Here is a 57,454-nt window from a genome sequence, read left to right on the forward strand (position 1 = left end):
GTTCATTTACCGTATCGTTTGCAGCACCTGTGCGTAAGGTACCTCACAACTTGGCTACCCCTTAGGGTGTACTACTCTGCGCCCAAGGTCACGCTCACGGTGTGTTCATTGCGCCCGTTGGAGTCGGTGACGGTCATCTCTACCGTGTCGCCTACCTTATGGGAACGGATTGCAGCGATCAGTCCGACGCCAGACTCCACAGGGCGATCATCGACCCTCGTCACCACGTCGCCCTTCTTCAGACCAGCCTCCTCGGCGGGACTTCCGCTATCCACATCGGCAATTTCTGCGCCGAAGATGTCCGATCCGGTGTTCACCTTGGCCCCGATGATGGGGTGGGAGGTCTTGCCGGTCTCGATGAGATCCTGGGCAATGCGCTGCGCTTGGTTGGACGGGATTGCAAAGCCCAGACCGATGGAGCCGGATTGTCCCTGCCTGCCGCCGAGGGATGCGATGACCGAAGGAATGCCCACCAGCTTCCCTTCCATATTGACCAGCGCGCCGCCGGAGTTACCGGGGTTGATGGCGGCATCAGTCTGGATCGCATCGATCAACGAGGCCTCGCCGCCGTCTTCACCGGTGGCCTGCACGGGGCGGTTCTTCGCCGAAACAATTCCGGTGGTGACGGTGGATGCCAGTCCCAGCGGGGAACCGATAGCAACGACGGATTCGCCAACGTTCAGTGCGTCCGAATCACCGAGCTCGATGGGCTGGAGATCCGTGGCGCCTTCGGCCTTGATCACTGCGATGTCCGTCTGTGGATCGGCGGCCACTACCTTGGCGTCCAGGATCCGGCCATCGTTGAGACGGACCTGGATCTTGCCGTTTTCTGCACCAGCGACCACGTGGTTGTTGGTGACGATCATGCCGTCCGAGGTGAAGATGGATCCAGAGCCTTCGCCGCCGCCTTGCGCGGTGGCCACCTGGATGGACACCACGGATGGAAGGACACGGGCAGCGATATCTTCCGTGGTGCCTGGGTCAATAGGGTTCGAAGCATTCTCGCCGCTACTGGAGGATTGAGTATCGAACGAGCTAGTTACGTTGTGGGTGGCGCCCGTCTGATCCATCACCACAGCGGTGGTGGCGCTGACTGCAATTGCTCCTACGAGGAGAAGCGCCGCCACAGCGGGCGTGGAAAAGCGCTGCTTTTCCTTGACTCCCACTGCGCCGTCACCCGGCTGATTGTGCTGCAGGCTTCCCGGGCCTTGAGCGCCGAACGGATCCTGAGGTGGCTGTCCCATTCCAGCACGTGGGCCGGGGAATGCTTGGGTGTGCGGATTCTGGTGCGCGCCCGGCTGTTGCTGTGGGATTGGTTGCTGCGGGTTCTGCTGTGGTCCGGGCTGTCCAAGACCTGGTTGTGGTCCTGGTTGCTGACCGTGCTGCTGACTTGGTTGAGGTCCGGGCTGCGGGCCACCCTGTGCTGGGTTATTCCACCCATTTCCCTGCTGGTTGGGATGGAACTGGCCATTGCCTGCTGGGCCGTTAGTCATCGTGTGTCCTTTCCTCGCATGACTGCATGAAATTCATTGTCTCTCCCTATCCCCCGAAATCCTCGTAGAGACGCTGGACAGTGCCTGCTAGTTAAAACGAAAACCCTGCCTGATGTATTCAGTTAATGTCCAGCGGACTGCCAGACTTACCGGGAAGCACCACTCGCATGAGCGCTCCGCCATCATCCGAAGCATCGGCGATGATTGCCCCATTATGCCGGAGAATAACCTGCTTGACGATCGCCAACCCCAGTCCGCTACCCGGCATCGAGCGGGACTGAATGGAGCGGTAGAAACGCTCAAAGACCTTCGCTCGATCCTCCTCCGGAATACCCGGTCCGGAATCAGCAATGCGGATTTCCACCGCGGTGGGTGTATCGGAGTTGGCGTTGGAAATGGGCTGCATCCACACCCGCACCGTGCCACCCTGCGGCGACCACTTGGCGGCGTTATCCAGCAGGTTTCTGATTGCTCGGCTCAGACTGAACTCGTCGCCGACAACCACCCACGGAACCAGGTGCACATCGAAGTGGACGTCCGGCCTGCGGCGCTCCACACGCTCCAGCGAGTCCGCAAAGACCTCCTCTAGGTCCACCTCCGCGGTGGTTAGAGGCATGCTGTCCTCGCGGGCGAGATCCACCAGATCGCCGATCAAGGTGGACATCTCGTTGATCTGTGCGATGACGTCCCGCTCCAAGTCCGCACGATCTTGCTCCGACAGCGCGGGATTTTCGGCGCGAGAAGCCATCACCAGCAACTCAATATTGGTACGTAGAGACGTCAACGGAGTCTTCAGCTCGTGGCCAGCATCAGCCACCAGATCCCGCTGCTTCTCCGTAGAGACCTGCAGCGCCCGCATCATGGCGTTATAGGAACGAGTCAACGAGCCCAGCTCATCATTACTTTCCACGGGAATTTGCCGCAGCTCGCCAGTTTCCGCCACGCGGTTGGCGGCGCGACGCAACCTGTCGATCGGTTGCACACCGGCGGATCCCACGGCCATGCCGGCGATGATTGCCGCGAGCGCGCCGGTCACACCGATGAGGATGAGCACGATGCGCAGAGAATTCAGCGCTTCCTTGGAAAACTCAATGTCCTGCTGCACGACCACCACGCGGGAATCCGGAGCACGCACCGCATAGATGCGCATGGAGCCTTCAGTGCTGAAGGAGAATGACTGCTCTCCCCTGACCACAGCCATCTGTACAGGCGAGAGCACGCCCTCGAAGACCTCTTCATTGTCGAATTCATGATCGACTGGGCTGTCCGGATCCGCAGTGAACGTCGATAGGCCTTGGGTGCCCTGGATGCCAGGCGTCACCGGCTCCAAGGAGCTGGAGCTTTCTGATTCTGCATCGGTGGCTTGGGTTGAATCAGAGCTGCTACCCGGTTGCTTGATCCCCGTCTCGGCCGCTGGAATGACCAGGACGTTCATGCGGTTCGAAGTCTCCTGGAAGTTGGGCACGTAACGCCCGTCTTCATAGGAATGCTCGGCGGGGAATTCCACCCCGGAATCGATGATGTTCTGCGCCTGATTCTGCAGGTTCTTATCGATCTCCAAATACAGAATCTGACTGACGGACGTGAACGCCGCCAGGGTAATCACCACGATGGACACAATCACCACCGCCGCAGTCAGCGCGGCCAAGCGCGTGCGCAGGGACCAGCTACGCAGGGAGAAAATCGAGCCCTTCCCTTCCTCCGGCGTAACCTTCTTCTTCAGTTCGTCCTGTTTTAGGGCATGCGAATAGCCGGACCCTTGCGGATCCGGTGTGGGGTTACTCGCTGGCCCTTCTGTCACGGAGCGCTTTCACGCAGCACGTAGCCCACGCCGCGAACGGTGTGGATCAGACGTGTCTCGTTGTGCTCTTCGGTTTTGCGTCGGAGATAGCCGATGTAAACCTCCAGCGCATTGCCGGATGTAGGAAAATCGCTACCCCACACTTCCTCGAGGATGCTGTTGCGTGCCATCACCTTGCGTGGGTGGGACATGAGCAGCTCCAACAGCGCAAACTCCGTGCGAGTGAGGCTGACGGGCTTACCGTTGCGCGTGACCTCGCGGGTCTCAGGATCCAAGGTCAGATCCTCAAAACGCATCGGCTCCGCGCCGGAGTTTTCGGAGATAGACGGCCGAGTCGCGCGGCGGAACAGCGAACGCGTGCGCGCCAGCAGCTCCTCTAGGGCGAAAGGCTTAGGGATGTAATCGTCCGCACCAGCGTCCAGCCCCGCCACGCGCTCAGACACGGTATCGCGAGCAGTCAGGATCAAGATCGGCAGATCATCGCCGTGGCTACGCAACTCGCGGCACACCTCAAGCCCGCTCTGCTTCGGCATCATCACATCCAAAATGGCCAGATCCGGCTGTTCCGTCTCGATCATCTTGAGCGCTTCCGCACCATCTTCAGCCAGCACCACGGTGTAGCCATTAAAAATGAGCGAGCGCCGCAGGGACTCCCGTACCGCCTGATCATCATCGGCAATGAGTATCTTCATACGACTATTGTGCACGTCCGCGCCGAGTTTTTAACATCGAGACCCGAACTTACTGAGACCTTAGAAAAATTGCGGCTGCAACCTTCATGTTCTCTCAGCGGTTTCCTTCTTTCCTTTGTTTCGACGCCACCGCCCTGGCCCGAAACGCAATTGAAGCGCCATCCCGAAAGGGGATGACGCTTCACTTACTAGCTAGTGAACTGGAGGCTTACTTGTCCAGATCCACAAGGCCGAGCTGAGCGGCCTTGACCAGACGGCGAGGAATCTGAGCTTCCTGACCGTTGATCTTCACGTTCTGGAGGGCGACATTGTCAGCCTTCCACTGCGAACGACGGGAGTGCGTATTCGCACGGGACAAACGACGCTTTGGAACTGCCATTGTTTTCTACCCTCCTACTGAGTCTTCTTCTTGCGGCGAGCAACAGCGCCGTAACGACGCTGGAACTTCTCGACGCGGCCTGCGGTGTCCATGACGCGTTGAGCGCCGGTCCAGAATGGGTGAGACTCGCTGGTCACGTCAACGACGATCAGCGGGTACTCGTTGCCATCTTCCCACTCGACCGTGCGGTCGGAGCTCGCGGTGGAGCGAGTCAGGAAGCTGTGTCCGGTGCTGGCATCCTTGAATACCACTGGGTGGTAATCGGGGTGGATATCCTTCTTCATACTTCTAATCCCTAAGGTGGTTACATCAGGCCGGTTCTCCACGAAGTGCAGATCGTGCCTGAGTTGGGTTGGAAACGTACAACTCGAAGCATCTTACAGCCCTTGGGTGGGAAATTGAAATCACCTGACGCCGCTAGAGCTTGACGTCGAGAAGACTTCCTACCTGCACCCTCTACGTACGCGAGCCGGCAAGAAGAGGAATTAGGATTTCGGCGGGACAAACGGTAGGGTTATCGCTTGCTGTTGTCTATGTAAACGTCATCGCCACGCAGCTCGCTCTTCGGTATGCCCAATCGGCCCGTCTAACCGGTAGGTAATTTCGCCGAACATGAGCTTGAAACTCTGCGAGGCGGAAGGAGAAACCCATGTCGGCACATTGCCAGGTCACGGGCCGCAAGCCAAGCTTCGGTAAGACCGTGTCCCACTCGCACCGCCGCACGAGCCGTCGCTGGAACCCAAATATCCAGCGTCGCTCGTTTTACTTGCCCTCTGAAGGCCGTTCCATCACGCTGAACGTGTCCACCAAGGGCCTGAAGACCATCGACCGTGACGGCATCGAGTCTGTCGTTGCCAAGATCCGCGCCCGTGGGGAGAAGATCTAACAAATGGCACGTAACGATATCCGCCCAATCATCAAGCTGAAGTCTACGGCTGGCACCGGTTACACCTACGTCACCCGTAAGAACAAGCGCAACAACCCGGATCGCATGACCCTCAAGAAGTTCGATCCGGTAGTCCGCAAGCACGTCGAATTCCGCGAGGAGCGATAATCTATGGCTAAGAAGTCCAAGATCGCTAAGAACGAGCAGCGCAAGGAAATCGTCGCCCGCTATGCGGAGCGTCGCGCTGAGCTCAAGGCCATCATCAAGAACCCGAACACCTCTGACGAGGACCGTACGGAAGCACAGTGGGAGCTGAATCGTCAGCCTCGTGACGCTTCCCCAGTGCGCGTACGCAACCGCGACGCTGCTGACGGTCGTCCACGCGGTTACCTGCGTAAGTTCGGTTTGTCCCGCGTCCGCGTCCGCGAAATGGCTCACCGTGGTGAGCTGCCGGGCGTCCGCAAGTCCAGCTGGTAAGGGGGAACTTCAACATGAAGCGCACCAATATGAAGAAGGCGCGGATGGAGCAGTCCCGCCGCCCAAAGAAGAACCCGCTCAAGGCCGAAGGCATTGAGTCGGTTGACTACAAGAACTACGCTCTGCTGCGTAAGTTCATCTCCGACCGTGGAAAGATCCGCTCTCGCCGCGTCACCGGTTTGACCCCTCAGCAGCAGCGTCAGGTTGCCACCGCAATCAAGAACGCTCGTGAAATGGCTCTGCTGCCATTCAACGCTCGCTAAACTTTCTTTAGTGAAGATCTAGCAGCAGCTCTCTAGACGTTTCACAGACACACTCGAGGCCCGTCCCCTTTGCTGGGGCGGGCCTCCAGTGTTTTTCTTGCACTTTCTGAGGATTTATTATCTCCTGCTTATGTAGACAATTGATGGCTACAATAGCGGGGTAATCTTTTGTCCATTACAGCAAGCAGGCTGGGAATGCGCTGAGCATTCAGCCGGTGTTTAAGGAGCAAATCATGAGCAATAACTATCCTTCTTTCCCAAACTCCGGGGATGACAACCCCTACACCGGTGGCCAGCAAAGCGGCTTCGGCCAGCAGCCACAGGGTGGATATGGCCAGAACGGCTACGACCAGGGCGGTTACGGCCAGCAGCAGCCTCAGGGTGGCCAGTACGCTAGCTTCCCTGGCGCTAACCAGATGGCTCCCGGAGCACTCCGCCCAGGTGCTTGGAAGCGCTTCTTGGGGCTGGTCCTTGACAACATCATCCTTGCCATCGTTGGCGGCATCATCACTTGGCTACTCTTCGGCAGCGACATCGCCAATTGGTGGGAGCAGACCATGGACGCTGCTAACTCCTCGTCGTCTACCGCTACTGCTCCAGATTTCCCAATCAGCGCTTCTATTGGCTCTGGCATCATCACTATCGTCCTGTGGTTCGCCTACCGTCTAATCATGGAGGTCAACAACGGTGGAACTGTGGGCAAGATGGCCATTGGCGCTCGCGTGACGATGGAAGACGGCAGCCCTATCACTTACGGCGCTTCGTTTGTCCGCAATTCGTGGTACCTGATCTCCACTGTCACAAACATCGTCCCGATCATCGGATCGTTGATCTCCCTGGGCATCACCATCGCAATGGGCGTGACCATCGGTAAAAGCCCCAACAAGCAGAGCTTCTCTGACAAGTGGGCTAAGGCCATCGTTGTAGACAAGTAATCCGACGAGGCTGAAACCACTACAGCCCAATCAAGCACGCCGCAGGCCCGCTCCCCCTTGGGACGGGCCTGCAACATTTTCAGGAACACGCGATGAGCGATAACCACACTCCCGCTTCCAACGAGATTCCCCAGTCCCCACGAGTCAGCCAGTCGATTCCACACCGCCCCTCTACCCCAGTTTCCTTCGGCGTGGATTGGGAGTCTTCGTCGATTCATTAGTCCCCGCGCTTCTGAGCGCGCTACTCGCCGGCGCACTGCACCATCTCGGAGCATTCGACCGTCTCGCCCCCACAGATATTTCTCGCTTTTTCCCCGGAGCAGAATCGTGGAATGAAGCAGTCATGATCATCTCCTGGGTGATCGTGTGGATGGTTCACCGCATCTGGGCAGAAATGAAAACGGGCACCTCACTCGGCAAGTCAATGACGGACGTCAAGGTCACGGTGATGGGCGGCGGGCGCGTGACGTGCGTAGCGGCTCTCGTGAGAAATTCCTGGGCTCTCCTCACCCTAGGTTCACTCTTTAGCGATGACCTCGGCGATTCCCTCAGAAGCACCGCGATCTTCATCCTCGGCGTCTCCATTCTCGCAAGCTCCCACAACCAAAGCCTTCCAGACAAGCTGTCTAAGACCATCGTCGTGAACCAAGTACCGGTCGGCCGACCTAATCATCAAGCCGACCGAGCACACTCCAACTCCTAGCTGGCTTCGGAGATCTTCTTGGCCTGAGCTGTGGCCAAGGCAGAGAACTCATCGGCGGTTATGGTAGTCGTGGATGCAATGGTGAAGGGAGCCCCGCGAACGGAACCCGTATAGACGTAGAGAGTTTCTCCACCTTCGCCAACCTCTTCGCCGTTGAGCTTATTGGATATTAACTTCGTCTGAGCTGCCACGAGGGTGTCCGCGCCCTGGACGTTAAGGTCCACGGGGCTGACTTCAAATTCTTTGGCAGTTGCCCACTCGCTCCGGTCTGAGGTTCTCGTCGTGGTTGCGCACTCTGCCACGTCCTTCGGGTACTGACTTGGATCCGCCGGTTGGGTGCTCACCATGGCTTGCACGGCTGCATCCTCGTTATCGGTCCGGGTGAAACTCGTGACCGCTGTCGTTTCCGCAGGTTGGAAGAGCCAGTCTAGGAACGTGGTGCCATCAACTACTGCTCCCGCGCACTGTTCAGGCACGGTGGTGGGACGATCATCGTCATTGGTGTCTCCGAAGATGTCCTGGGTTGCTCCTTGAGATTCTGCACTCGTCGGCGCGTGGGTGTATCCAGCTGGCGTGTTATCGCCGTTCAGGATCAGCGACGCAGGTGGAGTTCCTTCAGGCAGAGGATCGTGGTTCACTTCCACAGAGGTTTGGTTGGCGGTTGCCGTCTCGTCGTTGGCCTTATCGGAACTTTTTCCACAGGCGGTGGCGAAGGAAAGGATGGATAGGCACGCTACTGCTCCGAAGGTGCGGAACATGCGTGGATTCTGAGTAAGAATCATAAAGGTGAATCCTATCCACACCTTCAAGATCTTCACTCTGAAAATTCAATTAATTAATCACCGGGGGTGAATTATCACCAACAACTTATCACTTTTTAATTCATTTCTTAAGCAATGGCAGGTGGGGGACACGCCTTCTACTCCCGCTATCCTGAAGCAATGCTAGATGTCCTCTCCGGCTTTGCCGTCGTAATCATCGTGATGGCTCTCGGCTTCGTCGTCGGACGCCTACGCCTATTGGGCTCCCACGCGGTCTACACGCTCAACATGTTCGTGTTTTGGATCGCGCTGCCCATGTTGCTGATTCATTTTCTTTCGACGGCAGATTTGAGCCTCCTTTTTGGAGCCAATTTCGCGGTAGTGGCCCTCAGTACTGTGCTCGCAGGAATTCTCGGTTACGCGGGTTATCGGGTTTTTGCTCGCCAATCCCCCACTAATTCCCTCGTGGCGATGCTCGCTAGTTCTTATTGCAATGGCACGCACCTCGGCATACCACTGATGGTGCACTTGTTGGACGATCCCACCGTGACACTGCCGGTGGTGATGTTCCAAGTGGGCTTCTACGGCCCGCTTTCGGTGTTGCTCCTGGACATGAACTCAGGAGATCGGGCACGGCACGGCATCGTCCGCGAATTGGCGCTATCCATCATTCGAAATCCGTTGATTATCGGTGCTACCACGGGAATTGCGCTGGCCATCATCCGTGAACGCACGGGCTGGGTTCTACCCGATGTCATCGCGGAGCCGATCGACATGATTTCTTCCGCCACCGTTGCTGTCGCGCTCATCGCCTTCGGTATGTCCATGGCAGAGATCAAAGTTCTACAGCGAGGTACTTCCCCGATCAAGGCGGTTTTTGCCGCTTCCGCAGTGAAAACTATTGTTCATCCGGCAATCGCGTGGTGCCTCGGAAGTCTAGTTTTTGGCGCAAACGGCCCAATGTTGCTGGCGATGGTCTTGGTCGCAGCGCTTCCGACTGGCCAAAATGTATTCACCTACGCGCAGCGGTTCGGCGTCAATACCGTGCTGGCACGGGACACCGTGGTTATTTCAACGGCCATGGCATTACCTGCCATGGCCGTCGTCTGGTTGTTACTGAACTAGAGCTCGAGCGAAAAGCTTAAGCCCACAGGAGCAGGGCGTCGCCCTGTCCACCGCCACCACACAGTGACACGCCGGACTTGCCGCCACCACGGCGAGCCAACTCGTGCGCCGCGTGAACCACCAGGCGAGCGCCCGAGGCACCGATTGGGTGACCCAAGGAAATGCCGCCACCGTGAATGTTGGTCTTCTCCAAGTCGTAGCCAAGATCCTTCACGGACTGGGCCACCACAGCGGCGAAAGCCTCGTTGATCTCCAAGAAATCCAGGTCATCCACGGACCAGCCAGCCTTCTGCAGTGCCGCATTCACAGCCTGGGATGGCTGGGAGAGAAGCGAAGTATCTGGGCCGGCGGTCTGTCCGTACTCGCCCAAGGTCGCGAGGATGTTCAAGCCGTTATCCTCGGCGTACTTGCGGGTCGTAAGCACCACGGCAGCAGCGCCGTCAGTGATCTGCGAGGAAGAAGCAGCGGTGATGGTGCCGTCCTTCACGAAGGCCGGACGCAGCTTGCTCAAGCCCTCGACAGTCGTACCTAGGCGAATGCCCTCGTCCTCGGAGACCGTGACGGTCTCCTTGCGCTTCTTAACCTCGATGGGCAGGATCTCCTCGGCAAACGCACCATCCTTGGTCGCTGCCTCGGCGCGCTGGTGCGACTGTGCGGAGATCTCGTCCTGCTCCCCACGGGTCAGGCCCGCCTTCGCAGCGTGGCCATCGGTATCGAATCCCATGGAGGTACCGGCAATCGGGTCAGCCAAGCCATCGCGCTCCAAGGAATCAGCGAGGTTCAGGGAACCAAAGCCCTTACCAGCGCGCACACCAGCGGCGATGTGAGGAGCGTTGGTCATCGATTCTTGACCTCCGGCAACCACGATGTTTGCGTCGCCCACACGAAGCAAACGGGACGCATTGATCACCGCATCGAGACCGGAAAGGCAGACCTTGTTGATCGTCAGCGCGGGAACGTTAACGGGAACGCCCGCCTGCACGGCAGCCTGCTTGGCCGGATTCTGACCGGAACCGGCCTGCACGACCTGCCCCATCAGCACGTAATCCACGTCATCGGCAGACACACCGGCCTTGTCCAAAGAGCCCTTAATCACGTGCGCACCGAGATCCACGGCGGACAGGGAGGACAGCGCACCGAGCATACGACCCTGTGGCGTGCGGACGGCTCCGACAATAACGACATCCTGCGGGTTGGTCTCAGTCATGATTCATTGCCCCTTTCATGGTCAATAAATTCTGTGGCGACTAACAGTGCCTTCTTAATCTATATATCTACTTGTGTAGCACGCTTGGGCGAAATCAGGAGCAGCCTGGGCTTGCTCTAGGAACTGGAGCACTCCGTGGCGGGCAGATCTGCCGCTCGCTCCGAAAGCTTCTGCGCCAGCTGATCGAGTTGGACCTGGCTGGATTCATAGCTGCCATCCGGGGAGACAGCGGCGATCGCTACCGCGGCAAAGGTGCCGTCACCGCGCGGGATGAGGCCGAACTGACGCACGCCGTACGCACCGGACTCGTTAGGTCCCCATCCGCCCTTGTAGATGGCGCCAGGGATCTGCCCCAGACCGTAGTTTTGCCCACCGGCGATCGATCCCATCGCCTCCATTACTGACTGCGCGCCCGCCAGGCACTGCAGGTGCGAGGCAAAGGTGGCCTGGCCTTCCGTGGTCCACATCGTTTGCCCAAACGCACTGAAGCCTGGGCGCGTGACCTGCGCGCTGACCTGTGTCTGCACGCCACCTTCACTCAGCACTCGCTCCACCTTTTCGGCGGCTCCCTCAGGCTGCCCCAGCCCTTCCCACAGCTGCTCTGCGGCTGCATTGTCTGAGACGGTAATCGCCGAGGTCAGCGCGCTCATGTCCGCGTATCCGTCCCGCACCGCTGCGATGGACAGCGGCACCTTGATGGTCGACCACGCCGGCACGGACACCTCCTGCGTGCTGCCCACTCCGGCCACGGCGATGGTCGTGTCTGGCAGCGCCAAGTCCTGCAGGTCGGTGGCGGTGATCTCGCCGCTATTCGTGTTATTTTCCTCCGACGCCACCCCTCCCCGCGTGGGCGCCGGCCCATCCTCGGAGCTCATCACGTCCGCAGGGATATCTTCCGCGACATCACCGATAGTGCATCCTGCAAGCATCAGCGAGCCAGAGGATAGGACAGCGAGCGCCGCAGCGCACGCTATCCGGCGTGGTTGCTTCTCAGTATTGGTCCTTATTGCCACTGTTGTTTTCTCCGCGCGCTCTTAGGAGATGTACACCACGGCGTTGTTGCCACCAGTACACGTGACGTACTGCTTATTGTCGCGACAATTCATCGTGTAGCTCGTGCCAGTAACAGAGCTGTATGCCTCGATGGTTCCGCTGGTGTTTTTTGTGTCGAGGTAGTGCTCCACAAACGCATCGCGCACCGACTGAGCGAAAGGCTCCGAGGTGATTTCCGTTCCGCGGTAGACGTTGTTGAAATCTCCTGCTGGCTCACTGTTGCGGGCCGATTCATTCGCCGGGATAGCTCCCGAAGGAAGCGACGGGGCCTTCGGACGTGCCTCCGTGGAGGCCGTAGTACTGCTGGAGGACGAGGAAGAAGATTCCTGCGTTGCAGAGTCCGAACCGCTGGATTCCTGCCCGCTGGTCTGCTGGTTAGAGGACGACGAGCCAGAACTACTGCCGAAATCGAACCAGCCGCGGCTCATTCCGAGCACTCCAATGGCAAACAACACCGCCACGATGGAAACCACCAGCGCAATGATGATCCCCGCGTCTGACTTCTTCTTCGCCGGACGTTGCGGCGGACGGCCATACGGTCCCGGGTGAGGAGCCTGCTGGTACTGCTGGTGCTGGGGCTGCTGGTACTGGGGCTGCTGCCATCCATTATTGGGCCGCTGGTACTGCGGCGGCTGTTGTTGAGGCTGCTGCGGCGATTGCTGCCGGGATTGTTGCGCCTGCGCCTGATCCAACCGGATCTCCTGGGTGGGCGGATCCTGGTTGAAATCAGGATTCCGGGAGCCGGAGTTCTGCCAGCCTCCATTCGGCTGTTGCGGATCACTCACTGCTTCCGACCTATCTCTCGTTTTCCCTACTGCGCTCTAGTGAGCGAAATGGCGTTCACCAGTAAGGTACATCGTCACGCCTGCCTTATTGGCCGCTTCGATGACTTCCGCGTCACGCACGGAACCGCCCGGCTGCACCACCGCGCGGACACCTGCGTTTGCCAGCACCTCAAAGCCATCAGCGAAGGGGAAGAACGCGTCTGATGCCGCCACGGCACCCTGTGCGCGTTGGGAATCCTCGGCCAACGTATTCGCACGTTCGACGGCAAGCTTGGCCGCGTCCACGCGGTTGACCTGCCCCATGCCTACGCCCACGGTCGCGCCATCGCGAGCCAGCAGGATGGCGTTGGACTTCACGGCACGAACCGAGCGCCAGGCGAATTCCAGCTCAGCCAGCGTTGCTTCGTCCGCTGCCTCGCCTGCGGCTAGGGTCCAGTTGGCGGTGTCATCGCCCTTGGCGTCGATCACATCACGCTGCTGCACCAACAGACCGCCGGAAATCTCGCGGCGCTCCACGTTCACGGCGGCCTCGGAGGAAGGCGCTTCAGCCTGCAAGATGCGGATGTTCTTCTTCTGGCTGAGGATCTCCACCGCGCCATCTTCGTAGCCCGGCGCGACGATGACCTCGGTAAAGATCTTGGCGACCTGCTCCGCCATCTCCACGGACACGTCGCGGTTCACGGCAATCACGCCGCCGAACGCGGACATCGGGTCGCACGCGTGAGCCAGCTGGTGGGCCTCGGCGATGGACGTGTCAGACACCGCGATGCCACACGGATTGGCGTGCTTGATGATGGCCACGCACAGACGCTGGTGATCCCACGCAGCGCGCCATGCAGCATCGGAATCCGTGTAGTTGTTGTAGCTCATTTCCTTGCCGTGGAACTGCTTGGCGCTGGCCAGGCCCGTCCCGGTGGAGTACAACGCAGCTGCCTGGTGAGGGTTTTCGCCGTAGCGCAGCACGTTGGTGCGCTCATAGCTGCTGCCGATCCACTCGGGGAAGATCTCGCCTTCCTCGAGTACGGACTCGCCCATCCAGTTGGCAACGGCCACGTCATACGCAGCGGTGTGACGGAAAGCTTCGGTGGCCAGCTTGGTGCGCTCGGCGCGGGAAAAACCGCCGTTCTTCGCTGCCTCGATGACATCACCATAGGAACGAGGGTCCACCACAACCGCGACGGAAGGATGATTCTTCGCAGCGGCGCGCACCATGGATGGGCCACCGATATCGATCTGCTCCACGCACTCGTCAAAGGACGCGCCAGAGGCCACGGTCTGTGTGAACGGGTACAGGTTCACCACGACCAGCTCAAAGGCCTCGACCTCCAGCTGCTCAAGCTGCTGCAGGTGATCATCCTTGCGGGTATCCGCCAAAATTCCCGCGTGCACGCGTGGGTGCAGGGTCTTCACACGACCCTCAAGCACCTCGGGGAAGCCCGTCAGCTGTTCCACCTCAGTCACGGGAACTCCGGCTGCAGCGATCTTGGACGCGGTAGAGCCGGTAGAAACGATGCTCACCCCAGCCTCGTGCAGACCGGTGGCCAGTTCTTCCAAACCAGTCTTGTCATACACACTGATCAGTGCGCGGCGGATGTTTCTGCGACCGTTGTTCTCGTTCATGACTGCGTGATCCAGGCCTTTCGTCCGTCAATTGTGATTCCGTGTGCAGCAACCTGTGTGAGCACGTCTACTAGTAGCTGCCGTTCAACCGTTTTAATGCGTTCGTGGAGCGATTCCGGGGTATCGTCCAATTCCACCGCGACGGCCTTTTGAGCCAGGATGGGACCGGTATCCACGCCACTGTCCACTATGTGAACAGTAGACCCCGTGACCCGCACACCGTAATTTACTGCATCCTCCACCGCATGCGCACCGGGGAAGGTCGGCAGCAGCGCGGGATGAGTATTGATAATGCGGCCGGCGAAACGCTCCACCACATCCGTTCCGATGATGCGCATGAAACCTGCGCTCACCACAACGTCCGGCTCAAAGGCGGCAATGGCCTCCGCGAGGTCGCGATTCCACTGCGCGCGGTCAGTCTGCCCCGGGCGGTATTCAACGAGAAAAGTCTCCAGCCCCGCGGCCTCCGCACGTTCCAGCGCTGAGCACTGCCGGTCCGTCCCAACGGCCACGATCTGCACGCTCTCTGGTGCCATATCGATTACCGATTGCAACAAGGTCCCCTGGCCCGACGCCAGCATGACTACTCTCATCGTCTCTGTCTCAATCTTGTTTTTCTCTGTCATCGTCTTGTTCGCCGGTGGATTCTTCTTGTTCGGATTCCAGAGTTTGTTCGGATTCCTCGGTCCTGTCGGGCTTATCTGACGTATCAACTTCGGATTCGGCAGTGGAAGCCTCGTCAGATTCCTGCTTTACGGAAGAGTCTTCGTCCTCCGTGTCTTCAGTGTCCTCAGTGGTTTCAGGGTCCTCGTCGCCCTCAGGTGCTTCGTCATCCTCGGCGCCCTCAGTCTGATCATTCTGCTCGTCTTGAGTGACGTGCTTGTTCCGATCGTCTTGGTCTCCCTGATCCTCTGATTCCTCGGGGCGGTCTTCTTCGGACTCGGTAGATGTTGGCGTCGACGAAGAATCCTCAACATCTTCCACAACAACCGCACCAGCACGGGAAACGTAGAGCATGAACACGAGGGCGGGAACCATCAGCCAGGCAGCGCTCTCTGCGGCGAACAACCACTCCAAGGCGCCAGCGCTGCCGTACACACCAAGCTCGCCGCCTGCCAACCACGACAAACAGAACCCGAGGAACGCAACCGCCGCGCCCGATCCCACAGCCAAAGCAACGGGAGCCTCGATGAAACCGCGGGTCTTAACGAAGCGGTACACCGTGGCCACTGCCACCAAGGCAGTCACAGCTAGGAAGAACGGACCGCCCGGGATTGTCTGATTCGGCACGGCCGCGAGGATCGGCAACGGAGGCAAGTTGACGTTCGTGGAGGTGAACAAGGACACCGCGCCATCGCCCACGTGGAACTCGCCGCCCAACAAGACGGCCATTGCACCAATGGCGATATTGGGCAGGTAGAGCAACGCCAGCAAGCTCAAACCGATCGCGCCGGTGAGACTGCTGGTGATTCCATACGAATCCACCACGGCGCCCATATTCGTCGCGGCATACACCAAAGCGACCACGCCACCTGCCACCATCATCGACAGCAAGAACGACGCAGCGAGGCGGAACGCCTCCACCGGCCAGGCGGGCAGCTCGCGGCGCAACAGCAACGCACGCCAGATACGCGAGCGCAGACCAATAACCACGGCAGCACCATTGACCAACGCGGTAGAAACCAACGCCTCCCCCACGTTCGGCGCGGCCAGATCAAAGACCTTGGAGGCATCCCACAACATGAACCACGCCAGAAGCGTCATCAACAGTGGGATCAGCAGGCTCAGCACGATGAAGACTCGCAGGCCCCGCACGCTGACACTTTTACCGATGATCTTGGTGGTTCTGCGGGCCGTGGCCCATATATAGATGAGCGCAGGCGCCAGCGGTAAAAAGCCCAGCAGAGCGCCAGTCATGTTCAACGTGCCCAGGTTGACGACCATCCACAGCGAACCGATTGTGGCGGGCACCCGACGGAAGCCCGCGCCGATTCCCACCACCACAGCCAAGGCAACGATGATGCCTAACGTCACACCGTAATTAATGAGCAGAGGCCCAGCAAAACGCTTGACGTGGGGCTTCCACAGCGCCCAGCGGCTCGCCAGCGCACCCTTGGGCTCTTCTCCTTTATGTAGTGAAGCGGTCGCTGCGGCGGTTCGGCGACGCTCGCCGTGCTTTTCATCGACGAATCGGTGAGCCGACTGTTCAGTGGATTCACGCCGAGAGTTGGCACTCGCTTGGGCAGATCTGTTGGCAGCAGCGCCTGATGCCTGCTCCTGACGGCTGGCTTCACGCGCCGCTGCCTCGCGGGCAGCTTGGGCTCGAGCTTGAGACGCCTTCCTTCTATCACGCGCATCTTGAGGTGAGCCCGAAACCTGGCGCGCGCCTCTGCGACGTCGAGAAGACGATCGACGGGGCTGCGGACGCTGAGCATCGGATGGAATATTCACACGCCTATTGTGCACCGTGGGCGAGCCAAGCTGGAGTTGTGACTCGCGTTAGTGGGTGGGTATGGGCGCGCAGCGGCGCAAAACGCTAAACCTATGGTTGAACCCCAATTCGTGGCCAATTTGTAACTTTTTTAAAAGTGTTGAATGTCACAAAGTAACCAATACTACTCGGCGCGAGCTGGGGAAACGATTGCCCTTTGCACATGTACTCAAAAACTACAGCGGTGCAATAAGTTACGAATCGTTATTTTCTTACTGATTCGCTTGCCCGAATCGTTACAAAACATTAGTGTTACATCTCGTTGATAACGAAGTGGTTACAATTTTGCGCCCAGTAGGGGCGGTAGCCACGTCCCCGACAGGAAGGTAGCAATTAAAGTGCAGAAGACCACTGAAGTTCGCAAGGCGGGTGCTCACCGCAAGACCGACAACGCCGCCAAGCGCCGCATGGCCATGGTCGCAGTTGCCGCGTCCGCAGTGACCTCCGCTGGTGCAGCTGGCGCCACCGCCGGCGCACAGCAGGCGAACGCAGATGATGTCTCTCTGGCTTCTAACACCACCCTTCTTGCACAAGGTGCCGAAGGCAGCGCAGCCCCACAGACTGCCGAAGCTCAGGCTCCACAGATTCTGGAAGTTCCCCAGAACGCCCCCATCGCCGAGCTGTCTGACCAGCTGAGCTCCGCTCTCCGCTTCGCACAGGCTCGCGAGGCTGCCGATCTTCTGGCTCGCGCTCCTTTGGCTGCAAAGCCAGCTGAGGGTTCTTACACCTCCCCTTTCGAAATGCGTTGGGGCACCATGCACAATGGCATTGACCTGGCCAACGGCATCGGCACCCCGATCTTGGCCGCAATGGACGGCATCGTCATCGATTCCGGCCCAGCATCCGGCTTCGGTAACTGGATCCGTATCCGTCACGACGATGGCACCGTCACCGTCTACGGCCACATGTCCACCCTGGACGTTGCAGTTGGCCAGCACGTGACCGCTGGCCAGAAGATCGCCGGCATGGGCTCTGAGGGCTTCTCCACCGGCTCCCACCTCCACTTCGAGGTCCACCCAGCAGGCGGCGGCGCTATTGATCCAGTGCCTTGGCTGCAGGAGCGCGGCATCACCATCCAGTAAGGATAACTCTAGCGATCATCCGCTAGGAATTACCTTCTTCGAAAAAAGGGGCACCGAGACTTTCTAGTCTCGGTGCCCCTTTCGTTGGCAGGTCAGCCGGCACTCAACTACAGCTTCTCCATCGGCAGCCCACCGACCAGCATCAAGCGAACCGTTCCGGATCCACCGAAATCGATCATCGCGGTGGCATGCGTTCCCACGCGGTCCACGGACTTCACCGAACCCAAGCCGTACTTGTCGTGGTTCACGCGGTCCCCCACTGCCAACTCCAATGGCTTGCCTCCACGGCCGGTAGAGCTGCGGGCACTCGGTGCTGGCTGCTTCGCAGCCTTGCCACCGTTGCGATACATCGGCGTACTGCCGAAGCTGGTCGACCCACCAGAACCATAGCCGCCGGAACCGGACCAGCCACCCGAGCCACTGCCATAGCCTGACCCATAGCTGCCGGAGCCATAACTCCCCGAACCGCCAGCGAAGGTAGGTTCTTCTCGAATCCATTCCCACAGCTCTTCTGGCACCTCGGCCAGGAACCTAGACGGCGGGTTATTAACAGCCTGCCCCCACCCGGACCGAGTGACCGCCCGACAGATGAACAGACGCTGCTTGGCACGAGTGATGCCCACGTAGGCCAGGCGCCGCTCTTCCGCCAACTCCGTAGGATCAGAAAGAGCACGCATGTGTGGGAACTGCCCGTCCTCCCAGCCGGTGAGGAACACCACGGGAAACTCCAGTCCCTTGGCGGTGTGCAGGGTCATGAGCGTGATCATGTCCTGACTTTCTGGCGGGATCTGGTCTGCGTCCGCCACTAGGCTGACGCGCTCGAGGAAGGCTTGCAGGCTGCCCAAGGGTGCCTCGCCCTCGCTCAGCATCGCCTCTGCTTCAGATTCGCCGTCGCTGCCCCCCGGCATGTCCATATATGCCTGGAGATTGGCTGATTCCTGGCTGAATTCGTGGCCCACGGCCACCAGCTCGTTCAGATTGTCCAAGCGTGCGCCGTCCTGCGGATCGTTGGACTTCTCTAATTCCGCGCGGTACCCGGACATATCCAGCACAGCGTTGACGACCTTGCCCAGATCCGGCAGGCCCAAACTGGTGCCGTCCGAGGCCTGCATATCCGCATTTTCGGTTTCCTTGCGCAGTGCCGTCATCATCTCGAGGAACCCGCCAATGGCATTGCGTCCGCGTCCGGAAAGCTGGGCCACTTTGCCCTCAGCCGCGTCCTGCAGTGCCGCCGCCCACGGGATCTCCAGGTTCTCTGCGTGCACCGTGACCAGCGCCAGTGCCCGGTCGCCGATTCCTCGCCGTGGAGTGTTAATAATTCGACGCAAAGCCACCGTATCGTCCGGATTATCCAGCACCTTTAGGTACGCCACTAGATCGCGGATCTCTTTGCGCTCGTAGAAGCGCGTACCGCCAACCACCTTGTACGGCAGCCCACTGCGCACCAGTACATCCTCCAACGCGCGAGACGCATTGTTGGTGCGGTACATAATGGCTATGTCCTTGTGCTGGAAGCCTTCGTTGTCCACTAGGTCATCGATCTGCTCGGCGATGAATCGGGCTTCGTCGTGTTCGTTATCCGCCACGTATCCACCGATTGGCTGGCCACTGCCCAGATCAGTCCACAGCTTTTTCGGCCGCCGGCCTTGGTTCTTATCAATCACCGCGTTGGCCGCGGTGAGGATCGTCTGCGTGGAGCGGTAGTTCTGTTCCAACAGGATGGTCCGCGCATCTGGGTAATCGCGCTCGAACTCCTCGATATTGCGAATCGTCGCACCGCGGAAAGCATAAATGGACTGGTCCGCGTCACCAACCACGCAGAGCTCTGCCATGTCTGGCCCCTTACCCACCAGCGCGCTGACTAGCACGTATTGGGCGTGGTTCGTGTCCTGATATTCATCCACTAGGACGTGGCGGAAGCGGCGTCGGTAATGGTCAGTGACCTCGGGACTGCGCCGCAGAATCGCAACGACCTCCCCGATGATGTCATCGAAATCCACCGCATTGGCCGCACGGAGACGCTGTTGGTAGGCCTCGTACAACGTGGCGATCTTCTCGCGGTGAAAGTTGCTGCTGACCTTCGCATCCTGCAGCGCTTCATCTGGCCCGACCAGCTCGTTTTTCCAATTGCTGATCACGCTCAGGGTGCCGCGCGGGCTGAATTCCTTGAGATCCAAGTCATGATCCTTAATCACCATCGAGATCAGACGCTTGGAATCGTCTGAATCGTAGATGGTGAAGTTCGAGTTCAACCCCTCCGCGAGGTGGGCGTTAGCGCGCAGGATGCGCACGCACATGGAGTGGAAGGTGGAGACCCACATCCGCTCCGCCTGCGAACCCACCAAGTCCATGACACGCTCACGCATCTCCGCGGCGGCCTTGTTGGTGAACGTGATCGCGAGGATCTCCCACGGAGCGGCACCCTGGTGCAGCAGGTAGGCAATGCGCCGGGTCAGCACGCTCGTCTTACCAGATCCTGCGCCCGCCACGATCAACAGCGGCGACCCGCGGTGCTCTACAGCTTCTTTTTGTTGTGGGTTCAGCCCCGTGAGCAGGTCTGTATCTGCCTTCTTCGGTGGAACCTGTGCCCTTTTTTCCCGACGCCCACTCGGCACAATTGCCGCACTATCCCGCGTGCTATCGAAGAGCTGATCGTAGCCCTCCGGTGGCAGATCTTCTTCCGGCGGTGGTGGCACGTCATCCACTGGTTCCTCTGGCAGGGGAACCTCAGAGAAATCCGAAAACAGGTTGGGCTGCTCCTGGAAGGTGGGCTGCTCCTCGGGCTTTCGCATGATCTCCTCATTCGCTTGGATATGTGCCGGGTGTTTTTGCTTCGCATGCACAAGGCTACATTCCAGCCGAGGCAACTCTGCATTCCTGGCGAGCATATGAGCGATTACGAGTCTGGCATCTGTTGCAGCAATCACTGAAGACTTTGGCCCGGAACGTCGTATGATCGGATACATGACTGACGGCGACTTCCACATCCGCATGCCTTCGGGGACCGATGATCCACCCTCCGATGCGGAGATTCAGACGTATCGCGAAGAGATCAATCGCTTAGACAAGATCATCCGCGAATCGATTCATCGTCGCACGGAAGTTTCCCGTGCCATTGGGAAAACTAGGTTGACCTCCGGGGGAACCAAGTTGGTACACACCCGTGAGGTGGCCATCATCAACCAGTTCCGGGAGGAATTTGGTACCGAGGGCGTGCAGATCGCCAAGGCACTGCTGCAGCTTGGCCGAGGACGCTTGGGCTAAATCACCGCAACCGGATTCACGCTGCCCCACAATACAAAAGAACCCGCGACCATTGATCGCGGGTTCTTTTGCTTTGGTTCATCAAGGAAGACGGAAGCCTGCGCCCACGCCACCGTTGGCATCCAGGCTGCGCTGAATGACGTTCCACAGAGCACCAGTCACGGGTGCGTGGACAGGGCCTTGCAGAGGAGTGGTGCAGCTCGGGAGATTCCCCAGGCCGCCGTTGACGATGGCAACCAGGCGGTTTCCAGCGTAGATCGGTCCGCCGGAATCTCCGTGAGAGCCACAGAGATGAGCCAGCAGGTAAGGACCATCAACACCGATCACGGGGCCACACGAGGTGCCCGTGGAAATGCCTGTCTTGCAGATCTGCTGCAGAGTGGCCGGCACCGCTCCGCCCAGCTGACCGATGGACGCGCGACCGTAGGTGTTAGTCAGGCGCACATTGTTGTTCAACTTGATCACGCCGTAATCCGGACTTCCGGTGCGGACATAGGTGCCGATGCGTCCAGCTTCTGGAGCGTCACCAGAGGTGACTGGGGTGCCCGGGTTAGCGCAGTGACCAGCGGTGATGGCTACCTTGTTGCCGTGTGCATCGAATCCGGAAACCGCAATGGTGCACAGGCTATCGCCCACCAGGATGGGAGTCGATGGGCCAACAAGAGCCGTAGGGCGGATATCATTTTGCGCCTTCGGTGGCACTGGAGAGGTGAAGTAGTGTCCAGGAACGCGGTGCGGGCCTGGCTCTCCCGTGAGCGTCAGAAAGATATCCGCCGCCTGCGCCGGGGAGGGCACGGAAGACTGCGCTTCGGCTTGGGCAGTAGCCGAAAGACTGCCCGTGATGAGAACCGCTGCACACCCAAATGCGGCAAATACTCGCCGTCGTGTGGATCCAACAAAACCGCGAGTAAAACTACGCATTTCCATCCTTCTTCGTCAACGTCATCACCTGTCCGCGTGGGCTTGCAATCGGAGAAGCAAACCTCACCAACAAACAGAATTCCGTCCAGCATATCGCGTTGATGCGCGATATCAGACTGAACGGAAGTCACAGTTTGGACACAAAATGATTGTGCCCGGCGAGGAAGCAGTTACTTTACGGTGACGCTTCCATCGGCGTTAACCCGCACATAGGCCGCCATTGCTGCTGCAATGTTCAGGCGCTGCCAAGAGCCTTCGGGACTCTGGTCATCCAGCGGGTAGCCGGACTGAATAGCAGTCTGGCGTAGAACCGAGGCACGCTGTGCGTAGCTGAGCTCAGGGTGAGCGGACAGCAGCAGATCCGGCGCTGCCTGCGGCACGATCATCGGTGCATCATTGCGGTAGACCTGCTGGAAACCGTTGGTCATGCGCTCGGTGTATTCATCCACGGCCACGTCGGTGGAGCGGTACGGAGAATCTTCCGCAACAGCCTGAGCTAGTGGCTTTCCGGTGCGCCATTCCAGCTCTGCCTTGATTTCCTGTCCAGCCTGGCGAACAGCATCGCGCATCTTCGGGTCATTCCACCTGTCCGCTGCTGCAGCGGTACCGGTCATCCGGCCACCGATGACGTCCAATGGGTAGTGCACACCCATGACCATGCGGTTGTAACCGGCTTCGGAGCCACGTGCAACCAGCTGTGGTCCCAACTCTGGAACAGCCAATGCCAGCAGCGTGGTGGACCAGGTTGCCTGGTTGGTGTGACCGGATGGGAAGGACTTGGAATCTCCGTAGAAGTCCTCTCCCGGCAGGTCGTAGCGGTTGATCTTGTCCGGAGCAACGACGAATGGACGCTCGTAGCCGTAGTAGGTCTTCTCTGCGAAGGTCGAGGATGCCAATCCGCCCGCACGAGCTAGGTAACCGTTTCCAAATAGGTAGTTCGTCTTCGGCAGACGGTTTTCGCGCAGTGCGTCCCGGAAGTGGCCACCTAGTTCCGCACCCAACGCGTCAGAGAATGCAGTGAGCAGTCCTGCCTTATCAGCGGCAGCATCCATCTGCGCGCGAGAAATAGCAGCAGGGTTTCCGGCTGCTTCATTGTTGATCCGTATGGTGGTCGCCAAGTTCTGCCGCATCACTTCCGGGTGATTGGCCCGCAGATCATTGAAGCCATCAATGACATCCACGTACACGCCATAGTCGTGGGAGCTGATGTCAGAGATGAACCCGCCCACGTAGTCCGGGCTAAACGGAACGGGAGTTGGTGCTCCTGGGTGCTGCACAGGCAGGGGGTAACCAGGCACAGCCTCTGCGCCAGCAATAGCGGGCAGAGTCTGCTCAGCCTGGGCGGGAGTCACCATGCCGAAAGAGATAGCAGAAGCGGCAAGGGCTGCGGTAGCAGCCATCTTGTACGAGTGAGCGCGACGCTGGATTTTCACGGGGCAGTCTTTCCTTCAAGCTTTCAGGGGGAGAGACAGGATCTCCACAGGTTTTCTACATCCTGTTTATCCTGTCATGCCCCGTGGGATTCCGCAGGGCGAAATACCGCAGCGCAACCGCGCATCATTTCGCTAGGCGCTCCTGCAGCCCCCGGGCGTAGAGATCCGCCGCCTTGATCGCTTCCACCACGTCAGTCGGCGTGATCTCTCCGGGCATCTGCTTCATGGTCTCGCCCTCGGAACATGCCAGCTCCGCGATACGGCGCAGATCCTCCTCAGAAGCATCCTGCAGGTGGATCTCCTCCAAAGTGGTGGGCAGCCCCACGGACTGCATGAATCCGATGTAACGATCCGCCTCTGCCTCGTCGGCGCCTTCCAACATCAACTGCACCGCGATGCCAAACGCCACCTTCTCTCCGTGCGTCATGTGGTGGATATCGCCATCCAGCGCGGTGAACCCATTGTGGATGGCGTGCACGGCCGCCAATCCACCGTTTTCGAAGCCCAGCCCGGAGAGCAAGGTATTCGCTTCACAGATATTTTCTAGGGCCCGGCTGACAATATGTGCCTCGTTGTCTCGGAGAGCCTGGTGCGCGTAGGCAAACAGCGTCTCCTCGCACATTTCGGCCAGTGCCAAGCCGGCGAGGGTAGGCCGGGCAGTATCGTCCATGCGTCGAGAATTGGCACGATTGACCGCACGGGCCTCCACGCAGGTCGCCAACGCATCGCCAATACCAGAGCGCATCGTGCGCACCGGAGCGTTGGCAATCACGCGGGTATCCACAGCCACCAGCTCCGGATTCTTCTCATAGAAGAGGTAAGAATCGAACACTCCCTCATCGGTGTAAATCACGGACACGCGCGCCGTGGGCGCATCCGCAGACACGGCCGTGGGAAAAATGGCCACGGGCAACTTCGCGTGGTCCGCCACCGCACGGGCCGTATCGATGGTCTTGCCACCGCCCAGTCCGATAATCACGTCATTGCCAGCCTCTTCGACCTTCTCGGCGATGCGTTTGATCTCATTCATGGACGCCTCACCACCGAAGATCTCCTTGGTGGCCTGCAACTCATCGCCGCGCAAAGACTCTTGCAAACGAGCGCCAGCGATATCCCACACAATTTCGTCGGCGATGATTAACGGGGTGCTGCCGAGAGGACGGACGTACTGCGCGGCCCGCTCCAGCAGGTCGATGCCTTGCACGTAGCGGCTGGGGCTGGTGAACATCTGGTCAGACATGTCGGTGGTCACTTCCTTTTCCCACCTCCTGTGTACGGGAGCGCGGGGTAGCGAGGTTCGGTTTTCCACTGCCCAGCCTACGCTCGGCTCTGTTCGCGCCGCTAGGCGTTCTCCGCCAATTTTTCCTAATAAGTACCTTAGATCTTTTGAAGTTAGCTGGGCAGCGCAAGCCTTGTTACTCTTTGAAAATATGAACTCCACCGAGCGCTCACCCCTCCGTTCCTTTCGCAATCACGCCGCTGACTTCCTTCCCGAAGCAATCGGCGGATTCGTAGCCTCGCACCCCAATGCCCAATGGCACGATAGCGGCTTCATCGGACAGTCCTCCCCTATCGTCACCGCCGAGGGCACCCCTTCCGTCGCTGTCATCTCCGGCGGCGGTTCCGGACACGAACCCATGCACGCGGGATTCGTCGGCGACGGAATGCTCGCAGCGGCCGTCCCGGGCCTGTTATTCACCTCTCCAAACGCAGTGCAGATCACCGAGGCCACTCGGTGGGCCGACCAAGGAGCGGGTGTGGTTCACGTGGTGAAGAACTACACCGGCGATGTAATGAACTTCAAGGTCGCCCGTCAGGCTCTCGTGGACGTGGAAGCGCGAGTGATTCTGGTCGACGATGACGTCGCCACAGAACAGGGTGAGGACAACGAATCGGAAGGCCCCGGACGACGCGGCACCGGTGCGACGATTCTGGTGGAAAAGATCGCCGGGGCGGCAGCTAGGCGCGGTGACAACCTGGACGACGTCGCCCAGCTGGGCCAGTGGGTTGCCGATCATTCCCGCAGCATGGCGGTGGCAATCGCGCCAGGTCACCTGCCCACGAACGGCCGCGATACTTTTGATCTCCCCGCCGGCGAAATCGAGGTCGGCGTAGGTATCCACGGCGAACGCGGCGTGGATCGGGTGGATGTGGAGCCTGCCGATGAGGTGGTCACGCGCCTTCTCGATGGGATCGACGCCAGCAGGGGCAGCTATATCTGCCTCGTCAACGGGCTGGGCGGCACCACTCCGCTGGAGCTCTCCTTGGTCTTCGGCTCTGCATTGCGCCAGCTCGAGCAGCGGGGCATCACAGTGCGCCGTGCGATGGTGGGCACCTACGTGACCTCAATGAACATGGCGGGTGTCTCCCTCACCCTTACCGAGGCGACCGATGAACTCGTGGAACTTCTTGACGCTCCCACCGACGCTCCCGCCTGGCCACGCGTAGTGGGTGGTCAGTCACCGGAGGGCGGCGACGCTGCGATGCGTTACGAAGCAGCGCGCACCGTGTTCGACGACGAGCTTCCCTCTTCCGGGGATGACAACACGTGGCTCAGCGACTTCGTACAGCGAGTGCAAAACTCCACGGACGATCTCACCGAGTTGGATCGGCTGGCCGGGGATGGAGACTTCGGGCAGAACATGGAGGCGGCCTTTGGGGACATCGAGCTTCCTCTGCGCGGAGAAGATTCGGCCGTGTTGAGCGCCCTCGCCCACCGGCTGTTCATCCGTTCCGGCGGCACCTCCGGTGCAGTCCTGGGAACACTGTTCCGTGAGCTCGCCTTGGCTATGGAGAATGCTTCGTCCAACGTCGTCGGTTTGCGCGATGGACTCGGGAAGGCTTGCGAGGCCATCACCGAATTGGGCGGTGCAAAGGAGGGAGACAACACCTTGGTTGATGCCCTGTTGCCTGCGGCTCGAGCAGCAGCCGAAGCCGCCGGGGATTCTGCTTCCTTCGAGGAAGTCTTGCGCACGTGCAACGAGGCGGCAGCCCAAGGCGCGGAAAACACTCGCGCGATGATCGCCAAGAAGGGACGCGCCAGCTACCTCGGTACCGCATCCCAAGGAGTGGTCGATCCCGGCGCCATCCTTGTGTCTTGGATTTTCGGCGGAACAGGCCAGGCCAAAGACTTCACGGGGGAGTAAAGTTCTTTTTCTAGTCCCTAAGAGCCGAAAGTAGTGAAAACGCGGTGTGTAGGCGTTGGTCTATAAAAATTCACCTACGCAAAAATGTGGGCTGTGCAACAGCGCCGTTCCATCCGCTACTGAGGACAGCAATGACCCCTCACGGCATCTCACGAAGCGCCGGATCTCAAGATAATAAGTGAGTAATCATGGGACACACTCGACGTTTGAGGTTCGCTGGAATCTTTGGCACCGGCCTTGTCGTCACCGGTGGCATGGGCGTTTCCATGGCACAGAACGGCCTGTCCGCCAACCTGGCACTGTCCGACACGATCTTCACCCAGCAGGTCGGCGGACTCGACGGTGACGGCTTCAGCCTTTTCGTGGATCACGAAATCAATGTCTCCGATGACGTTCCCGTTTCCCGCCTGCGCATCGATCAGGCCACGGTGACGGACATGTGCATGACCGCGCCAATCTCCCTGCCCGGTGTAGGAGACAAGAAGTTCTAGATGCTCGTTCCAGATGACGGCACCACCGCATCCAACCTAGTCATCGGTGCCAAGGACCTCGCCGGATCCCTAACGCTAATCAAGCCACAAATTGGTGTGGATGCCGGCCAGCTCTCAGATTCTGCAGTGCCCGGCTCCGGCGGTATCGTCTCCGAAGGCTTGGAAGCTTCCGACCAAACGATCCACGCCACCTCCATCGCCGCAGATAAGCTCACCGCCAAGGGCGGAAAGATCAGCATCGTAGACAGTGAAGATAGTGCCTGCTAAACAGCCTGAACTCACCGACAACGAGCAAGCCGTAGTAGAGGACAGCCCACGGAACCGCCGCTTCAAGTCGTGGCGTAAGCGCCGCCCCTTCGGCGCTGGCCTGGCCATGATCCTCTCCGGCCTGGTTATGCTCGCCCCCGCTTACCTGTCCTTCAAGGTCTCTAATATCCAGGTGCAGGTCTCCACCTTGTCCGGAGTCTCCACTGCCTTGCTGGGCATCCTGCTGATCACGTGTGGCATTTCCACCTGGACCCGCACGGAAGGCCGCATTCTCACCGGTGTGGCCGCGATGGTGCTGGGCATCGTCCCCCTGCCCGCCGCGAACTTCGGCGGCTTCGTTCTGGGCACCATGCTGGCCCTCATCGGAGGTGCAATGTCCTTGTCGTGGGACCCCGAAGAACGGTTGAGCCGCAAGGAGCGCAAGCGCCTGCGCGAGAGCGGTTACGAAGACAAGCCCACCGACGAGTCCGCTGATGAAGAGCCGGAAGGATTCACTGTAGCGGACGAGGACGAAGTGGCGTCGGACGAAGAATTCGACGACAACCAAACCACCGAAATCCCCACCGTTAACGATCAAAATTCCGAGGCTCAGGCACCAAAGGGAAGCAGTTTCTTCAAGCGCGGCGGACGCGGTGGGGCAACGACGGTCATCGCTGTGCTCACCGCGCTGGCTGTGGGCACCGGCACGCACATGTCCAACGCCCAGGCGCAGCTGCCCAACCTGCAGTTGCCTGGCATCGACGACGTTTTGCCTAATCAGAACGATCAGCAGCAGAACCCTGACCAGCTGAACGAGAACCCACTGACGCAGAATCCGGCGCCATCGGCACCGACGGTCCCACATCTACCCGAACTACCAAAGCTGCCGGAGGCTCCGCGCCTACCGGCACCGAACCCTAACGCCGAGATCGATTTGCCGAAGGAATTCTCCGGACTGGCGCTGCCAGAAATCGGCGGCCTCGACTCCGCTCCCCCAGAGCCAATCCCCGGCATGCTCCTGCCCAACGGCAAGACCTACACGGTCAAGGCGGACAAGACCACTCTGGTGGGCAACGTGAAGATGTCCTACGTCACCATCGACACCGCTCAGGGACCAAAGCCTGCCATTCGCATCGATTCCGACCGCGTGATCCTGGACAACCTGCGCGTGCGCTTCCCCGGCGATCACGCCATCGGAGTAGACATCTGGCAACGTTCCGGCCCAGGCCAGATCAGTACGCTGAACGGTAACTTCCACATCATCGTGGCTTCCCTGGACGTCACCCCGCAGCTTGCAGGTGTGCCGCTTCCCTTCGCGGTTCCAGTGAGTGCGGACGATGTGCCGGAAAACACCGGCAAGGAGCTGAAGAAGATCGGCGCTGGGCTGCCGGACGCTGTTTCCTCGCAAACGGTGATGCTCGACGGTACGATGGCGACGTACTACATCTCCGCGGACGACCTCGTCGAAGGCCCCGGAACCACCATTGCGCCTTAATTTGTTAGGGAGAATCACCATGGCGAACCCATCCAACGAATCATGGACCCTACTCACTGGGCTCGCCAATTCTTACCCCGGCGACGCAGAAGCCATCTCGCATCACCCCTATCGCATCCCACGGACTGACGATCAGCGAGCAGTACCAAATCTCAAGGTCATTGAACGCCTTGACGGCGCAACCGTGGTTCGCCTGGCATTCCGCCCCGGAGATTCGATGGCGGATCACACGGCCCCGTCTCCGATTCTCATCTTCGGGCAAGTCGGGGAGATTGCGGTCACGATTTCCAACGACGACGGCGAAACATCGACAGTCAGCCTTGAGCCAGGAACTGCCCTTCACATCGCCGCTAGGAAAGTACACAGCTTGAGCGCAGACAATCCGGCAACCGCGACGCTAGTCATCCTCCAGGCTGATTGAATTAGGTGACTATTAGGCCTTCGTTGCCCCTTCATTTCCGACGCCAACCTCGCCCCTCTTCATACTTCTGTACCAATCCTCAAAGAGGGCGACGCATCTCCGCAGGCCAATGTGACGCATGTGAACCGCTCAGTGAAGGAATGGTAGGAAAATTTGGAAGAGCCTGGGTGCAGGCGAGTCGGGCCAAGATTGACCTAGGCGGATGGATCATTGCTGGCCTGATCACAGGTACCTAAAGGCAGCTATAGATCAAGAAAGCGAAAAGTCCCGATCAGCGCGAAGCTGATTGGGACTTGAAGTTGGTAGCGGGGGCAGGATTCGAACCTACGACCTCTGGGTTATGAGCCCAGCGAGCTACCGAGCTGCTCCACCCCGCGTCGAGTGCTTAACTAGTTCAACCATTTCGATTGCCCTTGTTAGCGACTCATTTACTCTAACGCAGAGTGGACAAATAGTGAAATCGCCTGCTCAGGAGCACTACTGCTCACGCTGCAAGGCACTCACTGCAGCGTCCAACTCGTCCAGAGCCTTACCGAATTCCTCGAAGGTGCCATTGGCTCGCGCGTCCTTGACCTTGTCCATGGCGTCACGTACGCGCTGCGCAGCGCTCGAGTTACCCGTCACAGCCCCGGAGCCATCCTGCTGGTCGTCGGACTGGCTATCGCTGGAGGAATCATCAGAGCCACTGCCTTGACTGTCAATTTCTTCCTCAGGCTTCACCACAGAACCGTCGATCTCCTCGAGGTCCGTCGCGTTCTGCGGATCAATACCCACCTGGTCCAATGCCTCGGCAATCGTCGGTGCGTAGCCCACCTGGCCGTTGTAGGAAACCAACACGCGCAGCAGCTTCGGGAAGGCAGACTCCTGCCCCTTGCGCTGCGAGTACACCGGCTCCACGTACAGGATCTGGCCATCGCCCACCGGCAGCGTCAGCAAGTTGCCGTTGGTCAGCAGGTTGGTGCCCTCCAGCAAGGAACGCTCACGGGCGATCTCATCAGAGGACATCATCGTGTCCTGGGCCTGCTTCGGACCCTGAGTCTGCGTACCCGTCGGCAGCACGCGGACGAAGATCTTGCCGTAGGAATCAGATGCTGCATCAGAATCCACCGTCATATGAGCAGCCAAGAACTCACGTCGGAGGCCGACGAAAGGCGTGATCATCTGGAAGCTTGCGTCGTTACTCTCAGGATCCTTGGCCACCACGTAGTACGGAGGCTGCGCCAATTCCTGACGACCCTCCGCGGCGGAAGGATCAGACGGCACGGACCAGAAGGCGTCGTTCTGGAAGAACACGCCAGGATCAGACACGTGGTACTTGGCGATCAACTCGCGCTGCACCTTGAACAGATCCTCCGGGTAACGCAGGTGAGACATCAGATCTTCAGAAATTTCCGACTTCGGCTTCACCACGTCAGGGAACGCACCACGCCACGCCTTGAGCACGGGATCCTGCTCGTCGAACTCGTAGAGATCCACAGTTCCGTCGTAGGCATCCACCACGGCCTTAACCGAGTTGCGGATGTAGCTGACATCGTTGTTGACCAACTGGGTCTGGTTCACGCCATCGGGATTCAGAGCATCCGCAGTGGTATCAGTAAGGGACGTGCGCTCGGAGTACGGCAGGTTCGTCAGCGTGGTGTAACCATCCACTACCCACTTGATTCGACCATCGACCACCACGGGGTAAGTCTTGGAATCGGTGGTCAGCCACGGCGCCACCTTGTGCACGCGCTCGCGCGGATCGCGCTCGTAGAGGATCTTGGAATTCTCACCGATGCGGTCAGACAGCAACATGTTCATCGATTCGAAGTTCGCAGCGAACATCACGCGATTGAAGTAGTTGGAGATATCCGTACCGCCGGAGCCGGTGTAGGTGTAGTTCTCCGTGTCCGTGTCATACTCCACTGGCTCCTGGCCGGTGGTGCCCACGATGGCATAGTCCGAGTTCGGAGCCTGAGAAGAGGCGATCAACGGACCGAAGTACACGCGCGGCTGCTCCAGGTCCACCTTGAGCTCGCCACCTTGTTTGCCCGAGGCGATCGATTGCAGGTCAGCGCGGGTGTATACGGGGAAACCACCACGAGCAGAACCAGCTTCGCGTGCCACCTCGTCCACCTTGTTCGCCGGTGCCGCGATGAAACCGTTGCCGTGGGTGTAGACCGTGTGGCGGTTCAGCCAGTCATTCTGGTTGCCTGTTAGCGTGTTCGGGTTAATCTCGCGCGCAGCCACCACGAAGTCGCGGGTCTCGCCGTCCACCTGGTAGCGGTCGATGCTCAGCTCATCCGGGAAGCCGTAGAAGTTACGCAGCTGTTGCTGCTGGGTGAAGGTAGGGCTCAGCACCTCTGGATCCAGCAGGCGAACGTTAGACAACGTGGCCTCATCGTTGGCGATCTCCTTGCGCTCTTGCTCTGGCTTCTCGCCAGTCTGCGCGCCCCAATTGTTTTCATAGGTCACGGCATCATCGCCAATGCCATAGGCGTTGCGCGTGGCCTGGATGTTGCGGGAGATGTATTCGCTTTCCTTCTCCGCGCGGTTAGGGCTGACGGAGAACTGCTCCAGAATCATCGGCCAGGCCACGCCCACCACCAAGCTGGAGCCCACCATCAGCGCCGCAGCCAAGGCTGGCAGGCGCAGGTCGCGCAGCACGATCGTGGAGAAGAACATTGCCGCAACGAACAGGGAGATCACCAGCAGGATGATCTGCGCCGGAAGCATCGCGTTGATATCGGTGTAGGAGGCGCCGGTGAACGTATCGTGCTGGTTGTTCAGCAACGAGTAGCGGTCAAACCAGTAGTCCACGGCCTTGAGGATCATCCATGCGCCCGCGATGATCACCAACTGGCGACGCGCCGGCACGGAGACGGACGCCTTCTCCCCCACGCGCGGGTTGCCGGTCGTAATGGATCCCAGCAGGTAGTGGGTCAGTCCGTTGACCACGAATCCCACGATCAGCAGGATGCTCAGCGTGGACAGGATGAACTGCAAGAACGGCAGGTTGAACGCGTAGAAGCTCAGGTCCTTGTGGAACTGCGGATCCTGCTGACCGAACGCCGTGCCGTTGAAGAACAGCAGCGCCGTGCGCCAGTTGGCCTGCGCGATCAAGCCGGTGATCAACGCGATGAACACGGGCATGCCCACCAGGAATGGACGCATGTTGTTGCCGATCATGGGCCGGTATTCCGCCAGCGGCGAGGACGATCCCATGGATTCGAAATCATCCGGGCGCGCCCGGTAGGCCGCGTACACGCACAGCCACGCGATCAGAGCGGCCAGCAAACCGAAGACCGCAAACAGGATTACGCGCGCCACGATGACATTGACGAACACCCCCTGGTAGTTCACGCTGCGGAACCATGACCAGTCCACGTAGCTGGAGACGATGACCGGGATGATGAAGAAAGCCAATGCCGCCAATCCCACTGCAAAACCGAGCAGTTGAGCTCGGCGATTCGGCCGAGGTGAGGGCGACTTTTTTCCGGCTGGTGGTGGCGGGGTGATGCTCAAAGTGGGGATCTCTCCTGATCAGCACACGTCGCGAGTCGTAGAGTGTACGGCGTATGCAAAAGTGTTCTTTTCCATAGGATACGTGTGTTTATATTCAGTGCCTAAACAGGTTTTCCACCGATTCGCGACAGGGAGTTCTCACCGTGACTTCAAACCCCGATCTCCACGACATCCGCGTTCTCAATGCCGCGTTGCTCGAGGCCGTTGATTTCGTCCAGGCTGAGGGCTGGGATCGTCCGGCGACGTTGTTTGGTTTGGTTCCCCATGCTCTGGTTGCTGATGCGTTGGGTTCTTCGTTTGATGACGACGCAAACAACCCCCTGGCCCTGGTTGTGCAGGAAGATGTTCCGGATCATATCCGCCCGGGCTCAGAGGAGCTGGGAGAATTCATCGCTACTGTGCGCTGGCCGGAACAAGTGGTGGGCGCCATCTTGGCGCAGGAGATTACCTTCGTGAACTCGGCAGAAGGCGCGGGCGCGGAGCCTCACGCGGCGCGTTTGTACTCCGGTGTGCTCAACGAGGACGGCAGCGGTGCCGAGCGTTCACTGATCCAACTGCGCCCCACGGACCAGGAGATGTCCGAGGACGCCTTCGCTCAAGACAAAGTGGAGCTGTTGGGTGGCGATGACATCGCCCCCGGCGTGATCGCCACGTTGCGGGCCACCTTCGAAGAGGGCTTCGACGACGAGTAGCGACGAATAATTCTGCGGCTAGTCCTGGCAGAGGCTGGGCTGACCACCGGAATTGATGGTGTCTAGGTCCTCGATCGCATCGTCGAGCGAATCCACTTCCACCAGCTGCACGTCATCCTCGCCCGCGGTCAGTGCCTCCCGGCAGTTGTCCGCTGGCACGAGGAATACCTCTGCACCTGCATCAGCTGCGGCGTGAATCTTATGGGTGATGCCGCCGATCGGACCAACCGTGCCGGTGCCGTCGATAGTGCCGGTGCCCGCCACGAAGCGTCCACCGGATAGCTCGCCGGGGCTCAACTTATCCACCACAGCCAGGGAGAACATCAATCCGGCCGATGGACCGCCGACATCCGTGAGGTTGTATTCCACTTTGAGGTCACCTGCAGGCTGGGCTACCGAAGTCACGCCCAGAAACGCAATTGGGTCATCTTCGCCCTTTTCGCGCAGCTCTTCGGGCATGTCCCCCAGCTGAACGTCCTTGGTGATCTCACGTCCGTGACGGTCGATCGTCAACGTGACCGTATCTCCCGGTTGATGCTTGCGAATCTCTTCCGCCAAGTCGTCTGGCCGGAATACGTCCTTATCCCCCACCTTGAGGATCACATCGTTGATGTGCACCACGCCCGTGGCCGGCGAATCCTTGCTGATGTCCATCACCATGGTCTCCACGGGGCGCTTCAGATAATCCATCGCAGAGATCGTCGCGTTAGATTCGGACGCAGCGAAAGCCGCAGCGTTCTTCTCTTGCACTGCCTCTGGGGACTGTCCCGGGGGAAAGACCTGTTCGATGGGGACCAGCACGTCGTCGGTGAATAACCAACGACCTAGCGCCTGCGCCAACGTCATGTTCGTGCGCACGGACACGGTGGTCATGTTCAGATTGCCACTGGTTTCATCAGGGGTTTCGCCGGTGATTTCCACCACGGGCTTACCGTCAACATCTCCCAGAGTGTTGAAAGTGGGTCCCTTACCCTGGGCCGCATAAGGCACAGTCATATCGATATCGGTACCGGGGACAGTGGGTAAACCGATCAAAGAGATCAGCATAACCACTGGTAGAGCACCGATAACGACTGTACGGTTGCGTCGATTCCAGAAAGTCACCCGAGAAAGCCTACCCGTGTTCGCTGAGGGCGCACACTCCCACGCCCATCGAGCACCCAACGAAAAGCAGCCCGCAGGTACGGTTTAAGACATGAGTAACTTCGGCTTCGGTTTCAACAACTCGGGCGATGATTCCGACGATGAACGTCGGGGCAACAACAACGAGGGCAATAACAACAACGACGGCTCCGGCAACAACGGTGCCGGTGGTCCAGGCAACTTCGGCGGCGGACCATTCGGTTTCCTCTTCGGCGGCCCCGGTGGCACCGGCAGCGGAATGAGCTCCGGAAACTTGGGCGATCTCATCAACCAGTTCGGTTCCATGCTCAGTGGATTCGGCACGGACATGAACTCCGGCAATGGAGAGACCGTCAACTACTCGATGGCCGAGCGCATCGCTCGGCAGAACATCGGCCAAGCAGCCGGACCGAAGTCCGAGGACACCCAAGCAGTGGCTGAATCCGTGCGCCTCGCCGAACTGTGGCTCGACGAGGCCACCACCCTGCCCGCGGGCGCGACTGGCTCCGTGGCCTTCGGCCCGACCCAGTGGCTGGAAGAAACCATGCCCACGTGGAAGCGCATCATCACGCCTCTGGCAGAGAAGCTGGGCGATGCCTCCCTGTCTGCCATGCCCGAGGAAATGCGCGGACAGCTGGGGCCGGTTGAATCCATCATGAAGCAGGTCAACAGCATGAACTTTGGCGCACAGCTGGGCAATACGCTCGGCGAGCTGGCTAAGGGCGTGGTCCTATCCACCCAGTGGGGCATGCCGCTGGCCACCGGACGCACGGCTGCCATCGCCACCGCTCACCTGGACGAACTGTCCAAGAAGCTGGGCGCAGGCAACCGAGAGACGTTGATCTATCTGGCCGCGCGCGAAGCCGCACACCATCGCTTGTTCCAGCACGTGCCGTGGCTGACCGAGCGCCTGATCCTCGACGTGGAGGAATTCGCCGCCGGACTGACCATCGACACCTCTAAGCTGGACGAGGCTGCACGCGAGTTCAATCCGGAGATGATGAACGATCCTGCGGCCATGCAGGAGATGATGAACCGCTTCCAGAGCCAGGAGATCCAGCCCGAGGTTGTCTCCTCTAACGCCCACGCCCGACAGCGCCTAGAGACCAGCCTGTCGCTGGTCGAGGGATGGGTGGACTACGTGGTGGGCTCCGCGTTGGGCTCCCGCATCCCCGAGGCCGCCATGATCGGTGCCGCGTGGCAGAGCTTCCGTACCAACGGCTCCCCTGCCATGGACAACCTCACCAAGACTCTGGGTATTAGCCTGTCCGCGCCAAAGGCGGCGGAGGCTGCGGAACTGTGGCGTCGACTCGAAGAGGCTGTGGGCACCGAAAAGCGCGACGCGATCTGGGATCACGCGGATTTCCTGCCCGTCGCCGAGGACCTCGACAATCCGGCCGCCTTCATTGGCCATGTCACGTTCGACGCAGACGAGATGAAGGACTTCAACCCCATCTCCGAGATCGAGCGCCTGGAGCGCGAGCTGAACCAGGACAACTCTGGCGAGGACGACCGCCAGGAAGGTTCCGCTGGTGACGATGAGAATGAGGGCGACAGCAAAGACGGCGAGTAGCCTGCCGGTCTTGCTAAGCTGACTGTGACATCCGGGGGGATGTCACAGTCACAAGCTTCTTGGGGGAATCATGACAGCACCGCTGCAGGCCCGCTGCAAGGTACACATCAACCGAGGCACGGCAGTGATCGTGCGTCCCGGAGTGGGCGTGCAGTTCAATGTGCTCCCACACAATGCGATCGTGTTGCCGCTTCCTGCTCATGTGTCCCCCGGACACGTGCTGACTGCTCTGGCAGCGGCACGGCTGCCAGTCCCCATCGACGAGCTCACAGCATCCCTGAACTACTGCGGACTAGGTCCGGATGCTGCTGCGGACATTGTGGACGAACTCATGCGCTGCTGTGTCCTGCGGGAGTATCCGGAACAGCACTCCGTGCCGGTGCTGAAATCAGGAACCGCGAGCGACCGGCAGATCGCCGCGCTGCGAAAAGAAGGAATCTCCGCTCATCTGGTGGACAGTCCCGCAACGCTGGTCTCGCAGGCGCGCACCTCCGTGGCGCTACTTCCCGGGAACATGTTTCTGCCCGCAGATCTGCACTACATGCTGATGCAGGCCGGCATCAGCCATCTCCCCAGCGCGGCTATCGATGGCTCCGTGATCATCGGTCCCTTGGTTGTCCCCGGGGTTACTCCCTGCTTGAACTGTATTGATGGCCACTACGGCCACCAGGATGCGCAGTGGAACAGCATTCGCATGCAAGCGGCAGGCAGGCCCGTAACCACAGATCAATTACACGTTGAAGCGGCCTCACTCATGGTCGCCAGCATCGTGGCGCGGCACCTGATCCCTTGGCAGAGTCGTGGTTGCCTACCGTCCGAGATTCCGGAGATTCTCCGCCACCGTACGGAAATTAGACTCGGCGATGTCCATGTCAGCTCCACCGAAATCACCGCAGATCCGGAGTGCATGGCCTGCAAGATGACCAAGCAACTGCCTAGGCCACGTTCTGCGTAATCGCCAGGATGTCCTCGCCGAACTGCTCTACCTTCACTGGCCCCATGCCCGGCACCTGCACCAATTCCTCTGGTGTGGTGGGCAGCGCGCTGGCGATCGCTTTGAGGGTGGCATCCGTCATCACCACATAGGCTGGGACGTTGCGCTCTTTAGCCGCATCCGTGCGCCAGGATCGCAACTGGGTAACCACCATGTGGTCAAGGTCCTGCACGTGTTGCCCACATCGGCCGATGATTTTGAACTCTGGGGTGGACAGCCGCGCTCCGCACACCACGCAGGAATTCTTCGGCGCACCCAGGTGCTTGCTGCGGGAATTCCCGCGACGCTCCATTGCATCGTCGGCAGCGGGCATAAGGCCGTCCAGGAATCGTGTGCGTCGCTTATTCGCTTTTCCACCCGGCTGACGCGCTTGTGCCCAGGACAAGTGCAGGTGCTCTCGGGCGCGCGTGATGCCCACGTAGAACAGACGACGCTCTTCCTCAATGGCACCTTCGCTGTCCGTGCCTTTCAGCGCATAGTGAATGGGCAACATGCCATCCACCAGTCCCACGAGGAACACCGCGTCCCACTCCAGGCCCTTGGCGGCGTGGATGCTGGCCAGTGTCACGCCTTCTACCTTTGGCGGGTTCTTCGCTTCCACGCGCTCACGCAGCAGTCCCATCAGGCCAGACAAGGACAGCCCCGGGGTAGCCGTGGTGAGCTCTTCGACGAGAGACACCAACGCTTGCAGAGACTGCCAGCGTCCGCGCTCCTTGGCACCGGTGGGTTCTTGCGGAGTCAGTCCCACTGGAACCAGCGCGGCACGCACCGCGTTGAGCACATCGTCCGGATCTGGTGTGAACTGCTGGGAGGCGCGCAGCAGCGCAGTCAGTGCCTCCCGGATCTCTGGGCGTTGGAAGAAGCCCTCGCCGCCCTTGACCTGGTAGCCGATTCCCGCCTGTTCCAGTGCGTATTCGTAAGCTGCCGACGACGCATTGATGCGGAACAGCACCGCGATCTCGGAAGCAGACACGCCTTTGTTCAGCAACGCGGAGATTTCCCGGACAACTGCTTCGGCCTCTGCCGTCTCGTCCGAATATTCAGAAAAGCTCGGCACCGGGCCGGCTTCGCGCTGACCAATCAGCGTCAACCGAGTTCCGGCCACGCGTCCCTTGGCTTGGCCGATCACCTTATTCGCCAGATCCACCACCTGCGGGGTGGATCGGTAGTCCCGCTGCAGGCGAACGGTCACGGCCTCAGGGAAGCGACGGGAAAAGTCCAACAGGAAATCCGGGGTCGCGCCATTGAAGCTGTAGATCGTCTGGTTTGCGTCGCCCACCACGGTGAGATCGTCCCGCTCCCCCAACCAGGCATCCAACATCCGCTGCTGCAACGGCGTGACGTCCTGATACTCGTCGACCACGAAGCTGCGGTACCGGGAACGGAACTCGTCGGCGATGCCAGGCTCAGACTCCAAGGCCGCTGTCATGTGCATCAGCAGGTCATCGAAGTCCAGCAGCATCTGCTCGCCGCCGCGCTTGAGCTGCTCGTAGTTTTTGAAGATCTGCACGAACTGCTCCGGCGGCACCGGGCAATCGCGGCGGTCGGGCACGATGCGCCCCGGGTAATCCTCGGGCGCGACCAGTGAGGACTTGGCCCATTCGATCTCCCCGATGATGTCCGCCAGCTGCGTCTTATCTGCATCCAGCCGGGCACCGCGAGCGGCGCGGGCAGCCACGGGGAATTTGCCATCTAACAAGCGCCACGGCAGCTCGCCTGCGTACTGCGGCCAGAAGTAGCCCAGTTGGCGCATGGCCGCTGCGTGGAAAGTCTTCGCTTGCACGCGGGCAGCACCCATCATGGTGAGGCGCTCACGCAGTTCGGCGGCAGCACGGGTGGTAAACGTCACGGCCATGACGTTGTCCGGGTTGACGTAACCTCCGCCCACGAGGTGCGCGATGCGGTGAGTGATGGTGCGGGTCTTGCCTGTGCCCGCGCCAGCGATGATGCACACGGGACCCCGCGGGGCGGTGGCTGCTTGGAGCTGATCGGGGTCTAGTTCGGAAAGATCAAACGGGACGCGTCCCCCGGACACTACAGCGCACTCTCCTCAGGGTCGACATTGCTGCGTACGTACAAAATGCGGTCGCCTGGCTCCACGGTCTCGGCCTCGGAGGAATCGATGCGGTAGAGCTCGCCGGAGCGAACCACACCGAGAACAACGTCCTCCAGCACGCGTGGGTTGCCACCGACTTCCTCTTCCACCACCACGCGCTCGGCGATGGAGAATCCATCGTCCGGGCTCAGGAGGTCTTCCATCATTTCCGTCACGCTTGGGGTGACGGTGGCCAGTCCCATCAGACGGCCAGCCGTTTCACTGGAGACCACCACTGAGTCCGCGCCGGATTGACGCAGCAGGTGGGAGTTATCGGATTCGCGAACCGAGGCCACGATGGTGGCAGACGGCGCGATCTCGCGGACGGACAGAGTGATCAGCACGGCCGTATCGTCCTGGTTCGGTGCCACCACCACGGCGCGGGCGCGGTTGACGCCCGCGAGCTTCAAAACGTCCGAGCGGGTCGCCGAGCCCTGCACGGTCACCAATCCTTGGGTGGTGGCTTGTTCCAGCACGTCGCGATCGGAATCGATGACCACGATCTGTCCGGGTGCCACGCCATCGGCCAGCAGAGCGGTCACGGCTGAACGGCCCTTGGTGCCATAACCGATGACGATGGTGTGATTACGCATGCGCTTCCTCCAGCGACGAATCTGCAGAGCCCGTCGGGACTCCTCCGTGAGCACGGACAGGGTGGTACCGACCAAAAGGATCAGGAAGATGACGCGCATCGGGGTGATCACCACGATGTTCATCAGGCGGGCTTCCTGGGTCACCGGGGCGATGTCACCATAACCGGTGGTAGACAACGAAACCGCCGCATAGTAAACGGCATCGAGGAACGTGTTGATCCCCGTGTAGCCCTCCTTGTCCCAGAAAGCCACGGCCGCCGTACCGAACAGCAAAATCATTGCGTAGAACATTCGGCGGGCAATCAACCACCAGGGGCTTTGCACCGCCGCTTCTGGGATGTGAACGATGTTGAGCAGGGCGTGGTGCGGAAGCTCATCCACCTCTTGATCAGCGCGAAAGCGGTCGCCCAGCTTGTTGCCCATGCTCGCCTACTTTCCGCTTTCGTGGTCCATCGATGCAGCTGCGGAGAGCAACTGATCTGCTGAAGGTAGTGTACGCGGTTCAACGGTCTCGTTCGCCCTCACGTAGTGGAACGCCGCGCGCACTGCTTCGGGGCGTATGTCCACGCCCAGCTGTCGGGACAGTACTTTAGCCCACGCCAAGCGGTATACGCCAAGCTGCATTTCTGCCGCGCGCATGTCTTCTCCGGTGGGCTTCCTGCCGGTCTTCCAGTCCACGACCATCCATCCCTGTTCCATGTCCTCGCCTTCGTGGAACACGGCATCGATTCGACCTTCGTAGACGTGACCTCCGAGAGTGACCGAGTACGCGCCCTCCACGCTGTACGGCTGCTTGTTGGCCCAGGTGCTGGCCAAGAATGCTTCCTTGAGCCGCTCCAGTTCCGGGTCAGTGAGGGTGGCATCCGAGGCGCCGGGCAGTTGGTCTTCATCGAGCAGGCTGGACTGCTCGTAGCGCTGTTCGACCCAGTTGTGGAACGCCGTGCCGCGCTTGGCGTAGGGCTTGGGTTCCAGTGGGATTGGTCGACGCCGACGTTTCGCATATTCGTGCTCATCCCTGCGGAGCGCCACTGCTTCTGTCGCGGTGAGCCTAGTTCCAAGTTCGACGCGAACTTGGGGTGCCCCGCGCTGCTGGAACTCCTCGATGAGCGCATCGGTTTCCATATCCCACGCGGTGCGCGCGGGTTGCGTGTCTTGCTCAGCGCTCACCGCAGCAACGTCCTTGGCAGCATCGCGAAGTTCTGCCGTGATACTCAGAGCTCGGGGCCATACGTTGCCGCCGGGTTGTGTGGCTGGTGCGAACTCGCCGGAATTGATGCGTTCGGCCCATTCCGCGTTGCGCTCTCGGCGCTGGTCATTGACTTCTGGGCTAGGATAGAGCAGCTCATCTTCCCTGCTCAATGTGCCTTTTTCTAGCGCATCATAGAACTTCTTGGGGTAGACCATGCCCACGTCGGACTGGTGTGCCACTTCATGGGGACGCGCAGCGTTCATCAGCAGCTTAAACACCACGGCAGGATCCACAGCTTGGGTACGGGCTGGACTGTACGCGGAGCCACTGACCAACAGCACGCGCTCAGTGCGGGTGATTGCCACGTAAAACACGCGGTCAGATTCTTTGGACGCGTACTGGTTCAGCTCGTGTTTGAACGCTTGAACCGCCTTGTTGTGATCCGAGCTCTTGCCATCTTCGGGTGGCTGAAAAATGGGCAGGCTGCGCCCCGTAGCGGGGTCCGGTTCGGAATCTCCGCGCAGCTCCGTAGGAATGCGGGAGAATACCTGGGTCCAGGAAGACTCGGCGCTGGGCCGGGAGGCATCCGCGTAGTAGTTGCGCGTGGCAAAAGGCACAGCCACGATGTCCCACTCCAGGCCTTTGGATTTGTGCACGGTCAGGATCTGCACGGTATTGAGCTTCTTCTGCACCTCGCCCGGCTCCAGTCCACCCTCTTCTTCGTGCGCGGCGCGCAAGAAATCCACCAGCGCACTGGCGCTCGCGTTCGGCAGGTTGGAGAACTCACGCACCACGTCCGCGAACTTATCCAAGTGGCTGGTGCCGATGGACGTTTCTTGATCACGGAACCACCTGGTCATCACCTCGGTGCGGATACCAATCATCTTTTCGATATCGGCCACCAGATCCGGCAGGGTCTTCGGAAGACTGTGTCTGCGCAGCTGCCCCAGCTCCTGTGACAGTTGCTCGATCCGGCGTGCCCCCTCCGCGCTCATGCCACGGTCCTCGGCATCGTGGAAATCCGCCAGAGCATCTGCCAGTCCCACGGTTTGTTCGTTGGGATCGGGAATGGTCTCTACCAGCGCGGCACGCAGACTTTCGGGAAGGTCGGCGGGCAACGGGTTGTCCTCGGCTCGTTGGGACGACCCGCTAGCGCTTTCGTCATTGGTCGCTCGCCTACGCAGATGCTGGGCTCGCTGCGCGAGCACCGCGATGTCCGCAGCACCTAGGTTGATTCGGGGACCAGTCAGCAGACGCATCATGGCGGCATCGTCTTCCGGATCCACCACCACCCGCAGGGTGGCGTAGACGTCCGCGACCTCGGGAAGATCCAGCAGACCCGGCCCGGCGGTCATCTCTGCTGGAACTCCCCGCTCCCGCAGCGCCTCATAAATTGGCAACGCCATCTTGTTCCGGGTGACAAGCACAGCAGCAGAAAACGGCTTCTTCCTATCGCCGCGCTGATGGTGCTCCCAGTGCTGGGCCAGCTGGTCCGCCAGCCACGCGATTTCTTCGTCCTCACGTTCGTAGAACGCCAGGGAAATCACGCCGCGATCGGCGCCCGGGCGGGGTTGCAGCGGAGACACGGTCCGTCCCGTATCCATGGACCATCCGGCCACTTCGTTCGCCAGTTCCAACACACCGGAGGGATTTCTCCACGAGGTGGTCAGCTCCAACTTGTTCGCCTGTTGGCCGTCTCCCAGCGGGAAGTCGGTGCGGAACTTCTCCAAGTTCGAGGCTGTGGCGCCACGGAACATGTAGATGGACTGCATCGGATCACCCACCGCCGTCACGGACAGCTCTGGGTCTGCACCCTGACCGAACAGATTGCGCAGCATCACGCGCTGTGCGTGGCCTGTGTCTTGGTACTCATCCAGCAACACCACGCGGAAGCGACGTCGCTGCTCCACTCCGACTCGGGAGTGCTTGTCCACCAATTCGGCGGCCTTGGACATCTGCTGGCCGAAAGACATCACCTGCAGTTCCTGCATGCGCGTGCGGAAGGCCTCCACCAATGGCAACACGTCCAAGCGCGCATTTTGCGCGTCGTAGAACTTCTGGTTGTCCGCGCTCCACTTTCCGCGGTACTTCGGCAGTTCCTCCAGCCCCTGGATGGCCAGCTTGGTGGTGGATACCAAGTCATCCACAGTCACCAGGTGGTTATCCATCTCGTCAGACAAGGCTTGTACGTCGCTAACCAAGTCAATCACCCGGCGCGAGGTTCCCAGCTCGCCGGTCCAGTTGACCACCACGTCCCAGGCGATCATCCACCGCTCTGCCTGCGTGATGATGCGACTGCTCGGTTCAATCGGAATCAACAGTCCGTATTCGCGCACGATCGTGCCCGCGTAGGAGTCATACGTGGACACGGCCGGCGAGATATTCTTCAGCGTCTCCCGGCGCGGATCGTCTGCATCCAGGCGGTCGAGGAAGGCACTGCGGGCCAGCGTGGACAATCGCGTGCGAATGCGCACGCCCAGCTCGCTCGCCGCTTTCTTGGTAAAGGTCAGGCCCAGCACTTGTTCGGGCAGCACATAGCCGTTGGCCACCAGCCACACCACGCGCGCGGCCATGGTTTCGGTTTTGCCGGCACCCGCACCTGCGGTCACCAGCGTGGTTCCCTGCGGAGGTGCCCCGATCACCGCTGCTTGTTGCTGCGTGGGCGGAAACTTCTGCCCCAACAGTTCCGAGAGCTCTGTGGGACTGAAGATGTGCCGGTTCGGATCCAGCGTGGATGATTGATGTGTGGCGTTCATGAGACCACCATCCTTCCGTTCGGCTGTGCGGGGCAGGAGGCAGCGAAATCGCAGTGATCGCAGTGGGTTCCTGGGGTGGCGGCGAATCGTGGACCTGCGGCTTTATCCGCCACATCCATCAGGTGCACGCCGTAGAGCTGCAGTTGTTCTTCCGTCAGTGGTTCCTGCTGCCGTGTTTCGGTCTCATCCTTCTTCGTCCCAGGGAACACCAACGCCGCGCCGTTGTTGTGCAGCCCTTCGGTGTGCATCACCATGAATTGGTACGCGGACAACTGCGGGCTTTCGCCTGCCTCCTTGGCAGACGGGGCGTTCTTGGCGGTCTTGAAATCGAAGACCATCGTGGAGCCGGATGCGTCCGTGATCATGAGGTCGATGCGTCCGTTGAGCACCACCTCCGTGCCGTCCGTCAGCTGGCCCAGTGGTATCTGGAGCATCTTTTCCGACGCCACCTCTGCCCCATCCGCAGCGGGCATCCTGGAAGTGATGAACCGGTGCAACTTGGCCACACCGGTGCGCCAGCGCTCGATGGTATTGGCACGGTGGAACTCTGGACCGTCCGCGACCAGCGCGACGATGCTCTCGCCTGCCCTGACCGCATCCTCTTCGCTGAGTCCGGCGACAATCGCCTCCGCGATGGCATGGATCGCGTTGCCCACGCGCTGGGCTTCTGAATCAGATTCCACGCCGCGATGGCGGTCGAAAAACGCGCTGAGCGAGCACTTTTCAATGGCGACCAATCGGGATGGGCTGAGGCGAATACGGCCTTCGCGGTCCACGAGGCGGTCAGAGGTGGAAGGCTCTGCAATGCCCCACCACTGGGAGGGATCCGCGCCGAACATGTGGGCGCGGGCCAGCTTGGCGAGGTTGCGGGCGGCATCGAGGCGGTCGGCGAGTTGGCGTCGGGAATCAACGAGGGCGTCACGCAACTCGGCGATGAGGGGCTCGATCGCCATGACCCGAGGAATCGTTGGCTCCGCGTCCTGGATCTCAGGGGAAGCCTCGCTGGAGACATCTTCGATAGATGCGGTGTCCTGCTGAGTGGCGGAGGCGATCTCGTCGAGGAAACGCGACGGCGTGGTGCCTTCCTCGCCCGCGCTGTCCACCGCAGTGATCACACATAGCTGGCTGGCGCGGCTAAGAGCCACCACAAACAGCCTGCGCTCCTCCTCCACGGCGGGCCCAATGCGCGAAACGATGGTATCCGGCGTGATGCCCCGATCCAGCAGGTCCACCAGCTCCAGCTGGCCGAACAGGCCACCGACGGTAGGTCCAGCGGGCCACAGATCTTCCTGCACGCCGGCCACAACCACGACCTTCCACTGCCTTCCCGTGGCCGCGTGAGCAGGCAGGATCTCCACGGCATCCGTGTCTCCGCTGCTGCGATCGCGTGTGCCCGTGGGCAGCTCTTGAGCACGCACCTCCTCCACGAACGTGCGCAGGCTGGCTTGTGGATTGCGCTCTGCGAAATCGCCCGCGAGGTCGAACAGACTCATCACGGCATCGAGGTTTTGATCCGCCTGGGAACCCACGGTGCCGCCGCGCAACGCATGGGTCTGCAGCCGAGTTGCCAAGCCCGTGGCCTGCCAAATCTTCCACAGCACAGTCTCTACCGCCCGAGGGTTGTCCGCATACACTTCCCGCCCTGCGGTAACGACCTCCACCACGTGGTTGAGCACGGTCAGTTCCACCGGTCCCATGAACTGCGTCCAGTCTTCACGCTGCTGGGCGGTGGCCGTGCCTGCGACCAGCGCGGCGAGGCAGTCTGCGGATTGATAGGGAACTCCGTCGTTGCGCGTGGGCAACTCCCCGCCGCGAGTGCGGATGTGCGCGATGGCTCGGCTGAGTGCCCGGTGCAGCTTGCGCAGGGTCACGGGATCCGCCCCGCCCACGGAAGATTCCAGCAGCTGGCGCGTTTCGGCCGCTGTCAGCTCTCGGTAGGCCGCTTCGACCGCCAGCATCAACATGGCCACCAGCGGTTGCTCGGCCAGCACCACCGAGGTGGGGTCGACCTTGATGGGCACGCCGTGGGAGAGCAATGTCCGACGCAAACCCGCAATCTGACCCACTCCACGCACGATCACCGCAATATCCTCCCACGGGACACCGTCGGTGAGATGAGCGCGCCGCACTGCATCTGCAACATGCAGCTTCTCTGCCGTAGCTGAGCCCGCGCGGATCACCTCCAGTTGAGCGCGTTGCTGGCTTTGTGAACTCACGCGCAGCGGCATGCGCGCCGGATGGTGTGGCAGGTGTGTGAGCAAGGACTGCACTGCCTGGACCTGCTTTTGTCCCACTCGGTGCGACGAGCTGAGCACAATACGGAAATCATCGCGCACCGCATGGCGATTGAGAAAAGCCTCATCCGCACCGCGGAAGTGGAACACGCACTGGTCAGGGTCGCCCGCGATCAGAGCCCGGGTTCCCGGCGCGATGAGGGATTCCACAAACTGCGCGGCGGCGGGATCAATATTGTGCGCGTCATCCACCAACACCAGCTGCAGCCGTTGGCGCAAAGTCTCCGCCATCTGTTGGCCGGCCTCTTCGGTGCTCATCGCGCGGACCACGGTGTGCACCAGCTCCGAGGCATTGAGATTATCGGACTCGCTCAGGCGCTGGAGCTGCTCGTAGCGCCGCAAGAACTGACCGGCTGCTTCCCACATCGGGCGGGAGTACTGCACGCCCAATTCTTCGAGCTGCTCTGCGCTGACCCCGCGTTCCGTTGCGCGCAGAATCAGATCCCTGAGCTGACGGGCGAACCCCACGTATGTCAGCGCGGGCACCATGTCTGCGGGCCATCCGCTGGCGCCGTCCTCCACTTCTCCCTTCAACAGGATCCGCAGCTGCGCATCGTGTTCTGCACCAGTGATCAGCCGGGGTGAATTCTGCCCCTGTTGTTGGCGAATGGCCCGGTAGACGGCGAAGGCCCAGGAGTGCACGCTGCGTACGGGCGCGCCCGTGGCAGCGTATTGGTCAATATCGCTTACGCGTTCGAATATCTCGTTCTTGATTCGCGTGGCGGACTCCTTAGAGGCAGTCACGAACATCACTTCTTCCGCGCTGCCACCTTCCACCAGGAACTGCACCGTGGCATCCACCAACAGGCTGGTCTTGCCGGTGCCTGGACCGCCCAGAACCGCGTAGGGATGCTCATAAGAAATCGCATCGTCACCAGCGATAACAGCGGCGGAAAGCCCCTCCCAGGATCGCTTTTCCCGAGTGGACTGCGTACCCCAATCCAGCACCACCTGCGGTTGCGCAGTAGCGCCGATGCGCTGATCTGGGGCGTCCAAACGCACCGAAGATTCTTCCTGACTGTTCATGTTCTCTAGTGTCTCATCTGCCCGAGACAACAGCAGGCGAATTACTCGGCTTCGGAGCTGGAACCGGAGCGAGAGTCAGCGTTCGAACCAGCCTCTGCACCCGAATCAGCCTCAGCGTCCGCCGCGTCAGAGCCAGAACTTGAGTCAGAATCAGAACCAGAGTCGTCCCCAGCCTCAGCGCCAGCTTCCCCAGCGGCCTCCATCGCGCGTTTGCGCTGCCCTGCCACCACATCAGCCACGCGCGCCAAACCACGCCACGCCTCCGGGCGGGAGTTCGGAAGGAAAATATGCAGCAGCACCCGGTAGAGCACCGCGCGGACAACCAGCTCGTCGAAGCCCGGAATATGCGCCCACCTTTGCAGCAAGGCATCAGGTCCATTGGCCCACGCCATGGCGTCGACAATAAGAAGAGCAACCGGCCACCCGGCGGGCCGGAAGGTGGGCACGAAGTCCGTCAACACGGGATCCGCGGTGCCATCGAAGATCATGCAACCCAACACATCGCCGTGCACCAGCTGATCCGGTTCGGCCAGCTCGCCGCGCAGGTGAGAAAGCTCGGCGGCCTTGCCTAGCGCCTGGGCAATATCCTGACGCGGCACGGAATCCGGATCCAACCCGGCACTCAGCCAGACAGACGGATCCTCGGAAAACGCCGCCTGCTCGGCCGCTGCGAAAATCTCGTTTTCCTCCCACGGGCCAGTCAGCGTCGGCGGCGCCAACACCGTAGGACGCTCCTCGCCGCGCAGGGCCTCGCCAATGCGCAAGGCGGCGGTGGCCATCTCATCGAAACGCGGCGCCCGATGTCCACTCAAGAACGTCCGCGCCCGCCAACCGGACACGCTAAAACGGCCGTCGGAGGACACGATCGGACGAGACACGCTCACCCCGGCCGGGCGCATCTTCGCCATCATCTTGGCAATCCACGCAGCACGCGCGGGCTCGTCGGCACGGCTGATCACTGCCCTATCGCAGCGCCAACCTCCACTCCACACGGAATCCAGTTGTACGGGCCGAGCTGCGGGCACCTGAAAACTCGTCAGGATATGCGTGGGAGGCGAAGCGCTCATGAATCGTTCCGTATTCCGTTTTCAGTCTCAGTATCGGGTTCTGGACCGCCGGTGGGATATGGCCATGGGTTGGCCCGGCAGGTCGCATCCCCTTGACCGTAGGTTCCCTCGGGGTTGATGTCATGCAACACACCGTTGTTCAGGCTCAACGTCTGCTGCATCATCACGGGAGCCAGCGCGCCATCTGCGCGGCAGCCCTGGTGCGCGGCGTAACCGATGCCGTGCCCCACCTCGTGGTTGATGACGTACTGGCGGTAGCTGCCCAGGTCACCGTTGAACGGCAGAGCGCCACGCATCCACCGCGCGTCATTAATCACCACGCGGTTGCCGATGGGCATGTTGCAGCTGGTTTCCAAGCGATAGGTGAAACCGCAGACGTCGTGGGTGGTTTCGGTGCTGGTCAGCTGGATGCGTAGATCCGGCTCTTCGCCTTCGGGAAGAGCCGATTCATCGACGTGCTCAAAGGAGATGTCTTTGTCCCCGATCCAGGACTTCGGGTTAGACAAGGTGGCATCCACCATCGCGGCGAAGGCATCCCCACCTCCAGAGCGCGAGGCATCCACGGTGTCTTCCACCTCCACCACGTAGGTGTAATGATCCTTGCGGCCCTCGCCCACCTTGGGGCTGGGCTGGCCAACTACCTGGTATTTATCGGAGCCCTTCTCCGCATACGGACCACCTGGTGGCAGCTCGCCCGTTGCGAATTCGCCCTGGTAGCCCTCCCCCGGTACGGGACCTTCTCCGCGCGAATTTTCATCTTGAGCGCCGTCCTGCGTGGCCGTAGATGCCGCCTGCTGCTGGTCCGGCGATTCTGAATCCGCACTCAGAGCGCTGACGAACACCAACAAAGTGACCACAACCACCACGGCCAATGCGGCCAACTGCCAGCGCTGCACCCGCCCGCCGGTTTTAGTCTCGGGACTGCGATGATGCCCATGTCCCCCGTTGCTGCGCACCGGTGCGGGAATGTCGAAACGTTCCCACCGCGGTGGCTGCGGAGTTGGTTGGTTCATGAGTACCTACGTGTCCCTCGTTTTTTCGTGCCGGATCAGAGGAATCCGACGGTGCCCTTAGCGGCAGTTCCCACCTCAACATAGGCGACGTGCTCGCGGAGAACCAAGTGGCGATCTCCCTTGTTAGTTTCCAGCTCCAGCACGCGGGTGGGGGTGGAATCCTGCAGGAATTCGCGCACCTCGGCCAGTACTTCGTCGTGGTTGCGCTCGCTGACAATCTGCAGCTCGCGGTTGTTGTGGGTGAATCCGATCTTGATCTGCATGGCGTTGAAGCGTCCTAACTAATTATTGAGACGTGCAGTAATGTGACCATCATAACCGCATGGAATAACAGATCTTTGGAGAGGGCGTGAGCACAGCTGTGGCAGTAGATAAGCAACCCGGTCGATCATTTTCGGAGCTGGGTGTTGCCGCAGAGATCGTCGATGCTCTGGCTCACCGTGGCATCACGCACGCTTTTGCCATTCAGGAGTACACGCTTCCTCTTGCGTTGAAGGGCGCGGACTTGATTGGTCAGGCTCGCACGGGCATGGGCAAGACGTATGGGTTCGGTGTTCCTTTGTTGGATCGGGTTTTTGACGACGCCAACCTCACCGCCCCCGACGGTTCCGTCCGAGCCTTGGTGGTTGTCCCTACCCGAGAGTTGTGCCTGCAGGTGACCGACGATCTGCGCACCGCAGCCAAGTACCTCCAGGTGGACGATCGCGCGTTGAACGTGCTGGCCATCTACGGTGGCGTGCCGTTTGCCGCGCAGACCGATGCTCTTGCTGCGGGCGCGGACGTGGTGATCGGCACTCCGGGCCGTTTGCTGGATCTGCACCGCCAGGGCTTCTTGGACCTATCCGGGGTAGAGATCGTGGTTCTGGATGAAGCGGACGAGATGTTGGATCAGGGCTTTTTGGATGATGTGAAGGAGATCCTGTCCCAGACTTCCGACCAGCGGCAGACGATGTTGTTTTCTGCGACTCTGCCCGGTCCCATCACCGCTTTGACGCGCCAATTCATGAAGCAACCGGTGATGGTTCAGGCTGATGACGCTGCAGCGGATGCCACCCACGCCGGCACTCAGCAGATTGTTTTCCAGTCGCACAAGATGGATCGGATGTCCGCGCTGGCTCGGATTCTGCAGACCCCGGATCGGGGACGAACCATCGTGTTTGCTCGCACCAAGCGCATGACCGCCAGCATTGCTGAAGACCTCGCGAATTTGGGCTTCAAGGTTGGCGCTGTGCACGGAGACATGAAGCAGCCCGAACGCGAGGAGGCCTTGGCGGCTTTCCGTTCCGGCACGGTGGATGTCATCGTCGCCACGGATGTCGCAGCGCGCGGCATTGATATCGACGATGTCACCCACGTGATCAACTACCAAGTTCCGGACGACGAGCGAACCTACGTCCATCGCATCGGCCGCACGGGGCGCGCGGGGCGCACCGGCATCGCCGTCACCCTGCTGGGGTGGGATGAGGTGCTGCGATGGAAGGCAATCGACGAAGCACTGAACCTGGGTCAGCCTGAGCCACCGCAGTGGTTTAGCTCGTCTCCCGAGTTCCTCTCCACATTCGGTCTGCCGGATGACGTGGACGACCGCGTGGGGTCTCCACGTCGAGTGCAGAGTTCGGGCAAGGTTCGCACTCGCCGATCATGAAGTTTCTGCCCCCTCCGGAACAGCGCACGCGCACAGATCTGCTCGTCGCTGGCTGCATACTGCTTGCGGTCATCGTCATCGTTGCCGGCACCTGGCTGACTTCCCAGCAACACAAGGTAGATCACCAGGTCGCTGATCAGCCCCTGCCAGACGCGAAGTCCGTCACCGCCGCGGGCTCACAGGTCACGGCTCTACCCGATGAGTTGCACACCTCGTGGACGGGTACGGACGAGTCCTCGCGCCTGATCGCCGCGGACGGAGGCGTAGTGAGCGTGCAGGGCACCCGCGTGAGCATGCTCGATGCGTCCAGTGGCAAAGAGGTCTGGCACTACGATCAACACCGGCAGATCTGTGGCCTCTCCCAGCCAGAAAAATGGAGCACCCTCGTGGTCACTTTCCGCGGCCCTAAGGGCTGTGGCGAGGCGATCTCCTTTGATATCGCTACTGGTCAGTACGCGTACACGCGCGATGCGTTGGCCGCGGAAGACGTGGAAACCCTGCAAGGCAACAACCGCGCAGGCACCCTGTCCCCCCAGCGGGTTGAACTGTGGCGCAGCGATCTAGTGCGCACGGTAGAGGTAGGCCAGCAGGAAGCACCCCACCAGCCGGATCAACAATCTCATACGGAATGCCGTTTCACCTCCGCCCTCACGCACGACGACTTGCTGGTCACCGCTCAAAACTGTGGCGACCCCAACAAGAAGCTCATCCGCTTCCTCAAGGCCACTCCAGAAGAATCGGACGCGCCCGAAACCATCCACGAGTTCACCGTTCCTGCTGGCGCGGAGCTCATCGGGGTCAGCGGCGATCAGGCAGCCATTTACATCCCGGCTAGTGAGCAAGATGGCTCTCGCATCCAGATTCTGGACGAGTCCGGCACCTTCCACACGATCCCCACCCCAGAGGCAAAGGGATTCCCGGAGGAGGCCAGTGTTGGCGTCGAAAAGGATCTACATCAACCCCGCACCTACACCCAAGGATTGCTGCACACCTGGTTTGATGGCCAACGGCTCACCATCTTCAACCTGAACAACCTGAATACGTTTCAGCACGTCGAATCGGCTATCGGAACGGGCGTGCTCAACGAAGGATCACTGCTGGTTCCGGTCCCGGAGGGCATCGCGGAGGTGGATCCTGCCAGTGGAAAAACCCAACGCACAATCCGCGTGGACCGGGATGGCTACACCGGCGAGGTGACGCTACTCGTCAGCCACGGGCAGATCGTGGAACAGCGGGGAACGCAGCTGGTGGGGTTGGCTGGTTAACGCTCGTTGTATCGGGTGGCGGCCCAATGCACGGCAACGGGGTTAAACAACAGGGCTAGACCCACCACGCACATCACGCCGGTGGGAATGCCCAGCTCGGGGCGGCCAGAAGTGAACATGTAGTACGTCACGCCGAGCAAACACAGCTGCAACATAACCACGGGACCGCGGCCCCACTTCTTGCCGGAGAACAGGAACCACCCGGCGATGAGCACTGCGCCGAAAATGATCACGAACCACACTGCGGTGCCATAACCCGAGATCACGGCCCCCGGATCGTGGAAACCAGTGGCCTCGCGGAACACCAAGAATGCAGCGAAAGCCAGGCCTGCCGCACCCTGCAGCATGCCCAAGATGCCGGCGTAGCGAACCACCGGCGGGGCAAAAGGTGCAGCGGAGGTCTGTTGTGGCGTTTCCGCCTGCTTTTTCTTTGGAGCAGAATCCCGAGAACTCATAGTTATCAAGTCTAACCCGCGGTGTCTTACCCGCTGCTAAGGTAGGGCGAGTGGACGTCCTAGTGATATCGAATCCGAACTCAACAAGCATCACGCAGAGCAAGTTGGCGTCTATAATCCCCACGTTGCGGTCTATTCCGGATCTGCACATCCTTTCGCAGTTCACCCGCTATGCCGGGCACGCCGAAGAGCTCGCTCGCAGGGCGCGCACTCAGGGCTTTGACGCAGTAATCTGCATCGGCGGCGATGGCACTGTCAGCGAGGTCATCAACGGCCTGTTGGACGAGCCCACGGACGATCCAGACCGGGCAGCCCACAGCGTGCTGACCAGCAACCTTCCCGCCCTGGGCATCATCCCCACCGGCAGCGCGAACGTCTTTGCCCGCTCCGTGGGCTACGCTCCCAGCCCAGACGTGGCGGTGCGCCAGCTAGCACAAGCCCTGAAGAACAACCAGCGGCGCACGGTGCCCTTGGGCGCTTGGGCGGATCTGGAACAGAACACCCCGCGTGCTCACCGGTGGTTCGCCGTGAACGTGGGGCTGGGCATCGATGCAGAGGTCATCCACGAGATGGAAAAGCGACGTGAGATGGGCCTGTCTGCCTCACCGTTGCGCTACGTGCTGGTGTCCGTGCAGACCTGGTTCTCCAGTACGTCGAGCTCGGCGGGCACTCCATCCATACACGTCAAGGCTGAAGCCAAGGACGGGCCGATGGAGGTACACAACTCTCCCCTAGCCTTCGTGTCCCATACGGATCCATGGACATATCTGGGACCGTTCCCAGTGCGCATCGTCAAGGAAGGCTCGATGGAACGCGGCTTTTCCGTATTCACTCTGAAGAATCGCGATGGTTGGCGTGCGCTGTTAGCACTCGGCGGGTTGATTAACCCGGTGTTGCGCAAGCTAATGTCCCGCCAGGTCCAGACCGTATCCAATGCCACCAGCGTAGAAATCCGGTTGGATGAAGAGCGCGATTTCCAAGTGGACGGCGAGTACAAGGGATCGTATTCGGCCGTGGGGTTGAAGTTCATTCCAGATGCCATGGAGATTCTCAGCCCCCGCTAGATTATTGCGGTGAACGCGTAAGTGGTTTCCTTGCCGATAGGACTCCGATACAAGGGTCACGGCTACGGAAGCAAATCAAATTTATGTGATACTCGTCACATTTCGGGCGTTAGCCCTAGCCACAGCTGAGAATTCATGTCATGATTTCTCAAGTAACCGCGAAGGGTACGCAAGGTTTACGCAAGGTTAATAACTAGCCGGATAACTACCGGAGAGTTTTCTACCGAGCGCAGCGCACTCTTTATCTTGGCGAGAAGTCGCCGCTACCTCGCAGCACGCAGGTCTAGCACGCCACTTCGCCACAACTAACGACGAAACACCCCCTTCAACAAGGGCTTTTTAGGTCTGTTTTCACACTCGATGTGAGATCAGCCTTGGTTCAGTGCGCTCTGACGCACCGAACAACAGCCGTTGCGAAAAGGACCCGACTACCTCCACACATTTTCGCCCACGGACTATTCACAGTTCCGGGCATGCATTCCGTTGACGAAAGGAAATCATCATGGATTGGCGCCACAAAGCAGTTTGCCGCGACGAGGACCCTGAGCTGTTCTTCCCAGTAGGCAACTCCGGCCCCGCACTGGCTCAGATCGCCCAGGCCAAGCTGGTCTGCAACCGCTGCCCTGTCACCTCTGAGTGCCTCGCTTGGGCAATCAGCTCCGGCCAGGACGCCGGAGTCTGGGGCGGCATGTCCGAGGACGAGCGTCGCGCTCTGAAGCGTCGCACCAACCGCGGCCGCACCCGCCAGCGCACCCGAGCTACCGTTTAGCCCTTCATCGGCCTCACGCCGACGCAGCATTTTGTTGCGAACCGCCCTCGTTGGATAAGCTAGGGCGGTTAATTATTTTGTCCCGCCAGGTTCGTAAAGGAGCACACGATGAGCAAGCGTGGCCGCAAGCGCAAGGATCGCCGTAAGAAGAAGGCTAACCACGGACGTCGTCCAAACAGCTAAGCCTGTGCGGGAATAAACTCCGCACAATCTTCTTGCACACAGCGAGCGGGCCAGTACCTTTCACTTGGAAAAGGTACTGGCCCGCTCGTTTATCTATTCACTTATTTGACCTCGCCGTAGCAGGAATTCCAATAGCTCCGGCTCACCAGCCCCAGACCACAAGTCAACGAGCTATCCGCGGCGCACCTCGGTATAGGTGACTCGCAGCTGGCGGACAATCTTGGTCTTCAGCTCCTGTGGTGCCTGCTGCCCACAGCGCTGACGGAGCAGGTCCTGAACCTTCTGTTCCGCGCTGAGTAACTCCAGACATCGCGGACACTCCTTGACGTGCTGTTCAATCAGCCGCATCTGCGTTTCCACGCAGTTGCCATCGATACACTCGCCGTCGGCTTCTCCGTACATGGAGTTGACCAGCCCTTGACATCCGTCGAGGTGACGCATGTGATCCTGTGGTTGAGAATTCATTGGGTTGTTCATCATCCCTTCACCCCTGCAGTTTTAGGCTTGTCTTTGCTCTTTGTCTCTTGGGTGGCGATGCCGTGTTCAGCCGCCACGTCCTTTAGTTTGGCGCGCAGTTGCTTGCGCCCTCGGTGGAGACGACTCATGACCGTGCCGATGGGCGTGTCCATAATTTCGGCGATGTCCTTGTAGGGCAGGCCTTCAACATCGGCGTAGTAGACCACCATCCGGTAGTCCTCCGCTAGGCCCATCAACGCATCTTGGATGCGCGTGTCCGGAATGTTCTTTAGCGCTTCGACCTCGGCGGATTCCAGACCCGTGGAGTGGTGGGAGGCGGTTTCCGCCATCTGCCAATCCGTGAGGTCCTCGCCGGAGGATTCCGCAGGGCGACGTTGCGCCTTGCGATAGTTGTTGATGTACGCGTTGGTGAGAATGCGGTACATCCACGCCTTGAGGTTGGTCCCGGGCTTGAACGAGGCGAAGGCTTGGAACGCCTTCATGTACGCGTCTTGCACTAGGTCTTGCGCATCCGTGGGATTGCGCGTCATTCGTAGTGCAGCACCGTACAACTGATCCAGCAGCGGCAGCGCTTCGTCTTCGAATCGCTTCAGCAGCTCCGCCTGACTGTCATCAGTGCGCTTCGATGCTGTGGGGGTCATCGGTCTCCTTCCTCCTCGTTGTGGTTCAACGCGGTGTGTGGTTCTAGTATTCCTTTTCTTCGTCTGCTGGTTAGTCGTCGGGTTGCGGCTGGATCAGTTCTGGCCCGTTATTTCCGACGCCACCCACCGCCCGGTCAGCCTTTCTCGTCGCCAGTTGCTCGATAACCGCTTCGGCGGGGCTAATTCGTGCCATCTCTTGTGCGTCGTCATCCGGTGCATCCAGCCACGCCATGGCCTCGCCGTGTCCCAGCACTCGTGGCATCCGGTGGTGCAGCCATTCCAGGGGCTCGGCGGCCGCAGTGGTGATGATGGTGGCGTGCAGCTGATTACCAATGGGCTTGCACAGTCCCGCGACCACAAAAGGCTCGTTGTCTTTGCGGTGGGTGTACCAGGGTTGCTTGTCCCTTTTGGCTCCTGTCCACTCGTACCAACCGTCCATCACGAACAAGCACCGGTCACTGCCGCGGAACAGGTACTTCTCAAAGGCCGTCTCTCCGCGCGCGTTGAACACCACGGGCGCTCCCCCACTGCCGGAGGCTCGGGGGTATCCCCACTGCGCGGGCCCCAGTGCCACCCGCTCGCGGAATTCGCGCACCACGGGCACCTGGTGGGTGGGGGCGATGTTGTAGTTCGCCCGGTATGGCCCCACTCCATCCATCCGTGCGGCGACGTCGTCAACCTCACGTGCACCCGTTGCCCGCTGCACAGATGCAATGATCTGTTCCTGACTGCTGAAAAGTACATATCGGCCACACATATTTCCCATTATGGCCGTAGTGATACTCCCCATGGTGCTGTTTAGGTGCCACAATGGGTTACATGTTTGATGATCTGTGGCCAGCCCCCACCTCTTCTGCTCCGATAATTTCCACTGTGTCGATTCCCGGATCCAAGTCGATCACCAATCGCGCGTTAATTCTGGGGGCATTAGCGGACGGCCCGTCCACGATCACCGGCGCGCTGATCAGTCGCGATACCGCACTGATGATGGGCGCGCTGCGGGCTCTAGGAACCACCATCACCGAAGAAGGCACCACCCTGCACGTGGTCCCCGCGAAGGAACTCACCGGAGGCGAGGTGGACTGCGGACTGGCGGGAACGGTGATGCGCTTTGTCCCGCCCGTCGCGATGCTGGCCAATGGCACTGTCGAATTCGATGGCGATGTCGCCGCCCGCAAGCGCCCCATGTCCACCACGCTGGATTCCCTCGAGGCCCTGGGGGCCACGGTGGAGTATCCCACCAATGAGGCCACCGAAAAGGGCGCGGGAACCGCAGAGTCCCTAGCCGCCGCAGATGCCTCCGGTCCACACAAGGGCTTACCGTTTTTGGTCAAGGGCAACGGTGCAGTTCCTGGCGGGGAGGTTCGGATCGACGCCAGCGCCTCCTCCCAATTCGTTTCCGGCCTCCTGCTTGCCAGTCCCCGTTTTAAGCAGGGTGTCAAGGTCATTCACGAGGGTGCCTCCCTGCCTTCCCAACCCCACGTCGAGATGACTGTGGAGATGCTTCGCGCTGCGGGTGTGAAGGTTGACGTCGAATTTAATACATGGACCGTGCAACCAGGACCCATCGCGGGGCGCACCTGGCACGTAGAACCAGACCTGTCGAACGCCACCCCGTTCATGGCCGCTGCCGCCGCCACCCAAGGTAACGTCCGCATCACCAACTGGCCGCAGACCACCAATCAACCCGGTGATCAGTTCCGAGAGATTCTTCGCGATATGGGCGCAGAAGCCATCTATCACGCAGATTCCCGCAGCCTGGAAGTCACCGCCAACGGTGCGCTGCAGGGCATCACGTGGGACATGCACGATATCGGCGAGCTGACCCCCACCGTGGTGGCGTTGGCCGCGCTTGCGGAGACCCCAA

Annotated in this window: 53 protein-coding genes and 1 tRNA gene (1 of these 54 only partly in view); 24 read left to right on the top strand and 30 right to left on the bottom strand. The window is 60.3% G+C overall.

The window, feature by feature from the left end; genetic code table 11:
• Window positions 1-71: 71 nt before the first annotated feature.
• The 5 genes from IM764_RS03155 to IM764_RS03175 form a co-directional block, all read right to left on the bottom strand.
• The gene (locus tag IM764_RS03155; RefSeq protein WP_194186869.1) at window positions 72-1,493 is read right to left on the bottom strand and encodes a S1C family serine protease; all 1,422 of its coding nucleotides are present in this window, start codon (window positions 1,491-1,493) and stop codon (window positions 72-74) included.
• 118 nt (window positions 1,494-1,611) lie between these two features.
• Window positions 1,612-3,294: an ATP-binding protein gene (locus IM764_RS03160; protein ID WP_370551526.1), complete on the bottom strand. Its 1,683-nt coding sequence runs from the start codon at window positions 3,292-3,294 to the stop codon at window positions 1,612-1,614.
• Window positions 3,291-3,986: a response regulator transcription factor gene (locus IM764_RS03165; RefSeq protein WP_194186870.1), complete on the bottom strand. Its 696-nt coding sequence runs from the start codon at window positions 3,984-3,986 to the stop codon at window positions 3,291-3,293. Before IM764_RS03165 ends, IM764_RS03160 begins: the two co-directional genes overlap by 4 nt.
• Before the next feature lie 208 nt (window positions 3,987-4,194).
• A complete protein-coding gene (rpmF, locus tag IM764_RS03170; protein WP_099297676.1) occupies window positions 4,195-4,365 on the bottom strand; it encodes a 50S ribosomal protein L32 in 171 nt (56 codons plus the stop codon).
• A 14-nt stretch (window positions 4,366-4,379) separates the two neighbouring features.
• A complete protein-coding gene (locus IM764_RS03175) occupies window positions 4,380-4,649 on the bottom strand; it encodes a type B 50S ribosomal protein L31 (RefSeq protein WP_099297678.1) in 270 nt (89 codons plus the stop codon).
• Window positions 4,650-5,014: 365 nt separating this feature from the next.
• Here IM764_RS03175 and rpmB point away from each other — a divergent pair, with 365 nt between their 5' ends.
• From rpmB to IM764_RS03205, 7 genes are all read left to right on the top strand, one after another.
• A complete protein-coding gene (gene rpmB, locus IM764_RS03180; protein WP_099297680.1) occupies window positions 5,015-5,251 on the top strand; it encodes a 50S ribosomal protein L28 in 237 nt (78 codons plus the stop codon).
• A gap of 3 nt (window positions 5,252-5,254) precedes the next feature.
• Window positions 5,255-5,419, top strand: coding sequence for a 50S ribosomal protein L33 (rpmG, locus tag IM764_RS03185; RefSeq protein ID WP_099297682.1), 165 nt, complete (start codon window positions 5,255-5,257; stop codon window positions 5,417-5,419).
• Between the two features lie 3 nt (window positions 5,420-5,422).
• On the top strand, window positions 5,423-5,728 hold the full coding sequence (gene rpsN, locus IM764_RS03190; protein WP_099297684.1) for a 30S ribosomal protein S14: 306 nt from the start codon (window positions 5,423-5,425) through the stop codon (window positions 5,726-5,728).
• Window positions 5,729-5,742: 14 nt separating this feature from the next.
• Entirely contained in the window at window positions 5,743-5,991 is a 249-nt protein-coding gene (rpsR, locus tag IM764_RS03195; protein ID WP_194186871.1) for a 30S ribosomal protein S18, read from the top strand.
• A 233-nt stretch (window positions 5,992-6,224) separates the two neighbouring features.
• Entirely contained in the window at window positions 6,225-6,926 is a 702-nt protein-coding gene (locus IM764_RS03200; protein WP_194186872.1) for an RDD family protein, read from the top strand.
• A gap of 92 nt (window positions 6,927-7,018) precedes the next feature.
• Window positions 7,019-7,147: a hypothetical protein gene (locus IM764_RS10445; protein ID WP_255510437.1), complete on the top strand. Its 129-nt coding sequence runs from the start codon at window positions 7,019-7,021 to the stop codon at window positions 7,145-7,147.
• Complete coding sequence (locus IM764_RS03205; protein WP_194186873.1) at window positions 7,123-7,629, top strand: RDD family protein; 507 nt, start codon at window positions 7,123-7,125, stop codon at window positions 7,627-7,629. The genes IM764_RS10445 and IM764_RS03205 overlap by 25 nt, the downstream gene beginning before the upstream one ends.
• Here IM764_RS03205 and IM764_RS03210 read toward each other — a convergent pair.
• Complete coding sequence (locus tag IM764_RS03210; RefSeq protein ID WP_194186874.1) at window positions 7,626-8,411, bottom strand: hypothetical protein; 786 nt, start codon at window positions 8,409-8,411, stop codon at window positions 7,626-7,628. The genes IM764_RS03205 and IM764_RS03210 overlap by 4 nt on opposite strands.
• A 159-nt stretch (window positions 8,412-8,570) precedes the next feature.
• Here IM764_RS03210 and IM764_RS03215 point away from each other — a divergent pair, with 159 nt between their 5' ends.
• On the top strand, window positions 8,571-9,515 hold the full coding sequence (locus IM764_RS03215; RefSeq protein ID WP_194186875.1) for an AEC family transporter: 945 nt from the start codon (window positions 8,571-8,573) through the stop codon (window positions 9,513-9,515).
• 16 nt (window positions 9,516-9,531) lie between these two features.
• On the opposite strand, the gene IM764_RS03220 is transcribed toward IM764_RS03215, so the two are convergent.
• The 6 genes from IM764_RS03220 to IM764_RS03245 form a co-directional block, all read right to left on the bottom strand.
• Complete coding sequence (locus IM764_RS03220) at window positions 9,532-10,722, bottom strand: acetyl-CoA C-acetyltransferase (RefSeq protein WP_194186876.1); 1,191 nt, start codon at window positions 10,720-10,722, stop codon at window positions 9,532-9,534.
• 116 nt (window positions 10,723-10,838) lie between these two features.
• A complete protein-coding gene (locus IM764_RS03225; protein WP_194186877.1) occupies window positions 10,839-11,651 on the bottom strand; it encodes a hypothetical protein in 813 nt (270 codons plus the stop codon).
• 105 nt (window positions 11,652-11,756) lie between these two features.
• Window positions 11,757-12,560, bottom strand: a complete 804-nt coding sequence (locus IM764_RS03230; RefSeq protein WP_194186878.1) for a hypothetical protein — start codon at window positions 12,558-12,560, stop codon at window positions 11,757-11,759.
• Between the two features lie 36 nt (window positions 12,561-12,596).
• Window positions 12,597-14,180, bottom strand: a complete 1,584-nt coding sequence (gene purH / locus IM764_RS03235) for a bifunctional phosphoribosylaminoimidazolecarboxamide formyltransferase/IMP cyclohydrolase (RefSeq protein ID WP_194186879.1) — start codon at window positions 14,178-14,180, stop codon at window positions 12,597-12,599.
• Window positions 14,177-14,806: a phosphoribosylglycinamide formyltransferase gene (gene purN, locus IM764_RS03240; protein WP_228073279.1), complete on the bottom strand. Its 630-nt coding sequence runs from the start codon at window positions 14,804-14,806 to the stop codon at window positions 14,177-14,179. Before purN ends, purH begins: the two co-directional genes overlap by 4 nt.
• Window positions 14,784-16,631 (bottom strand): DUF6350 family protein, encoded by a 1,848-nt coding sequence (locus IM764_RS03245; RefSeq protein ID WP_370551527.1) that lies wholly within the window; start codon window positions 16,629-16,631, stop codon window positions 14,784-14,786. Before IM764_RS03245 ends, purN begins: the two co-directional genes overlap by 23 nt.
• A 378-nt stretch (window positions 16,632-17,009) precedes the next feature.
• Between IM764_RS03245 and IM764_RS03250 the strand changes: the two genes are divergently transcribed.
• Window positions 17,010-17,753 (top strand): M23 family metallopeptidase, encoded by a 744-nt coding sequence (locus IM764_RS03250; protein ID WP_194186880.1) that lies wholly within the window; start codon window positions 17,010-17,012, stop codon window positions 17,751-17,753.
• 107 nt (window positions 17,754-17,860) lie between these two features.
• On the opposite strand, the gene IM764_RS03255 is transcribed toward IM764_RS03250, so the two are convergent.
• The gene (locus IM764_RS03255) at window positions 17,861-20,545 is read right to left on the bottom strand and encodes a UvrD-helicase domain-containing protein (protein ID WP_194186881.1); all 2,685 of its coding nucleotides are present in this window, start codon (window positions 20,543-20,545) and stop codon (window positions 17,861-17,863) included.
• 172 nt (window positions 20,546-20,717) lie between these two features.
• On the opposite strand from IM764_RS03255, the gene IM764_RS03260 reads away from it, so the two are divergent.
• Window positions 20,718-21,017: a chorismate mutase gene (locus IM764_RS03260; RefSeq protein WP_194186882.1), complete on the top strand. Its 300-nt coding sequence runs from the start codon at window positions 20,718-20,720 to the stop codon at window positions 21,015-21,017.
• An 81-nt stretch (window positions 21,018-21,098) separates the two neighbouring features.
• Here the strand turns inward: IM764_RS03260 and IM764_RS03265 are convergent, their stop codons facing one another.
• The 3 genes from IM764_RS03265 to IM764_RS03275 all read right to left on the bottom strand — a co-directional run bounded on the left by IM764_RS03265 (window position 21,099) and on the right by IM764_RS03275 (window position 24,611).
• Window positions 21,099-21,938 carry a S1 family peptidase gene (locus tag IM764_RS03265; protein WP_194186883.1) on the bottom strand — a complete coding sequence of 280 codons (840 nt, stop codon included), beginning with the start codon at window positions 21,936-21,938 and terminating at the stop codon, window positions 21,099-21,101.
• 170 nt (window positions 21,939-22,108) lie between these two features.
• Window positions 22,109-23,293, bottom strand: a complete 1,185-nt coding sequence (locus IM764_RS03270; protein ID WP_370551537.1) for a phosphatase PAP2 family protein — start codon at window positions 23,291-23,293, stop codon at window positions 22,109-22,111.
• 202 nt (window positions 23,294-23,495) lie between these two features.
• Window positions 23,496-24,611 carry a glycerol dehydrogenase gene (locus tag IM764_RS03275; protein ID WP_194186884.1) on the bottom strand — a complete coding sequence of 372 codons (1,116 nt, stop codon included), beginning with the start codon at window positions 24,609-24,611 and terminating at the stop codon, window positions 23,496-23,498.
• 190 nt (window positions 24,612-24,801) lie between these two features.
• On the opposite strand from IM764_RS03275, the gene IM764_RS03280 reads away from it, so the two are divergent.
• The 5 genes from IM764_RS03280 to IM764_RS03295 all read left to right on the top strand — a co-directional run bounded on the left by IM764_RS03280 (window position 24,802) and on the right by IM764_RS03295 (window position 29,170).
• Window positions 24,802-26,517: a dihydroxyacetone kinase family protein gene (locus IM764_RS03280; RefSeq protein ID WP_194186885.1), complete on the top strand. Its 1,716-nt coding sequence runs from the start codon at window positions 24,802-24,804 to the stop codon at window positions 26,515-26,517.
• Between the two features lie 188 nt (window positions 26,518-26,705).
• Complete coding sequence (locus IM764_RS10525) at window positions 26,706-27,008, top strand: hypothetical protein (RefSeq protein WP_370551528.1); 303 nt, start codon at window positions 26,706-26,708, stop codon at window positions 27,006-27,008.
• On the top strand, window positions 27,009-27,275 hold the full coding sequence (locus tag IM764_RS10530; RefSeq protein ID WP_370551529.1) for a DUF6230 family protein: 267 nt from the start codon (window positions 27,009-27,011) through the stop codon (window positions 27,273-27,275).
• Window positions 27,265-28,749 (top strand): DUF6114 domain-containing protein, encoded by a 1,485-nt coding sequence (locus IM764_RS03290; RefSeq protein WP_194186886.1) that lies wholly within the window; start codon window positions 27,265-27,267, stop codon window positions 28,747-28,749. The genes IM764_RS10530 and IM764_RS03290 overlap by 11 nt, the downstream gene beginning before the upstream one ends.
• A gap of 19 nt (window positions 28,750-28,768) precedes the next feature.
• Complete coding sequence (locus IM764_RS03295; RefSeq protein WP_194186887.1) at window positions 28,769-29,170, top strand: hypothetical protein; 402 nt, start codon at window positions 28,769-28,771, stop codon at window positions 29,168-29,170.
• A 300-nt stretch (window positions 29,171-29,470) separates the two neighbouring features.
• Here the strand turns inward: IM764_RS03295 and IM764_RS03300 are convergent.
• Window positions 29,471-29,547 (bottom strand) — tRNA-Met (locus IM764_RS03300).
• A 100-nt stretch (window positions 29,548-29,647) separates the two neighbouring features.
• Complete coding sequence (locus tag IM764_RS03305) at window positions 29,648-32,674, bottom strand: UPF0182 family protein (protein WP_194186888.1); 3,027 nt, start codon at window positions 32,672-32,674, stop codon at window positions 29,648-29,650.
• Between the two features lie 143 nt (window positions 32,675-32,817).
• Here IM764_RS03305 and IM764_RS03310 point away from each other — a divergent pair, with 143 nt between their 5' ends.
• Complete coding sequence (locus IM764_RS03310; protein WP_194186889.1) at window positions 32,818-33,366, top strand: PPA1309 family protein; 549 nt, start codon at window positions 32,818-32,820, stop codon at window positions 33,364-33,366.
• 18 nt (window positions 33,367-33,384) lie between these two features.
• On the opposite strand, the gene IM764_RS03315 is transcribed toward IM764_RS03310, so the two are convergent.
• Window positions 33,385-34,470, bottom strand: a complete 1,086-nt coding sequence (locus IM764_RS03315) for a PDZ domain-containing protein (RefSeq protein WP_099297722.1) — start codon at window positions 34,468-34,470, stop codon at window positions 33,385-33,387.
• Window positions 34,471-34,561: 91 nt separating this feature from the next.
• Here IM764_RS03315 and IM764_RS03320 point away from each other — a divergent pair, with 91 nt between their 5' ends.
• The gene (locus IM764_RS03320; RefSeq protein WP_194186890.1) at window positions 34,562-36,061 is read left to right on the top strand and encodes a zinc-dependent metalloprotease; all 1,500 of its coding nucleotides are present in this window, start codon (window positions 34,562-34,564) and stop codon (window positions 36,059-36,061) included.
• Window positions 36,062-36,131: 70 nt separating this feature from the next.
• The gene (locus IM764_RS03325; RefSeq protein ID WP_194186891.1) at window positions 36,132-37,016 is read left to right on the top strand and encodes a hypothetical protein; all 885 of its coding nucleotides are present in this window, start codon (window positions 36,132-36,134) and stop codon (window positions 37,014-37,016) included.
• Here the strand turns inward: IM764_RS03325 and IM764_RS03330 are convergent.
• The 7 genes from IM764_RS03330 to IM764_RS03360 are packed head-to-tail and all read right to left on the bottom strand — an operon-like array spanning window position 36,997 to window position 49,351.
• On the bottom strand, window positions 36,997-39,090 hold the full coding sequence (locus IM764_RS03330) for an ATP-dependent DNA helicase UvrD2 (RefSeq protein ID WP_194186892.1): 2,094 nt from the start codon (window positions 39,088-39,090) through the stop codon (window positions 36,997-36,999). The genes IM764_RS03325 and IM764_RS03330 overlap by 20 nt on opposite strands.
• On the bottom strand, window positions 39,090-40,166 hold the full coding sequence (locus IM764_RS03335; RefSeq protein WP_099297730.1) for a TrkA family potassium uptake protein: 1,077 nt from the start codon (window positions 40,164-40,166) through the stop codon (window positions 39,090-39,092). The genes IM764_RS03330 and IM764_RS03335 overlap by 1 nt, the downstream gene beginning before the upstream one ends.
• Before the next feature lie 6 nt (window positions 40,167-40,172).
• On the bottom strand, window positions 40,173-43,688 hold the full coding sequence (locus IM764_RS03340; protein WP_194186893.1) for a UvrD-helicase domain-containing protein: 3,516 nt from the start codon (window positions 43,686-43,688) through the stop codon (window positions 40,173-40,175).
• Window positions 43,685-47,008, bottom strand: a complete 3,324-nt coding sequence (locus IM764_RS03345) for an ATP-dependent DNA helicase (protein ID WP_194186894.1) — start codon at window positions 47,006-47,008, stop codon at window positions 43,685-43,687. Before IM764_RS03345 ends, IM764_RS03340 begins: the two co-directional genes overlap by 4 nt.
• A 41-nt stretch (window positions 47,009-47,049) precedes the next feature.
• The gene (locus IM764_RS03350) at window positions 47,050-48,075 is read right to left on the bottom strand and encodes a TIGR02569 family protein (RefSeq protein WP_194186895.1); all 1,026 of its coding nucleotides are present in this window, start codon (window positions 48,073-48,075) and stop codon (window positions 47,050-47,052) included.
• On the bottom strand, window positions 48,072-49,088 hold the full coding sequence (locus tag IM764_RS03355; RefSeq protein ID WP_194186896.1) for a DUF3152 domain-containing protein: 1,017 nt from the start codon (window positions 49,086-49,088) through the stop codon (window positions 48,072-48,074). Before IM764_RS03355 ends, IM764_RS03350 begins: the two co-directional genes overlap by 4 nt.
• A gap of 35 nt (window positions 49,089-49,123) precedes the next feature.
• Window positions 49,124-49,351: a DUF3107 domain-containing protein gene (locus IM764_RS03360; protein ID WP_099297738.1), complete on the bottom strand. Its 228-nt coding sequence runs from the start codon at window positions 49,349-49,351 to the stop codon at window positions 49,124-49,126.
• Between the two features lie 86 nt (window positions 49,352-49,437).
• Between IM764_RS03360 and IM764_RS03365 the strand changes: the two genes are divergently transcribed.
• Window positions 49,438-50,733, top strand: coding sequence for a DEAD/DEAH box helicase (locus tag IM764_RS03365; RefSeq protein ID WP_288802276.1), 1,296 nt, complete (start codon window positions 49,438-49,440; stop codon window positions 50,731-50,733).
• Window positions 50,730-51,998 carry a hypothetical protein gene (locus IM764_RS03370; protein ID WP_194186897.1) on the top strand — a complete coding sequence of 423 codons (1,269 nt, stop codon included), beginning with the start codon at window positions 50,730-50,732 and terminating at the stop codon, window positions 51,996-51,998. The genes IM764_RS03365 and IM764_RS03370 overlap by 4 nt, the downstream gene beginning before the upstream one ends.
• Here IM764_RS03370 and IM764_RS03375 read toward each other — a convergent pair.
• Window positions 51,995-52,453 (bottom strand): hypothetical protein, encoded by a 459-nt coding sequence (locus tag IM764_RS03375; RefSeq protein WP_228073280.1) that lies wholly within the window; start codon window positions 52,451-52,453, stop codon window positions 51,995-51,997. The two genes, IM764_RS03370 and IM764_RS03375, sit on opposite strands and share 4 nt — an antisense overlap.
• A gap of 62 nt (window positions 52,454-52,515) precedes the next feature.
• Here IM764_RS03375 and IM764_RS03380 point away from each other — a divergent pair, with 62 nt between their 5' ends.
• The 3 genes from IM764_RS03380 (at window position 52,516) to IM764_RS10535 (ending at window position 54,469) form a co-directional block, all read left to right on the top strand.
• Window positions 52,516-53,517: a diacylglycerol kinase family protein gene (locus IM764_RS03380; protein ID WP_288802303.1), complete on the top strand. Its 1,002-nt coding sequence runs from the start codon at window positions 52,516-52,518 to the stop codon at window positions 53,515-53,517.
• A 502-nt stretch (window positions 53,518-54,019) separates the two neighbouring features.
• On the top strand, window positions 54,020-54,286 hold the full coding sequence (locus tag IM764_RS03385) for a WhiB family transcriptional regulator (RefSeq protein WP_099297746.1): 267 nt from the start codon (window positions 54,020-54,022) through the stop codon (window positions 54,284-54,286).
• A gap of 108 nt (window positions 54,287-54,394) precedes the next feature.
• Window positions 54,395-54,469 (top strand): 50S ribosomal protein bL37, encoded by a 75-nt coding sequence (locus IM764_RS10535; protein ID WP_099298023.1) that lies wholly within the window; start codon window positions 54,395-54,397, stop codon window positions 54,467-54,469.
• A gap of 171 nt (window positions 54,470-54,640) precedes the next feature.
• Here IM764_RS10535 and IM764_RS03390 read toward each other — a convergent pair whose 3' ends face one another.
• The 3 genes from IM764_RS03390 to IM764_RS03400 all read right to left on the bottom strand — a co-directional run bounded on the left by IM764_RS03390 (window position 54,641) and on the right by IM764_RS03400 (window position 56,377).
• A complete protein-coding gene (locus IM764_RS03390) occupies window positions 54,641-54,934 on the bottom strand; it encodes a mycothiol system anti-sigma-R factor (protein ID WP_194186899.1) in 294 nt (97 codons plus the stop codon).
• Window positions 54,935-54,945: 11 nt separating this feature from the next.
• The gene (locus tag IM764_RS03395; protein WP_194186900.1) at window positions 54,946-55,587 is read right to left on the bottom strand and encodes a sigma-70 family RNA polymerase sigma factor; all 642 of its coding nucleotides are present in this window, start codon (window positions 55,585-55,587) and stop codon (window positions 54,946-54,948) included.
• Between the two features lie 70 nt (window positions 55,588-55,657).
• Entirely contained in the window at window positions 55,658-56,377 is a 720-nt protein-coding gene (locus IM764_RS03400) for an SOS response-associated peptidase (protein WP_306345834.1), read from the bottom strand.
• A gap of 29 nt (window positions 56,378-56,406) precedes the next feature.
• Between IM764_RS03400 and IM764_RS03405 the strand changes: the two genes are divergently transcribed.
• Window positions 56,407-57,454, top strand: partial view of a 3-phosphoshikimate 1-carboxyvinyltransferase gene (locus IM764_RS03405; RefSeq protein ID WP_194186901.1) — the 5' portion only. 314 nt of this gene lie beyond the right edge of the window; only the first 1,048 of its 1,362 coding nucleotides appear in the window; the start codon lies at window positions 56,407-56,409; the stop codon falls past the right edge of the window.

It is taken from the genome of Corynebacterium sp. ED61 (assembly GCF_015233855.1).
GTDB classification, from domain to species: domain Bacteria; phylum Actinomycetota; class Actinomycetes; order Mycobacteriales; family Mycobacteriaceae; genus Corynebacterium; species Corynebacterium dentalis.

What these genes read in the sequence shown, in the direction of transcription:
- IM764_RS03320 (WP_194186890.1), top strand. Translation starts at nt 34,562, where the DNA reads ATGAGTAACTTCGGCTTCGGTTTCAACAACTCGGGCGATGATTCCGAC.
- rpmG (WP_099297682.1), top strand. Translation starts at nt 5,255, where the DNA reads ATGGCACGTAACGATATCCGCCCAATCATCAAGCTGAAGTCTACGGCT.
- IM764_RS03175 (WP_099297678.1), bottom strand. Translation starts at nt 4,649, where the DNA reads ATGAAGAAGGATATCCACCCCGATTACCACCCAGTGGTATTCAAGGAT.
- IM764_RS03225 (WP_194186877.1), bottom strand. Translation starts at nt 11,651, where the DNA reads ATGCTTGCAGGATGCACTATCGGTGATGTCGCGGAAGATATCCCTGCG.
- rpmF (WP_099297676.1), bottom strand. Translation starts at nt 4,365, where the DNA reads ATGGCAGTTCCAAAGCGTCGTTTGTCCCGTGCGAATACGCACTCCCGT.
- IM764_RS03210 (WP_194186874.1), bottom strand. Translation starts at nt 8,411, where the DNA reads ATGATTCTTACTCAGAATCCACGCATGTTCCGCACCTTCGGAGCAGTA.
- IM764_RS03295 (WP_194186887.1), top strand. Translation starts at nt 28,769, where the DNA reads ATGGCGAACCCATCCAACGAATCATGGACCCTACTCACTGGGCTCGCC.
- rpsR (WP_194186871.1), top strand. Translation starts at nt 5,743, where the DNA reads ATGAAGCGCACCAATATGAAGAAGGCGCGGATGGAGCAGTCCCGCCGC.
- IM764_RS03355 (WP_194186896.1), bottom strand. Translation starts at nt 49,088, where the DNA reads ATGAACCAACCAACTCCGCAGCCACCGCGGTGGGAACGTTTCGACATT.
- IM764_RS10525 (WP_370551528.1), top strand. Translation starts at nt 26,706, where the DNA reads ATGGGACACACTCGACGTTTGAGGTTCGCTGGAATCTTTGGCACCGGC.
- purH (WP_194186879.1), bottom strand. Translation starts at nt 14,180, where the DNA reads ATGAACGAGAACAACGGTCGCAGAAACATCCGCCGCGCACTGATCAGT.
- purN (WP_228073279.1), bottom strand. Translation starts at nt 14,806, where the DNA reads ATGACAGAGAAAAACAAGATTGAGACAGAGACGATGAGAGTAGTCATG.
- IM764_RS03165 (WP_194186870.1), bottom strand. Translation starts at nt 3,986, where the DNA reads ATGAAGATACTCATTGCCGATGATGATCAGGCGGTACGGGAGTCCCTG.
- rpsN (WP_099297684.1), top strand. Translation starts at nt 5,423, where the DNA reads ATGGCTAAGAAGTCCAAGATCGCTAAGAACGAGCAGCGCAAGGAAATC.
- IM764_RS03200 (WP_194186872.1), top strand. Translation starts at nt 6,225, where the DNA reads ATGAGCAATAACTATCCTTCTTTCCCAAACTCCGGGGATGACAACCCC.
- IM764_RS03215 (WP_194186875.1), top strand. Translation starts at nt 8,571, where the DNA reads ATGCTAGATGTCCTCTCCGGCTTTGCCGTCGTAATCATCGTGATGGCT.
- IM764_RS03345 (WP_194186894.1), bottom strand. Translation starts at nt 47,008, where the DNA reads ATGAACAGTCAGGAAGAATCTTCGGTGCGTTTGGACGCCCCAGATCAG.
- IM764_RS03220 (WP_194186876.1), bottom strand. Translation starts at nt 10,722, where the DNA reads ATGACTGAGACCAACCCGCAGGATGTCGTTATTGTCGGAGCCGTCCGC.
- IM764_RS03265 (WP_194186883.1), bottom strand. Translation starts at nt 21,938, where the DNA reads ATGCGTAGTTTTACTCGCGGTTTTGTTGGATCCACACGACGGCGAGTA.
- IM764_RS03275 (WP_194186884.1), bottom strand. Translation starts at nt 24,611, where the DNA reads ATGTCTGACCAGATGTTCACCAGCCCCAGCCGCTACGTGCAAGGCATC.
- IM764_RS03370 (WP_194186897.1), top strand. Translation starts at nt 50,730, where the DNA reads ATGAAGTTTCTGCCCCCTCCGGAACAGCGCACGCGCACAGATCTGCTC.
- IM764_RS03340 (WP_194186893.1), bottom strand. Translation starts at nt 43,688, where the DNA reads ATGAACGCCACACATCAATCATCCACGCTGGATCCGAACCGGCACATC.
- IM764_RS03155 (WP_194186869.1), bottom strand. Translation starts at nt 1,493, where the DNA reads ATGACTAACGGCCCAGCAGGCAATGGCCAGTTCCATCCCAACCAGCAG.
- IM764_RS03260 (WP_194186882.1), top strand. Translation starts at nt 20,718, where the DNA reads ATGACTGACGGCGACTTCCACATCCGCATGCCTTCGGGGACCGATGAT.
- IM764_RS03385 (WP_099297746.1), top strand. Translation starts at nt 54,020, where the DNA reads ATGGATTGGCGCCACAAAGCAGTTTGCCGCGACGAGGACCCTGAGCTG.
- IM764_RS03270 (WP_370551537.1), bottom strand. Translation starts at nt 23,293, where the DNA reads ATGGTGACTCCCGCCCAGGCTGAGCAGACTCTGCCCGCTATTGCTGGC.
- IM764_RS03325 (WP_194186891.1), top strand. Translation starts at nt 36,132, where the DNA reads ATGACAGCACCGCTGCAGGCCCGCTGCAAGGTACACATCAACCGAGGC.
- IM764_RS10445 (WP_255510437.1), top strand. Translation starts at nt 7,019, where the DNA reads ATGAGCGATAACCACACTCCCGCTTCCAACGAGATTCCCCAGTCCCCA.
- IM764_RS03400 (WP_306345834.1), bottom strand. Translation starts at nt 56,377, where the DNA reads ATGGGGAGTATCACTACGGCCATAATGGGAAATATGTGTGGCCGATAT.
- IM764_RS03335 (WP_099297730.1), bottom strand. Translation starts at nt 40,166, where the DNA reads ATGGGCAACAAGCTGGGCGACCGCTTTCGCGCTGATCAAGAGGTGGAT.
- IM764_RS03390 (WP_194186899.1), bottom strand. Translation starts at nt 54,934, where the DNA reads ATGAATTCTCAACCACAGGATCACATGCGTCACCTCGACGGATGTCAA.
- IM764_RS03375 (WP_228073280.1), bottom strand. Translation starts at nt 52,453, where the DNA reads ATGAGTTCTCGGGATTCTGCTCCAAAGAAAAAGCAGGCGGAAACGCCA.
- IM764_RS03395 (WP_194186900.1), bottom strand. Translation starts at nt 55,587, where the DNA reads ATGACCCCCACAGCATCGAAGCGCACTGATGACAGTCAGGCGGAGCTG.
- IM764_RS03255 (WP_194186881.1), bottom strand. Translation starts at nt 20,545, where the DNA reads ATGCGAAAGCCCGAGGAGCAGCCCACCTTCCAGGAGCAGCCCAACCTG.
- IM764_RS10530 (WP_370551529.1), top strand. Translation starts at nt 27,009, where the DNA reads ATGCTCGTTCCAGATGACGGCACCACCGCATCCAACCTAGTCATCGGT.
- IM764_RS03360 (WP_099297738.1), bottom strand. Translation starts at nt 49,351, where the DNA reads ATGCAGATCAAGATCGGATTCACCCACAACAACCGCGAGCTGCAGATT.
- IM764_RS03280 (WP_194186885.1), top strand. Translation starts at nt 24,802, where the DNA reads ATGAACTCCACCGAGCGCTCACCCCTCCGTTCCTTTCGCAATCACGCC.
- IM764_RS03350 (WP_194186895.1), bottom strand. Translation starts at nt 48,075, where the DNA reads ATGAGCGCTTCGCCTCCCACGCATATCCTGACGAGTTTTCAGGTGCCC.
- rpmB (WP_099297680.1), top strand. Translation starts at nt 5,015, where the DNA reads ATGTCGGCACATTGCCAGGTCACGGGCCGCAAGCCAAGCTTCGGTAAG.